The organism is Trichocoleus sp. Lan, assembly GCF_039961855.1.
Classification (GTDB): Bacteria; Cyanobacteriota; Cyanobacteriia; order Cyanobacteriales; family FACHB-T130; genus FACHB-T130.
In genome coordinates this window covers 1-57,671 of sequence record NZ_JAMPKA010000029.1, presented here as the reverse complement: position 1 = coordinate 57,671, position 57,671 = coordinate 1, and the positions used below count along the sequence as shown (strand labels likewise).

48 protein-coding genes, 1 tRNA gene and 3 pseudogenes (1 of these 52 running past the window's edge) are annotated in these 57,671 nt (G+C 45.2%); 24 read left to right on the top strand and 28 right to left on the bottom strand.

From position 1 onward, the window contains the following. Together NDA03_RS22225 and NDA03_RS22220 are read left to right on the top strand one after the other, a co-directional pair. Nucleotides 1-928, top strand: partial view of a SufS family cysteine desulfurase gene (locus NDA03_RS22225; protein ID WP_348233860.1) — the 3' portion only. Its footprint begins 335 nt before the window's first position; the window shows 928 of its 1,263 coding nt (coding positions 336-1,263); the start codon falls outside the window, past its left edge; the stop codon is at nt 926-928. Between the two features lie 264 nt (nt 929-1,192). Continuing rightward, on the top strand, nt 1,193-1,825 hold the full coding sequence (locus NDA03_RS22220; RefSeq protein ID WP_348239152.1) for a Uma2 family endonuclease: 633 nt from the start codon (nt 1,193-1,195) through the stop codon (nt 1,823-1,825). Nucleotides 1,826-1,869: 44 nt separating this feature from the next. On the opposite strand, the gene NDA03_RS22215 is transcribed toward NDA03_RS22220, so the two are convergent. Then, on the bottom strand, nt 1,870-2,145 hold the full coding sequence (locus tag NDA03_RS22215) for an acyl carrier protein (RefSeq protein ID WP_348233866.1): 276 nt from the start codon (nt 2,143-2,145) through the stop codon (nt 1,870-1,872). Nucleotides 2,146-3,035: 890 nt separating this feature from the next. Here NDA03_RS22215 and NDA03_RS22210 point away from each other — a divergent pair. Next, nucleotides 3,036-3,500 carry a TspO/MBR family protein gene (locus tag NDA03_RS22210; protein WP_190412097.1) on the top strand — a complete coding sequence of 155 codons (465 nt, stop codon included), beginning with the start codon at nt 3,036-3,038 and terminating at the stop codon, nt 3,498-3,500. A gap of 228 nt (nt 3,501-3,728) precedes the next feature. On the opposite strand, the gene NDA03_RS22205 is transcribed toward NDA03_RS22210, so the two are convergent. Further along, entirely contained in the window at nt 3,729-4,961 is a 1,233-nt protein-coding gene (locus NDA03_RS22205; RefSeq protein WP_348239151.1) for a glycosyltransferase family 4 protein, read from the bottom strand. Nucleotides 4,962-5,091: 130 nt separating this feature from the next. On the opposite strand from NDA03_RS22205, the gene NDA03_RS22200 reads away from it, so the two are divergent. Then, nucleotides 5,092-6,081 carry a glycosyltransferase gene (locus NDA03_RS22200; protein WP_348239150.1) on the top strand — a complete coding sequence of 330 codons (990 nt, stop codon included), beginning with the start codon at nt 5,092-5,094 and terminating at the stop codon, nt 6,079-6,081. Between the two features lie 93 nt (nt 6,082-6,174). Here the strand turns inward: NDA03_RS22200 and NDA03_RS22195 are convergent, their stop codons facing one another. From NDA03_RS22195 to NDA03_RS22185, 3 genes are all read right to left on the bottom strand, one after another. After that, complete coding sequence (locus tag NDA03_RS22195; protein WP_348239149.1) at nt 6,175-6,861, bottom strand: hypothetical protein; 687 nt, start codon at nt 6,859-6,861, stop codon at nt 6,175-6,177. Next, nucleotides 6,858-8,297, bottom strand: coding sequence for an AAA family ATPase (locus NDA03_RS22190; RefSeq protein WP_348239148.1), 1,440 nt, complete (start codon nt 8,295-8,297; stop codon nt 6,858-6,860). The genes NDA03_RS22195 and NDA03_RS22190 overlap by 4 nt, the downstream gene beginning before the upstream one ends. Before the next feature lie 230 nt (nt 8,298-8,527). Continuing rightward, nucleotides 8,528-8,962 (bottom strand): HHL1-like protein, encoded by a 435-nt coding sequence (locus tag NDA03_RS22185; RefSeq protein WP_190527632.1) that lies wholly within the window; start codon nt 8,960-8,962, stop codon nt 8,528-8,530. A 64-nt stretch (nt 8,963-9,026) separates the two neighbouring features. On the opposite strand from NDA03_RS22185, the gene NDA03_RS22180 reads away from it, so the two are divergent. After that, nucleotides 9,027-9,215, top strand: coding sequence for a hypothetical protein (locus NDA03_RS22180; RefSeq protein WP_190682687.1), 189 nt, complete (start codon nt 9,027-9,029; stop codon nt 9,213-9,215). 81 nt (nt 9,216-9,296) lie between these two features. Continuing rightward, nucleotides 9,297-10,238, top strand: coding sequence for a ParA family protein (locus NDA03_RS22175; RefSeq protein ID WP_190412090.1), 942 nt, complete (start codon nt 9,297-9,299; stop codon nt 10,236-10,238). 656 nt (nt 10,239-10,894) lie between these two features. Here the strand turns inward: NDA03_RS22175 and NDA03_RS22170 are convergent. Next, nucleotides 10,895-11,260, bottom strand: a complete 366-nt coding sequence (locus NDA03_RS22170; RefSeq protein ID WP_190440670.1) for a cupin domain-containing protein — start codon at nt 11,258-11,260, stop codon at nt 10,895-10,897. Nucleotides 11,261-11,392: 132 nt separating this feature from the next. Here NDA03_RS22170 and NDA03_RS22165 point away from each other — a divergent pair. The 3 genes and pseudogenes from NDA03_RS22165 (at nt 11,393) to NDA03_RS22155 (ending at nt 13,743) form a co-directional block, all read left to right on the top strand. Continuing rightward, nucleotides 11,393-12,586, top strand: a pseudogene (locus NDA03_RS22165) (transposase). Between the two features lie 51 nt (nt 12,587-12,637). Beyond that, the gene (locus tag NDA03_RS22160; protein WP_348239147.1) at nt 12,638-12,820 is read left to right on the top strand and encodes a hypothetical protein; all 183 of its coding nucleotides are present in this window, start codon (nt 12,638-12,640) and stop codon (nt 12,818-12,820) included. Nucleotides 12,821-13,323: 503 nt separating this feature from the next. Beyond that, nucleotides 13,324-13,743: a hypothetical protein gene (locus NDA03_RS22155; RefSeq protein WP_190676045.1), complete on the top strand. Its 420-nt coding sequence runs from the start codon at nt 13,324-13,326 to the stop codon at nt 13,741-13,743. Nucleotides 13,744-13,816: 73 nt separating this feature from the next. On the opposite strand, the gene NDA03_RS22150 is transcribed toward NDA03_RS22155, so the two are convergent. Both NDA03_RS22150 and NDA03_RS22145 read right to left on the bottom strand, forming a co-directional pair. Then, on the bottom strand, nt 13,817-14,338 hold the full coding sequence (locus NDA03_RS22150) for a single-stranded DNA-binding protein (protein WP_348239146.1): 522 nt from the start codon (nt 14,336-14,338) through the stop codon (nt 13,817-13,819). A 183-nt stretch (nt 14,339-14,521) separates the two neighbouring features. Beyond that, nucleotides 14,522-17,059 (bottom strand): mannose-1-phosphate guanyltransferase, encoded by a 2,538-nt coding sequence (locus tag NDA03_RS22145; RefSeq protein WP_190429426.1) that lies wholly within the window; start codon nt 17,057-17,059, stop codon nt 14,522-14,524. A gap of 490 nt (nt 17,060-17,549) precedes the next feature. Here NDA03_RS22145 and NDA03_RS22140 point away from each other — a divergent pair, with 490 nt between their 5' ends. The 4 genes from NDA03_RS22140 to glsA all read left to right on the top strand — a co-directional run bounded on the left by NDA03_RS22140 (nt 17,550) and on the right by glsA (nt 20,484). Further along, entirely contained in the window at nt 17,550-17,732 is a 183-nt protein-coding gene (locus tag NDA03_RS22140; RefSeq protein ID WP_190682676.1) for a hypothetical protein, read from the top strand. Nucleotides 17,733-17,746: 14 nt separating this feature from the next. Continuing rightward, a complete protein-coding gene (locus NDA03_RS22135) occupies nt 17,747-18,559 on the top strand; it encodes a cobalt-precorrin-6A reductase (protein WP_348239145.1) in 813 nt (270 codons plus the stop codon). Between the two features lie 44 nt (nt 18,560-18,603). Continuing rightward, the gene (locus NDA03_RS22130) at nt 18,604-19,431 is read left to right on the top strand and encodes a PHP domain-containing protein (protein ID WP_348239144.1); all 828 of its coding nucleotides are present in this window, start codon (nt 18,604-18,606) and stop codon (nt 19,429-19,431) included. Nucleotides 19,432-19,494: 63 nt separating this feature from the next. Next, complete coding sequence (gene glsA / locus NDA03_RS22125; protein ID WP_348239143.1) at nt 19,495-20,484, top strand: glutaminase A; 990 nt, start codon at nt 19,495-19,497, stop codon at nt 20,482-20,484. Nucleotides 20,485-20,733: 249 nt separating this feature from the next. Here glsA and NDA03_RS22120 read toward each other — a convergent pair whose 3' ends face one another. Both NDA03_RS22120 and NDA03_RS22115 read right to left on the bottom strand, forming a co-directional pair. Then, nucleotides 20,734-21,729, bottom strand: a complete 996-nt coding sequence (locus tag NDA03_RS22120) for a hypothetical protein (RefSeq protein WP_348233802.1) — start codon at nt 21,727-21,729, stop codon at nt 20,734-20,736. 167 nt (nt 21,730-21,896) lie between these two features. Further along, the gene (locus NDA03_RS22115) at nt 21,897-22,124 is read right to left on the bottom strand and encodes a hypothetical protein (protein WP_190412080.1); all 228 of its coding nucleotides are present in this window, start codon (nt 22,122-22,124) and stop codon (nt 21,897-21,899) included. Between the two features lie 343 nt (nt 22,125-22,467). Here NDA03_RS22115 and NDA03_RS22110 point away from each other — a divergent pair, with 343 nt between their 5' ends. Beyond that, complete coding sequence (locus tag NDA03_RS22110; RefSeq protein ID WP_348239142.1) at nt 22,468-24,063, top strand: Hsp70 family protein; 1,596 nt, start codon at nt 22,468-22,470, stop codon at nt 24,061-24,063. Nucleotides 24,064-24,271: 208 nt separating this feature from the next. On the opposite strand, the pseudogene NDA03_RS22105 reads toward NDA03_RS22110, so the two are convergent. From NDA03_RS22105 to NDA03_RS22095, 3 genes and pseudogenes are all read right to left on the bottom strand, one after another. Next, nucleotides 24,272-24,634 (bottom strand): annotated as a pseudogene (locus NDA03_RS22105) (L,D-transpeptidase); the annotation flags it as partial. Nucleotides 24,635-25,132: 498 nt separating this feature from the next. After that, nucleotides 25,133-25,645 carry a L,D-transpeptidase gene (locus tag NDA03_RS22100; protein ID WP_190430208.1) on the bottom strand — a complete coding sequence of 171 codons (513 nt, stop codon included), beginning with the start codon at nt 25,643-25,645 and terminating at the stop codon, nt 25,133-25,135. A 104-nt stretch (nt 25,646-25,749) separates the two neighbouring features. Continuing rightward, a complete protein-coding gene (locus tag NDA03_RS22095; RefSeq protein ID WP_348239141.1) occupies nt 25,750-26,403 on the bottom strand; it encodes a bifunctional 4-hydroxy-2-oxoglutarate aldolase/2-dehydro-3-deoxy-phosphogluconate aldolase in 654 nt (217 codons plus the stop codon). A 350-nt stretch (nt 26,404-26,753) separates the two neighbouring features. Between NDA03_RS22095 and NDA03_RS22090 the strand changes: the two genes are divergently transcribed. From NDA03_RS22090 to NDA03_RS22065, 6 genes are all read left to right on the top strand, one after another. Further along, on the top strand, nt 26,754-27,677 hold the full coding sequence (locus tag NDA03_RS22090; RefSeq protein ID WP_348239140.1) for a DUF2382 domain-containing protein: 924 nt from the start codon (nt 26,754-26,756) through the stop codon (nt 27,675-27,677). A 155-nt stretch (nt 27,678-27,832) separates the two neighbouring features. Next, nucleotides 27,833-28,042 carry an acetyltransferase gene (locus NDA03_RS22085; protein WP_190412075.1) on the top strand — a complete coding sequence of 70 codons (210 nt, stop codon included), beginning with the start codon at nt 27,833-27,835 and terminating at the stop codon, nt 28,040-28,042. Between the two features lie 347 nt (nt 28,043-28,389). Further along, nucleotides 28,390-29,373, top strand: a complete 984-nt coding sequence (locus tag NDA03_RS22080) for a DUF2382 domain-containing protein (RefSeq protein ID WP_190430211.1) — start codon at nt 28,390-28,392, stop codon at nt 29,371-29,373. 773 nt (nt 29,374-30,146) lie between these two features. Further along, on the top strand, nt 30,147-32,585 hold the full coding sequence (ppsA, locus tag NDA03_RS22075) for a phosphoenolpyruvate synthase (protein WP_348239139.1): 2,439 nt from the start codon (nt 30,147-30,149) through the stop codon (nt 32,583-32,585). 115 nt (nt 32,586-32,700) lie between these two features. Further along, nucleotides 32,701-33,585, top strand: coding sequence for a ChaN family lipoprotein (locus tag NDA03_RS22070; protein WP_190985170.1), 885 nt, complete (start codon nt 32,701-32,703; stop codon nt 33,583-33,585). Nucleotides 33,586-33,626: 41 nt separating this feature from the next. Continuing rightward, nucleotides 33,627-34,589 (top strand): PrsW family intramembrane metalloprotease, encoded by a 963-nt coding sequence (locus NDA03_RS22065; protein WP_190531312.1) that lies wholly within the window; start codon nt 33,627-33,629, stop codon nt 34,587-34,589. A 170-nt stretch (nt 34,590-34,759) separates the two neighbouring features. On the opposite strand, the gene NDA03_RS22060 is transcribed toward NDA03_RS22065, so the two are convergent. Further along, nucleotides 34,760-35,008 carry a hypothetical protein gene (locus NDA03_RS22060; RefSeq protein ID WP_190412071.1) on the bottom strand — a complete coding sequence of 83 codons (249 nt, stop codon included), beginning with the start codon at nt 35,006-35,008 and terminating at the stop codon, nt 34,760-34,762. A gap of 1,133 nt (nt 35,009-36,141) precedes the next feature. On the opposite strand from NDA03_RS22060, the gene NDA03_RS22055 reads away from it, so the two are divergent. Next, on the top strand, nt 36,142-39,741 hold the full coding sequence (locus NDA03_RS22055) for a PAS domain S-box protein (RefSeq protein ID WP_348239138.1): 3,600 nt from the start codon (nt 36,142-36,144) through the stop codon (nt 39,739-39,741). 150 nt (nt 39,742-39,891) lie between these two features. On the opposite strand, the gene NDA03_RS22050 is transcribed toward NDA03_RS22055, so the two are convergent. Then, complete coding sequence (locus tag NDA03_RS22050; RefSeq protein WP_190424916.1) at nt 39,892-40,476, bottom strand: DUF1802 family protein; 585 nt, start codon at nt 40,474-40,476, stop codon at nt 39,892-39,894. A gap of 172 nt (nt 40,477-40,648) precedes the next feature. Between NDA03_RS22050 and NDA03_RS22045 the strand changes: the two genes are divergently transcribed. Both NDA03_RS22045 and NDA03_RS22040 read left to right on the top strand, forming a co-directional pair. Further along, nucleotides 40,649-41,608 carry an aldo/keto reductase gene (locus NDA03_RS22045; protein WP_348239137.1) on the top strand — a complete coding sequence of 320 codons (960 nt, stop codon included), beginning with the start codon at nt 40,649-40,651 and terminating at the stop codon, nt 41,606-41,608. Nucleotides 41,609-41,852: 244 nt separating this feature from the next. Then, complete coding sequence (locus NDA03_RS22040) at nt 41,853-42,458, top strand: hypothetical protein (RefSeq protein ID WP_348233795.1); 606 nt, start codon at nt 41,853-41,855, stop codon at nt 42,456-42,458. Here the strand turns inward: NDA03_RS22040 and NDA03_RS22035 are convergent. The 8 genes and pseudogenes from NDA03_RS22035 to NDA03_RS22000 form a co-directional block, all read right to left on the bottom strand. Beyond that, complete coding sequence (locus tag NDA03_RS22035) at nt 42,455-43,345, bottom strand: ABC transporter ATP-binding protein (RefSeq protein ID WP_348239161.1); 891 nt, start codon at nt 43,343-43,345, stop codon at nt 42,455-42,457. The two genes, NDA03_RS22040 and NDA03_RS22035, sit on opposite strands and share 4 nt — an antisense overlap. 165 nt (nt 43,346-43,510) lie before the next feature. Next, the gene (locus NDA03_RS22030) at nt 43,511-44,284 is read right to left on the bottom strand and encodes an ABC transporter permease (protein ID WP_190430442.1); all 774 of its coding nucleotides are present in this window, start codon (nt 44,282-44,284) and stop codon (nt 43,511-43,513) included. A gap of 291 nt (nt 44,285-44,575) precedes the next feature. Next, nucleotides 44,576-44,647, bottom strand: a tRNA-Val gene (locus tag NDA03_RS22025). A gap of 295 nt (nt 44,648-44,942) precedes the next feature. Next, nucleotides 44,943-46,682, bottom strand: coding sequence for a DUF6798 domain-containing protein (locus NDA03_RS22020; RefSeq protein WP_190412065.1), 1,740 nt, complete (start codon nt 46,680-46,682; stop codon nt 44,943-44,945). Between the two features lie 314 nt (nt 46,683-46,996). Then, nucleotides 46,997-47,170: pseudogene (locus NDA03_RS22015) on the bottom strand (DUF4351 domain-containing protein). 9 nt (nt 47,171-47,179) lie between these two features. Continuing rightward, the gene (locus NDA03_RS22010) at nt 47,180-47,335 is read right to left on the bottom strand and encodes a hypothetical protein (protein ID WP_242029173.1); all 156 of its coding nucleotides are present in this window, start codon (nt 47,333-47,335) and stop codon (nt 47,180-47,182) included. Between the two features lie 36 nt (nt 47,336-47,371). Next, on the bottom strand, nt 47,372-49,882 hold the full coding sequence (gene recG, locus NDA03_RS22005; RefSeq protein WP_348239136.1) for an ATP-dependent DNA helicase RecG: 2,511 nt from the start codon (nt 49,880-49,882) through the stop codon (nt 47,372-47,374). Nucleotides 49,883-49,981: 99 nt separating this feature from the next. Beyond that, nucleotides 49,982-50,911: a hypothetical protein gene (locus NDA03_RS22000; RefSeq protein ID WP_348239135.1), complete on the bottom strand. Its 930-nt coding sequence runs from the start codon at nt 50,909-50,911 to the stop codon at nt 49,982-49,984. On the opposite strand from NDA03_RS22000, the gene NDA03_RS21995 reads away from it, so the two are divergent. Beyond that, a complete protein-coding gene (locus NDA03_RS21995; protein WP_348239134.1) occupies nt 50,911-51,045 on the top strand; it encodes a hypothetical protein in 135 nt (44 codons plus the stop codon). The two genes, NDA03_RS22000 and NDA03_RS21995, sit on opposite strands and share 1 nt — an antisense overlap. Nucleotides 51,046-51,332: 287 nt before the next feature. Here NDA03_RS21995 and NDA03_RS21990 read toward each other — a convergent pair whose 3' ends face one another. The 5 genes from NDA03_RS21990 to rpsB all read right to left on the bottom strand — a co-directional run bounded on the left by NDA03_RS21990 (nt 51,333) and on the right by rpsB (nt 57,285). Then, nucleotides 51,333-52,505, bottom strand: a complete 1,173-nt coding sequence (locus NDA03_RS21990; protein ID WP_190438794.1) for a hybrid sensor histidine kinase/response regulator — start codon at nt 52,503-52,505, stop codon at nt 51,333-51,335. 81 nt (nt 52,506-52,586) lie between these two features. Then, entirely contained in the window at nt 52,587-53,033 is a 447-nt protein-coding gene (locus tag NDA03_RS21985; protein ID WP_190412061.1) for a response regulator, read from the bottom strand. Further along, nucleotides 52,978-55,284 (bottom strand): ATP-binding protein, encoded by a 2,307-nt coding sequence (locus tag NDA03_RS21980; RefSeq protein WP_348239133.1) that lies wholly within the window; start codon nt 55,282-55,284, stop codon nt 52,978-52,980. Before NDA03_RS21980 ends, NDA03_RS21985 begins: the two co-directional genes overlap by 56 nt. 501 nt (nt 55,285-55,785) lie before the next feature. Beyond that, nucleotides 55,786-56,445, bottom strand: a complete 660-nt coding sequence (tsf, locus tag NDA03_RS21975; RefSeq protein WP_190412059.1) for a translation elongation factor Ts — start codon at nt 56,443-56,445, stop codon at nt 55,786-55,788. 42 nt (nt 56,446-56,487) lie between these two features. Further along, complete coding sequence (rpsB, locus tag NDA03_RS21970) at nt 56,488-57,285, bottom strand: 30S ribosomal protein S2 (protein ID WP_190412058.1); 798 nt, start codon at nt 57,283-57,285, stop codon at nt 56,488-56,490. Between the last annotated feature and the right edge of the window lie 386 nt (nt 57,286-57,671).

Sequence of the window (57,671 nt, the reverse complement as noted above, 5' to 3'; positions counted from 1 at the left end):
GAACAATTTGCAGCGAGGGGATGAAATCATCCTCTCCGTAATGGAACACCACAGCAATCTAATTCCTTGGCAGTTCGTAGCGCAAAGAACGGGCGCGGTGCTGAAATTCGTAGAACTAACACCAGACGGAATTTTTGATTTAGAACACTTCAAATCTCTAATTTCCGACAAAACTAAACTGGTTAGCACCGTTTACGTTTCTAACACATTGGGATGTATTAATCCAGTTAAATCGATAACCGAGATCGCTCACAAATACGGTGCCAAAGTCTTAATTGACGCTTGCCAAGCTGCACCTCACATGGTGTTAGACGTGCAAGCGGTAGACTGCGATTGGCTAGTCGCCTCTGGTCACAAAATGTGCGCCCCAACTGGGATTGGCTTCCTCTACGGTAAGCTTGACTTATTGCGTTCCATGCCTCCCTTCTTAGGCGGTGGGGAGATGATTGCTGATGTGTTTCTCGACCATGCTACTTATGCAGATTTACCGCATAAGTTTGAAGCGGGAACACCATCAATTGGGGAAGCGATCGCGCTCGGTGCAGCGGTAGATTATCTTAGTGGCATTGGTATGCACAACATCCATACCTACGAAGCCGAATTAACAGCTTATCTCTTCCAACAGTTGCAGCAAATCCCAGAAATCAAAACTTATGGGCCGCAACCCACTAGCACCGGAGAAGGTAGAGCCGCACTCGCTGCGTTCACGGCTGGAGATGTCCACCCTCACGACTTATCAACCATCTTAGATCAAGCTGGCATCGCCATCCGTGCCGGACACCACTGCACCCAACCTTTACACCGTTACTTGAAAGTGCAATCTACTGCACGGGCAAGTTTGTATTTCTACAACACCCGCGAAGAGATTGATCTTTTCATCGCATCTTTGAAAGAAGCTGTCGAATTTTTTGGCAGTATCTTCGGCTAAGTCAACTTAAGCCCTGGCGAATGTAATTCGCGGCTACACAAACTAAGTCCGCCTGCGCGGACTTACAAAACTCAAAGTGTAGCTGCGGTTTCAACCACCCTTAAGCCCTGGCGAATGTAATTCGCGGCTACACAAACTAAGTCTGCCTGCGGGGACTTACAAAACCTTAAACTTTTGAAACCTGCGTAGGCAGGTTTTGTCTGTGTAGCTGCGGTTTCAACCGCCCCTTCAAGTGTAATGCTAGAAAATTGAGTAATTCAAAGTATGATTACCACCTCTATTCCAGCAGAACAAAGAACCGTGCTACCCAACATTAGCTGGGAAACTTTAGAAGCCTTGCTGATAGAAACAGGTGAGGATAGAGGCTGGCGCTTTGCTTATGACGGAAGCACTCTAGAACTTATGACCCCACTTTTTGAACATGAAAACTCCAAAAGTAATTTTGGAAATTTAATTATCTTCTTAGCTTTAGAACTAGATATTGAAATAAAGAGTGCTGGTTCTACTACTTTGAAACGACAAATAGCAAATCGAGGCATAGAACCAGATAATTGTTACTATATCGAAAACGAACCAGCCGTAAGAGGTAAGCAAAAACTGGATTTAGAAACAGATCTGCCGCCAGATTTAGCAATTGAAATCGATATTACCAGCAGTTCTGTTAACAAGTTTGAGATTTACTCAGCGCTGGGTGTCACTGAACTCTGGAGATACAACGGACGAGATTTAAAATTTTATCAGCTAACAGAAGGAAAATATATCGAGTGCGAATACAGCATTGCCTTTCCCATCGTATCGGTAACTGAAATCAGTAATTTTATCGAGCAAAGTAAAACTATGGGAGAAATTGCCTTATTGAAGTCATTTCGCGCTTGGGTAAGGCAGAAAATATCTTAGTGGAGTAGCAGCAAATACTATACTTAATTATTCCCAATTTATAGCTAGATAGCCTCTATATTCTGCTTTTTATGAGAAATTATATATTCAAAAATATCTTTCATAGTGTAATTAGGATAACCACTTAAACCTGTATAATTATATATATATTCATCAGTAATTTCTATATCGAACTCCTCTTCTATAGCTAATATAAGTTCTTTGCCATCAAGCTCATCAGCTCTAAGATCGTGAGCAAAATTTGTATTTAAAGTAATTTTATCAGTTTCTATCTCAAGCTGTGTTGAAACTATAATTTTGAGTCTTATAAAAATAGTTATACTAGACAAAAAATGAGGATGATACTGAAGAGCATAAAATTGCTTAATATTAGATTGGCTACTAATGTTAAGCCGTGAGAAAGTTTTTTGAATTTCCTCTTCTATTTCTTCCCTTTTTTTTATGATATAATTCATACGAGCTTTAATTTTATCTTTTTCTTTTGCTTCTTCATGGAATCTATACTGGCTCAATTCATTACTTTTCTGTGTTAACCTATTTTTATTGTTTTCTAAATTTTCAATTTCTTTTTCCAACTGGTTAATCTGAAACTTTAATTGATTAATTTCTTTATCCAACTGGCTAATATGAGACTTTAATTGACTAATTTCTTTATCTATTTTTTTAGTAACATCATTTAAAGATTCATTAGACTTATTTAGTTCTATAGTTAATTGCTCATATTTCTTGCTTGATACATCTACAAATAATTCAAAAGCTGATTCTAGTAACGCTCCTTTTTCGGTTTCGATGATTTTGATTAATAAATCTTTCCCTAGCTGACCGTATTGCAATATTTCAGGAAGCGCAGCAATTCTGACATCCTCAGACTGACTATAAAGTCTTGACATCACTGCCGGAAAATTTTCTACAGGAGGTTGGTTTGAGCGAACAGTCATAACTTTTTAGGGAAAAATCGTCTACATTCTATATTGTATGTGTCACTCATCAAGATATTGCTACACAGCAAATAGACACCGCTAGAATAGTAGCGATCTCATTCTCCAACCACAACATAAGTTAAGCGCGATCGCATTCTCCAACTCCCCAGAACATAAATTAAGCGCGATCGCTACTTAGTTTCAGACTAGGGGGTGATTACAGCTTCCTCCTGAACTTGACACAATCGCTACAAAGGGCTAGCAGGTCTGGTGGAGCGAAGGGAAGGGGAATGGTTATTAAATCTTGGATGGTGATTGGGGGCGTTACTCTTTTAGTGGCGATGGGGAGTAACATCATTACGCCGAATGATGTTAAGTGGTTCAAACGCCTGCAACGACCCAGGTGGCTAACTTTTGAGCCATTAATTCCACTCATCTGGACAGTCGTTTTTATTTGCGGTGGTTGGTCAGCATATATCGTTTGGGAACGCACCAAAAGTTGGGGACTAATGGCGTTCTATCTTTTAGTAGAAATTGCGATTGTCGCCTATAACCCAATGATGTTGAGGCTACGCAGTCTCAAAGTTGGGACAATTATTGGCGCAATTGGTTCCGTTTTAGGTTTAATTCTGGCACTAACAGTCTTACCGATTTCCGGCTGGGCGTCTCTGTTGCTAGTTCCCTATGTGTTATGGAGTCCAGTTGGAACTTTTACCACCTGGAAAATGATGAAGCTTAATCCTGACGATGCTTAGAGACGCGGACGACGCCTCCTGACCGCTTCTTGCTAGGTTGAGATGAGTGGTACCAGCGCAAGAGTTTAACTTCTGTCGAAGCGAGGACACCCTGGGGCTAAGGCGGCGTAAAGCAGCTTACGGGGAAACACTTAATCCTTTCTTCTGGCTTGTCTGTCTTCCCCGCTAACGGAGGATATAGGACGGTAAGGGGAGAGAGAAATCCTACTTTCCCCGTTAACGAGGCGTTTAAGGTGAAAGCAGTACCTGTTCGTAACGAGATCCGGCGCTTTCCCAGGTGTATTCTGTTTCGATGAGCGATCGCGCATTTTTCGATAACTGCTCTCTGAGATCCGCATCTTCAAACAACTTAGCGATCGCATCTACATACTCTTCCACCCGATTAGCCCGTAACGCGCGTAACGGCACGCTTTCCCCTTCCACAGCTAATCCTTCCAAACCGCGATCGCTCCCCACTACGGGCACCCCAGCTGCCATTGCCTCCAACGTTTTATTTTTGATCCCAAATCCTGTCCGCATTGGCACCACGCAGACGCAAGACTTGTGCAAATACTCTGCCATTGAAGGTACACGCCCCGTAACCGTAATCCCAGGACGCTTCCCTAAATCTACAACTTCCGTTCCAGGACGAGCGCCCACCAGTTCCAGCGTCGCATCCGGATATCGCTTCTGAACCTCCGGGAACACCTCCAAGCTAAAAAAGCGCACCGCATCAATATTCGGCGTGTTATCCATCGCCCCAATAAAAATTAATCGGTGTCCTCCCGGATCGGCAGAACGCATGGGAAACTGAGTAAAATCTACCCCATTCGGAATCACTTGAATGTGGGCGTTGGGATTAAATTCCTGAATTTGTTGCTTATCTTCCTCCGTCGTCACCACAATTGCCGAAAATTTAGAACAGTAGCGCTGCTCATAGCGGCGCAACAGCGGCAAATTCAGCTTGTCTCGCAATGGCTTCTCAGATGTCCCCGTTTCCAGCTGGTTCTTGCACGTCCCGTAGACAGAACTATGAATATTTACCAGCGTCCGCAGCGCTGAGGTTTTCCCATCCTTGCGCCGCCACTCAGGACGCACATAGATTTCATTCACGCAATGTTCGCAAGTAATCGCATCAAACTTGCCAGCAGCAACTGCTTCATCCACCCATTTCTGAATCCCTGGCGAGTAGAGAGACAGCACGCTGGGGGGTGTTCCCTCCTGCAAAAACGTACTGAAGCGCCGTAGTTTCCCCAACACGCCTCCTTGAGAACTTTCCTGTGGACGCGGAAAAACCACCAACTCGTCCACCCACTCTTGCAGTCCTTTTATTTCTTCGTCTGTAACATCTCCACTGCGCTGCGTAATTAGAGTAATTGCATGGCTAGACTTGAGATACTTGAGTAAATTAAACGTCCTTACTTGCGTTCCCCCCCGTGTTGGCGGATAGGGAAAGGTGGAAGAGAGCATTAAAATCTTCATCGTAGACTGAGCGTTTGGTTAGATTTTACGGAGAGGGATAATATCGATACTATAGACTTTCGCCTCATACTAGACTTGCCAGAGCGTGTCTCTACTGCGTAAAACTAACCAGTAACAACAACTTCAGCTTATGCCCAAAGTTAGCATTTCCATCCCTACCTACAATCGAGCTAATTTGTTGCCTTATGCAGTAAATAGCGTACTGGCTCAAACTTATACAGATTTTGAACTAATCATCTGTGACGATGGTTCTACTGATGACACCCCAGCAGTAGTGAGTCAATGGAACGATCCGAGAATTCGCTATATCCGGCATCCGGTTAATATTAAGCGCAGCCGAAATATGCGTTCTGGTTTTGATGCCGCTGGTGGAACTTATTTTATTAAATTTGACGATGATGATGCATTAACGCCTGAATTTTTAGAAAAAACGGTAGCTGTTTTAGACGCTAATCCAACCATAGATTTTGTTTGTACAAACCACTGGATTATAGATGCCAGAGGGGAAAGAAATGAATCAGCTACTTTAGAAAATTCTGCTAAGTGGGGGAAGGACAAACTCAACGAGGGAATGATTCCGGATTTAATTACGGAAACTTTCCAAAAACAAAGCTTACAGGTTGGTTCTACGCTCTTTCGGATGGAGTGTTTGAAAGAAGTTGATTATATGCGCCCGGAAGCAGATGGTTGTGAGGATTTTGATTTACTGGTGAGGTTAGCGATCGCAGGCAAGAATGGATACTTCCTACCAGAATTTTTGATGGAATATCGAATGCATGGCGGTCAAACCAGTCTGAAACAAAATATTCACTTTTTAAAAGCAAAATCTTTCTGTCTAAATAGTTACAAATTCCCGGAAGAACAATTAGAAAAAAACCGATTAAATAAACTTGCCGGAACCCGGAAAGCGCTGGGTTTAAGGCTGATTGAAAATGGCGAAACTTCAGAAGGACGCAAACTTTTGCAAGAATCTAGTCAAATTTTGGGAAGTTCGCGTCAAGCAAAATTAGGGATTGTGCTGTCTTATTTGCCTACCAGCTTACGACAATTCGCTCTCCAAACTTTTCGTCGAATCCGCCCCAAAGATTACGCTGAGCAAGTTCGAGAAGCGGCTAATTGATGAGGAAATAAATTGGAGCGATCGCTGTTCCCAGCTAGCTGGCGAAACACCGCGTTTAATGCGTTTCACCAAGTTAAATAATGAGGTTATTAGTTACTTTCGACTTGCATCAGCTTTGTTAAGAGCTGTAATAAATTGCTCTTTTTTTGTCATTTTTGTACGTCCTTCTATATTCCGTTCTTTCGCGATTGATTTTAGCTGCGAAAGTTTCATTATATCGTAGTCTGGTTTTTCAATTGGAGTCTTATCACCTTCCTTCTGTTCTACTTTTTCTGGCTGATTCAGGAGCGGTTCAATTTTTTGAACAAATTCATCAATATGTTCGCTGATCCTGCTGCTAATCAGTTGAAGTTTTCTATCTATCAAACTTTCAATTTCAGGCAATAAACTTTCAAATTGTATTACCTTATTTGATGATTCAACCGTATTTAAAGGCTGTGTGTCAGCAACTTGGGATTCATTATTAAAATCTCGATTTCTCAGGACTTTAATCTGATCCATGAGAACTTCCTCATTTTCTGATTCAATAATGAAAGCTCCAATCATTTCTCCTTTACGGGGATCTATCTCACGAGCCTTAACAGCGGCGTAGTATTCAAAGTGTCCGTTAACTACCTCATAGGATTCCAGACTGGTTCTGCGAATAACTAGAGGATTAATAATACCTTCAGCTTTTAGAATTAACTCAGCAGTCAGATTTAACTCATCCTCTGAAAATTCTGAACGAGGAACATTAGAGTTGATTTTTTTTACTCCTACGAGCGAAGTAGATAATTTCATACAGTTAGTCCTATTGCTCGCAAAACTTCTTCTGCTAGTAAATTAAATTCCTGAGCGGAGGTAGAATCCGGCTTGAAATCAAGCACCGAGATTGGATCTGGTATTTCCATGTTACCTACAATCTGAACTTTTTCGGTACACTTTGCCAGCTCCTCTCTTTCATAAATAACGCTTTCCATTACGTTTAAACCATAGCGTTTGGGAATCACTTCTAAACGCCGTGGTAAGGTATATTGTACAAATCTTGAATTCGTAGATATTTTACTAGCAAGAACGCCTAATATTTCAATGGGTGGCTTATTAAAAAATTTTCTGAATTCATTATTTTTTTTAACAAATTCTTTGACATTTAATAACCCTTGATTCGCAAATGGTTTTAGATCCGAAGGAATAATTAGATAGTCGGCTGTAATTAGGGCAATTCTCGCATAAAGGTTTAATGATGGTGGTGTATCAATAATTACAACATCATATTGAGCTTCTACTACTTTCAGTTTTTGCAGGAGCATTACCTTACTGGAATCCTGTTGATTTAGCTCAGTTTCGTATTGCATTAAACTGATGTGGGAAGGCAATACATCAATTTCCGGGTTAGTATATTGAGATTTTTTAGCAACTTCGTTGATGGCGTAAAAATCTTCTGACTGCAATAAATGACGAACATTGCAATCTTTTAGATCGTCTAGTTCTTCATCATCAAATTTTGCTAAACCTGCGGCAAAGGTAGTGTTAGCTTGACTATCTAAGTCAACAATAAGGACTTTTTTGCCTTTCTTTCTGATAGCAGCGGCTAGGTTGACTACAGTTGTTGTCTTGCCTACGCCGCCTTTGTTGTGGTAAACCGCAATTATTTTCACAGTATGTTGCCTTTCTTGTTGAATAATTGGTGTGGATCTGGGTTGAGAATTAGTTAATTCAGGCTGTAAGGTTTTTTCTTCTCTCGAAGGTTCATTTTGAGTGTTTTTAAGATTAATTTTGATATGGGTTGGATCTTCAGTAGTTTTTTCGTTTAAGTTATTTCTACCAATAAGAGTTTTTATACTGTCTATTTTAGAGCTAATCTCTCTGCCGGAACAGTGAAATACTAGCTGAATATTATCCTGATTTTTTTTGTAAATTCTGAGTTCCTTGCCATTCGTTAACAATCCATATTCTACATTCAAACTCATTAAGTAGCGCTTGAGTCTGCCAGTATGTCTATTTAAGTTTTGATTGGGATGCTTTGCTTCCATTACAACGCTTAATGGCGAGTTGTCATCCAACACAAATGGGATGACTTGCGCTGCAAATGCCAAAAAGTCTAATCGAATACTGCCAACGGCAATCTCTTGATGCCAAGTTTCTGGAGTATATCCTAGCTGTGGCAGCAGATATTGAACGATGAGTTTACTTTCTACTTCACTCTCATTTCGGCAAAGCTCAGGGTTGAAGTTCAATTGTGTTCTTCCTCTCCACGGCACTCATTGAAACCTTAAACCTACCTGATTGTCCTCAGAGTGAGGTTTTTCGTATTAGGGTATTGACCGCTTCTTAAAGACATGGGTCAAGTTCCTTTTAAAGTTTAGCGTCTGCTCAACTGGCAGTGGCAAAAGTGAGTTGGATGCGATCGCTCTTTATGTATGCCGCTATCCGAAGAAACGATCGCATCCTTGCACTAAACAACAAATTAACCCCGTTTCAATAGCCCAGAGAAGCTATTCTTCAGCTTATCGATCGTTGCTTGAATCGCGTTCGGGACAGATGGCTGAGGAGGAACGGCAACTTGGATTGGCTCATCTGCATATTCAGAACCCTTGAGGCGATAGCCATATTCCAAATTGTTCTGGTTCTTGCGGAGGACGGGAAATAGACGGAAGGCTCCTTGGCGTAAGTCTTCTTGGGTGTCGAAGATGGCTTGATTAATCTTACTGGTGCGATTCACCGCTAGGGAACCGACTGGAAACCAGTTTTTTTTACCTTGGATGCGAATGTAAATATTGAATTCTGGTACTCCGTCCCCCTTCATCTTGTCGTACTGCTTGGATGCTTCCGCGCGTTTGGTGGAGCTTTTGGGAGTTTTTTTGGTTTTTTGAACTTTGCCAAATCCACTATTAGTTGTCATAGATATTGATTGGTGTTTTGCTTTATTTATAAAAGTTTACATAATTTTCAGAAATCTGGGATAGTTGATTTCAGCGCAAGTTCTGGGCAAACGCTGTAGGGTAAGAGAAGCGATCGCACGTGCCATCGCTATTCTGGAGAGATTCCGCTTTGATAGGCGATATCCGTGGCGCACGGAACACCGCGATCCCAAATCGTCGCAACTCTCATATCGCGCTATTGCCTTACGACGGCGAATCCAAGATTATTATTAAGGCTGTAACAGTTGACCAGGGATTGAGTGACTGCGATTCGCTTTGTATTTAGCGGGGCGTAGGCTTGAGAGGAGCTAACAAATGGGATATGTAATTGCAACGGTAAACATGAAAGGCGGCGTCGGTAAGACGACTCTCAGTGTCAACTTGGCGACTTGTTTAGCCAAACATCATGGGAAACGGGTTCTAGTCGTCGATTTAGACACGCAAATCAGTGCTACGCTCAGCCTGATGTCCCCACAGGACTTCGGAAAGAGCCGGAAAGAGAAACGCACGTTGAGACAGCTGGTTTATAAAGCAGTTAAACCCGATCTTCCAACTAATCTTTCAATCCAAGATATTATTCAGCCTTACGTTTGCACAGTTAAAGGGCTGGATTTATTGCCGGGGGATATCGATCTCTACGATGAATTTTTAGTGTCTGAGATGCTCCATGAAAGAGCGCTAAGGGATGGAAATAGTAACTTCATTCAAGTTTGGAATGAGTTTGAAAAGCAATTAGTCAGAGGGATTTTACAGCCGATAATTAAAGATTACGACTTCATTATTCTGGACTGCGCTCCTGGCTACAATCTTTTGACTCGTAGTGGGATTGTCGCTAGTAATTTCTACTTGCTGCCAGCTAGACCAGAACCTTTATCCGTTGTAGGAATTCAACTGCTAGAAAGACGGATTAATAAGCTCAAAGAAAGTCATAATTTGGATGGCTTACTCAATCTCCGCCTGATGGGAATTGTCTTTATTATGTCAGGGAACATTCTGAGTGGAAGATATTACCAGCAAGTGATGCAGCGAGTTACTGAAGATTTTACCCCGGCTCAAATTTTCAAAACCCGCATTCCAATGGATGTAAATGTCTCTAAAGCAGTTGATAGTTTTACCCCGGTGAGTCTTAACAACCCCAATTCATCTGGCTCTAAAGCATTCCTTAAGTTAACGCAAGAGTTTTTACAGAAGTTACAAGTTTCTGGTGGTATCTACCAGGCTCCAGAAGCCAAGGTGAACTTAGCCAACCTCGATTGAAGATTCGTAATGAGCGGTTAACGGTGGATTGATTAACCTCCAATTTTTTTGGGTAGGGGCTTTTTCTGTGCCATGCCCCTACTTAATCCACGTTCCGAAGGTTCCTATCGCCCTAGGATTCTCTGCTACGGACTTGTATGGGTTTCGTGGATGCGACGCTCGTATCCTTGCATACCCGCGATTCCCACTTAACTTTGTTTCATAATCTGAATAGTAGCTCCCTCCAACAACATGAATTTTGGTTTCATTTACTGGTGCTTCTGGAGATGCCTGCTAAAGTAAAAATATGAAGCTAAAAAGCTTCCCTGACAGATTCTACAGCGCGGTTCACATACGACTTGAGAGGTAAAAACGCTGTTTCATTTAACATCTGTCTCATCCAACAACAGCAGCACTCATCCAGAAGGCTGATATTTCCTAAGCTAGTGACTAGGGAGCGATGCAACTAAACTTTGTAAGTTAGTGCAACTCCACGTCGAATTGCCCATAAGAGGAAATCACTTAGCGAGTCTGGTTGGAGTGCTATTGTTGTTTTAAAGATTTAAATTTAATGAATCCAGCATTTCCAAACAAGGAAGCAATTCAAAAGTAATGCGATCGCTTGCAACAAAATGTCTGTAGCAGGCAAATTATAAATTTTGCCTGCGTTTGTGTACTCAAGCGTCGTAAATTGTTTCGTCTTCCTTACGCCACGCCGGATCGACAATGCAGATAAACACCAACGGTTCAGTTCCGCAACTGTGAATAAATTGCTTGGCATTCGGCGGAATATAAACCATATCTCCAGGTTCTACCAACTGGGTTTCTTCATCAATGTGCATTTCACCAGCACCGCTAAGGATGTAGTAAACCTCGGAAGTTGTTAGCGAGTGCGGCGTCGAAGTTTGTCCCACCGGCAGAATCGCGTGAGCCAAGCTATAACGCAATTCTACCGGCTGTTTATCTGGATGCAATAACTCCCTCAACTGAGTGGCATCACCGGCAATAAATTCTTCGCAGTCATGGAGCTTTTGAATTAGCATTCTCGATTCAGAGAGTAAAAAAACACCCGCAGTAATCTTACCCAAAAATTACGGGTTTAAAGCCCCGTCCTTCTAGGGCGATTTTTCTTTGTTTATAGCAATAAGTTGCTATAAACAGGGTAGGATATCCCCATGATTGTATTAGAGTTCAAGTTAAAAGGTAGACATGAGCAGTATCGGGTCATTGACGACATGATCCGAACCGCGCAGTTTATCCGCAACAAAACACTCCGGTACTGGATGGACAATCAAGGAATTAAGCTCTCTGACCTCTACAAATAATGTGCTGTATTAGCCAAAGAGTTTGATTGGGCAGACAAGCTTAACTCAATGGCGCGTCAAGCCTCAGCTGAACGCGCCCTGATTGCAATTCAACGTTTCTTTGCTAATTGCAAAGCGAACTCGCCTTGGAAGAAAGGATTCCCGCAGTTCAAGAAGTGTACTCGCTCTGTAGAGTACAAGACTAGCGGGTGGAAGCTTTCTTCCGATAAGAGACACTTGACTTTCACGGATGGCTTTAAAGCTGGAACGTTTAAGTTAGTCGGCTCTCGCGACCTATATTTCTACGCTTCCGAAGAGATTAAGCGAGTGCGGGTAATCCGTCGCGCTGACGGCTACTACAGCCAGTTCTGCATCAATGTAGAACGAGTAGAAGAAATCGTTCCTACGGGCAAAGCGGTTGGGCTGGATGTGGGATTAGCCCATTTCTACACCGACAGCACAGGAGAAACTGTTCCAAACCCTCGCCATCTTCAAAAAAGCGAGAAAGCCCTGAAGCGCTTGCAACGAAGAGTTTCTAAGAAAAAGAAAGGATCAGCCAACCGCCGGAAAGCCATTAATCGGCTAGGAAGAAAACACCTAAAAGTCGGTAGACAGCGTAAAGACTTCGCCGTAAAAACGGCGTTGTGCGTGGTGAAATCTAGCGATTTCGTAGCCTACGAAGACTTGCAGGTGAAGAATATGGTGAAAAACCACAAGCTTGCCAAAAGCATTAGTGATGCAGCTTGGTCACAGTTCGCCCAATGGTTGCAGTATTTAGGGAAGGTGTACGGAAAAACAGTAGTTGCTGTTGCTCCTCAATATACATCCCAAGATTGTTCTAACTGCGGTGCGACAGTTAAGAAGTCGCTATCAGTCAGGACTCATGTATGTGGCTGTGGAACTGTATTAGACCGCGACCACAACGCCGCACTAAACATTTTGGCTAAAGCTTTAAGGCAAACAGGTATTGATTTAAATACGGCGGGGCACGCCGGAATTAACGCTTTCGGACAGACCAATCTCTACTCGCGGGTGGTGACATCAACGAGCAAATCGACTGGTTGAAGAAAGAATCTCGCGCGTTTACGCCGAGCAGTGTCAAATTGTGTCTTGAGAATGGAACGAAAAACCCGGAATTGGACGATAGTCAGAGCAGTTAATCGCTTCTTCAGTCTGGGCAATACTGGGTTGCACGGTACACTTGAGCCGGTAATCGCCGGTAAAATATCGGCAATTGGTACAGGGTACGCTGTGCATTTGCTTGGCTTTGGTAAAACTCGCGGAGATCGTACTAAATAAACTCCAGCCAATCAAAAGGAGCAACATCCACGCACACAAAAAGCATAGAGGTACTAAAACTGGCTGGATTGCATGGACCAGAACGTATAAAAGTTGAAACACAGGCTATTTTTTGAGGAGGAGTGAACAGAGCTACTTAAACAAAATTACTTCACTTCCTCAGAGTTCGCCTCATAATTAGGGCTTAGTTGTAAATTTTTGTAAAGCTTAGTTTGCCTTGTAGAAGTGGCACTACTTTGTGCCTAGATAATTTGTGCCTACATAAATTGATAGATAGACAGTTGCAGAGCAGAAAGTTAGAATACAACTTCCTACCCAGAAAGTAATTATCTTGATTAAGGGGTCTTACGCTCTTTTGTGGTGTAAGGGGTTGTGCATTTACTGCGACGGATCAGAAAGATCGCTGGCAACCGGAACGGCAAGCGAAACAAGGCTGGAAAGCAAAACGTTCTGCCGCCGGGAAAGGCGAAGGCGAAGCACTTCTACGCAGAATCTACGCAGAATTGAAAGACTGCTCTAGGTTTTTGCGCGATCGCTTCGCTTATATAGCTGCTGCCACGCTGTTACGGTATGCACCCATGCTTATCCCTTCATCTAGCAACGACAGCACCACCTTCCCCCTAGAACTCGCCCTCTGTAGGTCAAAGCTTGAGAGCGAGCCTTCCGCGCGCTATGTGGCTGGGGAAAACGCTCTGATATCCTATGGCCTTTCAACCAAGAAAAGCTATGACTTAGGCACTCAAGGCGCATCGCTCATGCCTTTGCGAGAGCGAGACGTGACAGCACTGGCAGTGCTATTTGAACGAGATGACAGTGAGGAAATTGAAGCAGATATTAACCACAACCTCATCTGGCTGTGGCCTGAACCTTGCTGGGATGACGAAGATCCCTTTGATTTTTTGGGCGATTATCTTCACAAATAGCGATTAGTTACGAGTGATTAGCCCTTAGCCATGAATATGTTGCCAAAGACTAATGACTCATGACCCATAACGGCTAAAAGGGGATGTCGTCGATATCTCCTTGAGGCGGTGGGGTGGAACGGCTGCCCGTTCGGGAGGGAACGCGACTGGGCGGTGTTTCCTCTGTTGGGAAGTCTCCAGACATTCCCCCATCGCTGTCATCAGCGGGTGCGGAAGTAGGACGACGAGAACCCATTGGAACGACATTGCTGGGAGGAGCCGATTCGGCTACCGAAGTGTCAAAATCTGTATCGATTGCCACTTTGTGAATCCGGGAAACCGTCAACTCGGCGCGTTTTTCTTTAAAACCTTCTTGTCGGTCAATGGTGTTCATTGTCAGGCGACCTTCAAGGATGACGCGATCGCCCTTCTTGAAACTTCCCTGAATTTCTTGCGCTAAATTGCCCCAGCCGACGACCTTCACCGTTGCCGGGGGGTCTTCCGCCCGCAGTCCAGGAAACTGTACCATCATCTCCGTAACCGCCGTTTGGGTATCCGGCGTGTAACGAAGTTGCGGTTCCCTGATAATCTCCGCCATTAAAATGCAGCTGTTCATAACTCCAAGATCCTCGCGCTGAACCGAGCGGCCTCATTCATAATAGAACAAATGTACCAAAGAAGACCCAAAAGTGGGTATGGTAACGGGTAATTGGTTATTCGCAATTCGTCATTCGTCATCAGCGAATAACCAAGGATGAAGGAGCGATCGCTCTTCACCGATTACCGATTACCTAACACCCTACACCAATTGCAATTTAACTTCCTCCACACCTTCCTCTTGGTCAACAAACGATTGAACCCGACCGCGATACTCCCGTAAGGTTTCATCAACCCAATCCCGGTCATTACTATTGGCGAAGATATGTACCAGCGGCTCACCCGCATCCGGCAACACTAGCACCCAGCTATCATCCTGGTAGTTGCAAATCTTCACTCCATCCACTAATTCCAGATGTTCGGCTGGGTGGGTTTCTACTAAATGGCGCATCAAGGCTCCTTTTGCCGTCCAGGGGCAGCGCACCGTGTAACTCTTGTGGTAAACCCGGGGGAGATCGGCGCGGATCGCCGCCAGATTTCGCTCTTGCATCGTTAGCATCTCCATCATCTTGGCAATGCAGAACATGGCATCAAACCCCGGATGCAGCTGTGGAAAAATAAAGCCCATTTCCCCACTGCCACCCAGTACTACATTCGGATTCGCTTGAGACGCTTCCATCAACGCCGTGGGATTTGCCTTCGTGCGAATCACCTTAGCATCGTGGCGACGAGCAATCTGTTCTACCGCACTGCTGCTATGCACCGGCACCACCACCGTTCCTCTGGGATGAGCGGTGAGAATCATGTTAACCATCAGCGCTGTCAACATTTCACCGCGAATCGGCGTACCCGATTCATCCACCAAAATTAACTGTTCTCCGTTTGCTGATACCTGGACGCCAAAATTTGCTTTTAGCGCTTCTACCACATGACCCAGCTGATTAAGCAACGCTTCTCGTTCTGCCGCAGCCAGTCCGGTCTGATTCAAGCTAGCATTCAGTACCACAGCATCGCAGCCAAATTTTGCCAACAGTTGCGGCAGGATGGCTCCTGAAACTGCATAAACGTAGTCAATGACTACCTTCGAGCCTGAATTACGAATTGCCCCCGTATTTAGATGGTTCTCAAACGCCGTGCTGTAAACATCTAGCACCTGGCTGGGGTAGGCGACATTTCCAGTTTCTTGAATCTGGACTCGCCGCAAGTCTTCCTTAAAATAAGCTCCCTCAATTTTTTTCTCTTGGGATTTCGAGATATTGATGCCCTTGCGATCGAAAAATTCGATCAAAATGTGGTCGGGTCGATCTGGATGCACCCGCACGTGGATACCTCCGGCAACCGAGTAAGTGGGAATGACGGTGCGGGAAATTGGGATTGCAGTTGCTTCCAGGTTTTGCACGTGAATACCCACCGACATCAAACCCGCAATCAAAGCGCGACTGACCATGCGGGAAATATTCCGCTGGTCGCGGGAGATGGTGATCTGGGAACCGGGCTTTAATGTGGAACCGTAAGCTGCACCTAGTTTGACAGCAAATTCTGGAGTGATATCGATATTTGCTAACCCACTCACACCGCGTTGCCCAAACAAATTGCGATGAGCCGTGTGACCCCAAATCAAGTTAATGTTTAATGTCGCGCCCGATTCAATTTGTTTGCTAGGCCAAACACGCACCTGGGGCGAAACTTGCGCTTCTTCCCCAACGGTAGAGAGCGAACCCACGACGGCTCCTTCCAAAACGTGCGATCGCCTATCGACTCTGGTACCACGACCAATTACGCAAGCCCGCAGATGCGCTTCCTCGCCAATAATCGCTCCATTCCAGACAATTGGACGCTTCAAGTTTGCGTCAGCTCCAATCGTCACATTGTCACCAATTGAGGTTCCTGGTTCGATATGCACTCGTGCCCCAATCCGGCAGTTATTCCCGATCAGTGCAGGCGCTTCAATTTTGGCTGAGGGGTCGATATGAGTGTTCTGACCTATCCACAGTCCGGGAGACACTTGCTCGTAAGCAAAGTCTAATTTAACTTTTTGATGTAAGCCATCATATTGAGACTCTCGGTAAGCATCTAAATGACCTACATCGCACCAATATCCTTGGGCAACGTAGCCGTACATCGGCTCGTCTTGTTCCAATAGCAATGGGAATAAGTCTTTCGAGAAGTCAGACTCCTGATTGCTGGGGAGGTATTGCAGGACTTCTGGTTCCAGAATGTAGGTGCCGGTGTTGACAGTATCGGAGAAAATTTCGCTAGAAGAAGGCTTTTCTAAAAACCGACGAATTCTCTGTTTTTCATCTGTAATTACCACGCCAAATTCAATCGGGTTGGGAACTTGGGTTAAAATCAGGGTTGCTTTTGACTTTTGTCTTTTGTGAAATTCAATTGCTTGGGTTAAATCAAAATCAGTAATGCTGTCGCCGCTAATGACTAAAAAGGTTTCATCTAGTAACTCAGCAATGTTCTTGACGCAACCAGCCGTACCTAAAGGCTGGTCTTCTTCAATCGCATAGGTGATCTGCACTCCAAAGTCGCTGCCGTCCTGGAAGTAGTCTCGCATGACATCAGGGAGATAGTGCAGAGTGGCAATAACCTCTGTAATCTGATGCCGCTTGAGCAGATTGATAATGTGTTCTGCAATCGGTCGATTCAGAATCGGCACCATCGGTTTGGGAAGATCGCACGTCAGCGGTCTCAGCCGCGTTCCCGAACCGCCAGCCATCAGCACTGCTCGCATAAGTCCTCCTGATTCTTTGTTATGGTACGGGCGTGACCTTGATGATTTAAGTTGACCTAAGTCTTGTCTTTTAGTCTCCTATACCCTTGAAATTTAAGGTATCCCTCATAAGATTAGAGTGCAGCCTTGACTCTGGGCAAATCCTTTGAGGCTTTCATTTTAAAGCAGATGTTAAATTTAGCGGCGACTCCCTAATTATCTCGTTGATTGCTGGTATCTGCTGGCTCCTCGATCTAGAAAATTGCTTTTGTTACATCTTGAGGGTGCAGCTACAACTCAACCTCGGATAGGTTAGAACTGAATCAATGCTACTTTGCCGTGTAGCCGGAATCAATTGCGTAGTCTAGCTTACACTTGAGAGATGAAGCAGAATGTTCCAATCTTCTGGAACTGCCCAAGGTGGATGTCTCAAACAGTGTTGGAAAGATTAACAGTTGCTGGTGGCGACAAAAATGCAGTCAGTTTTAATGGGTTAATGAGGATTGTTTGAATGGGTACGTTATTAGGCTTATTATTTCTAGGGGCTTATGGATACGGCGGATGGAGATTCTGGAAGGGGTTCCGCCGGACGAATTTCAGCCAAGGTCGGCTCGTTCTGGCTCTGTTATGGCCTGCTTTGATAATTGGCAATAAATCCTATCGTCAGAACTTTAGAAAAGCACTCAAGGGATAGAGGAAGGATAAAGGGTGAGGGATGAATCAGAAACGAATTCTTCATCCTTTGAGCAACGCCTGTGGCTAATTGGGGGCACTCAGGAGAGTGCTGAGTTAGCAAAAGCGATCGCTCGTTTCCATCTACCCTGCATTGTTACTGTCACCACAGAAGCCGCTAGAACGCTGTATCCATCAATACCCTCCTTGCAAGTTTGGGTGGGCTATCTGGATGCAGCGCAGTTGGATTGGTTTTTAAAAGAGCAGGGAATTGTGGCGATTTTGGATGCGTCTCATCCCTATGCGGCGGAGATTTCCAAGATAGCGATCGCAACTGCACAAAAGCAACAAATTCCCTATCTCCGCTACGAGCGTCCGGTTATTGATGCAAGCTTACAGAAGCAGCTGGTAATAGAGCTAGATAGTTTCGACACGCTTTTATCTGGAGACTACCTACAAGGGCAACGGGTGCTACTGACAATTGGTTATCGCAGCTTGTCCCGGTTCCGTCCTTGGCAAGAAAAGTCTACTTTATTTGCCCGAATTCTTCCTTCCGTAACAGCGCTGGAAGCAGCTTTACAATCAGGGTTTACACCCGATAAACTGATTGCGATTCGCCCCCCCATCTCTGCGGAATTGGAAATGGCGCTGTGGCGACAGTGGGACATTTCCCTTGTGGTTACGAAAGCATCAGGAACGGCTGGGGGAGAAGATATCAAGCGCAAAGTTGCCGCAGAGTTAGGCATTCCCTTAGTGGTTATTACTCGTCCAGAAGTTGCGTATCCTCAGCAAACCAGCGACTTGAAAACAGCGCTAGAGTTCTGCCAAGACATCTTTCGTCGAGTTTAGTCCGCCACAATCTTAGCGAGCGTGAATCAAGCGACAATTAAAGAATGCTAGAACTACACTGCCACACCACATACTCAGACGGCACCCTTACACCAAGCGAACTCGTTAACGCGGCGATGAGTGCCGGAGTCCGCGCCCTTGCCATTACCGATCACGATACGATGAATGGCTGGGATGAGGCGTTTGCTGCTGCCAAACTGCATAACCTGGAAATTGTCCCCGGATTGGAACTCAGCACCGTTCACAACCATTGTTCCTTACATATTTTGGGCTTTTACCCAGATGCACAGAAGCTGCGAGAACCTTTGGGCGATCGCCTAGAAGGACGGAAACGGCGATCGCAACAAATGGTCGCTAAATTGGCAGAATTAGGCTACCCAATTCAGTTACCTGAATTAGGTGAAGGCATGGCACCGGGGCGTCCTCATATTGCGACTGCCCTCGTGAAAGCCGGTTATTTTCAGTCATCGCGGGAAGCTTTCGATCGCCTGCTGGGGGATGATAAACCGGCTTATGTGCATTACGAGAAATTCTCGATTGTTGAAGGGATTGCCATGTTACGTTCTTGCGGTGCCGTGCCTGTGTGGGCGCATCCCTACCTGTTCCGAGGAGGTAATGTTGCGGAAGTGCTAAAAGAATTGGTTGCTGCTGGGTTAATGGGCGTTGAGGTTTATCATCCCAACCACAGTGCCAAAGAAATCCAAAATCTCAAAAAGTTGTGCGCTGAATATGGCTTACTGATGACAGGTGGCAGCGATTATCATGGCCCCAGTCCCGATCCTAAAACTCCAGATCGCAGTACGCTGAATATGCTTCAGGTACCGTTAGATTTGCTCGAACCCATTAAACAGGCGGCGGCAAGTTTACGTTAATTTCTAATCGCTAATGTCACCCGAAACAATTAGCGATTACCCATTCCTTATTACCAATTACCAATGGCAAGTGCCATCCTGCAAGACTTTCTCAACGACTTGCACCTCAAGTACAAGTCAATTCATGAAGGTGTATTGGCAAACTATATCCCGGAACTCGCCAAGGCAAACCCGGATTGGTTTGGGATATCCATTGTCACCGTGGATGGTCAAGTTTATGAAATCGGCGATTGCGAACAGTTGTTCACCCTTCAGTCGATATCCAAGGCATTTGTATACGGAATGGCACTGGAAGATCATGGGCGCGATTATGTTGTGAAGAGGGTGGGAGTGGAACCCACCGGCGATGCTTTTAACTCCATTATTAAGCTGGATGAATCCTCAAAGCGACCGTATAACCCAATGGTAAATGCGGGAGCGATCGCTACCACCAGTTTAATTAAAGGAGTGGGACCAACTGAGCGCTTAAACCGGATGCTGGATATGTTTCAGCGTTACGTTGGACACAACCTATTTATTGATATGTCCGTGTTCATGTCAGAGCGAACGACCGGGCATCGCAACCGAGCAATGGCGCATCTGATGCTCAATTTTGGCATGATCGACGCGAAAATTGACGAGGCACTGGATTTGTACTTTCAGCAGTGTTCTTTGATGGTGAATTGCCGCGATTTGGCAGTGATGGCAGCGACTCTCGCGAACAACGGCATGAACCCGATCACCCAGGAGCGTGCGGTTGATTCCCGTTATATCAGAGATATTTTGACAGTCATGTACACTTGCGGGATGTATGACTTTGCCGGAGAGTGGGCGTATAAAGTGGGTCTTCCCGCTAAAAGTGGAGTATCGGGCGGACTGATTGTGGTTGTGCCACAGCAAATGGGCATTGCAATTTTTTCACCCCCGCTAGACTCGCACGGCAGCAGCGTCAGGGGAATAAAGGTGTCTGAGGAACTATCAGAGAAGTTTGGGTTACATTTATTTGACTTGCAAACAGATAGATCCCGTTTGCTGGATACTTTGTGCAACAAGCAAGAAACTGAATCTGAATAGAACCGCCGCCATGAGCCTGGAGATAAATTCCACACCCAGAAGCAATATCAAGCTAAATTAAACTGACTGAGTGAGCGTTGAACCCGTTTTGACGGGTTACGAGCTTTCAGCCCAAACTTTAGTTTAGAGCCTTAGTTTAAGACTGAAATCAGTGCCATTCAACTGAACCTGAATAGCACCTATCTTTAGCCGAAATTCCGTAGCCTGAACCCTGGGAACGAAACCCAGCACCCGTTAGATTCCGCTGTCTTAGCTTAAAAGGGTAGCTTCTTGCGACGCATCAATCGCTTTAATTGCTTTGGTTTCCGAGGATTCTATACTCGAACCGTAGAGGTCTACAAATCTTTGAAAGAGCCACATTGTTTCATGATTTGAAACCCTATTTAAGCTGACCAACCGCTGTATATTTCTTTCAGCTAGTTTCTGTAGGTAAGGCAAATCTTCAAAGAGTGTCAAACAAGAGGCAAAATGCAAGATAAATTGCAATAAAGGTCTGGGCCACTCCAAATCGCTGTAAATGTCTACGAGGAACTTATGTTCGGTGTCGCTGAGCGGAATGGCATTGAAAATTACAACGATCCTTTTGCCATTGTAAACCGGAATGCTGAGTTCAACCGTATAGGGACTATGCAATGTTAAGTCCACTTCAACGATTGGTTGTCTCCAAATTCTTAAAGGATTAATTGGAGAATCTAAAACAGTTTGGAATTTCACCATTCCACCGATGGCTGTAGGCTGGAAATGACTCACATTAATAACCCTTAAGTTATTCAGGCTAAAGTTGTGAATACTTTCCAGATGTTTTAAATTTAATAAATGATAGATTTGGCATACGTAGGGGAAAGGTAGAATATATTCCTGCCCTATCATATGCTGATGCTGCTCTTGCAATTCAAGCATTCTAGCTTGAACTGTAGATAAATATCCTTCATTTTGGTAAGGATTTGCATCGGCTTGGTAGTTTTGGATTGTGCCTAAACTATCGCCCGTTAAGTTTTGATCGGGTCTTAAATACAGCCAACTTAGGAAGAAAAAAGAAGCTGTAAATAAGTGGATAACTTCTATTACTGATAAATAGCCATCAGCAAAGGAAGCAACCGTTCTATCGGTGAGTCCGAATAGCCAAGAGGGAATTCCAAATACCCAAATTCCATTCTTGAAGTTGGTGATAAATAGAGAAATCTCTAAGTATTGATTATTGTTTATGAGTTTAAAGTCAGTGTTTTGAAGAATATTGCTAGACATAATAATTCAAAAGATTGAGATTTTTCTATTGATTTATGCTTGGCTTTAGCACTCCTAATGGTGCTTGGAAGCTTGTATAGAAGCGATCGCGTTTGGGATCGTCTACTTCATCTAGTGCCAATGGCACTAGATACACCTCTGGAAAAACCCTCCGAATGCCACCTGTCTTAAACCTGTTTTTGCCTTGAGGTTGGCTTTAAAAGCAGCCAACTTACAAAGAAAAACGTCGCCGTGCCTAGTTGCGCGATGTCAATGACAGAAAGATATCCATCTGACAATGAAGCAATACTTCTATCGGTAATCCCAAATAGCCAGAAGGAAATACCGAAGAACCATAGACCAATTTTGAAGTTTGCTAAGAAATTAGCAGCTTCTGTTGGTTGCTGGTTATTCATCTTTTCAGCCCTTTTTCTAAAAATACTGAATGGTCATCTAGCGATTAAAGGGCTTGAGGACTTTTGATAACTCCTGACATTCCCCTTGACACTTCTATGTTAAAAAATGTTTCTTTTACTTGCCATGCGTCCAAAGAGGGAGTTGTTAAAATACCAGAGAAATCGACAAAAGGCAAGAAAATGTATATTAAACTACTAAAAAAGCTATAACCTCGACAGCATAGAGGTTTAGTAGCCTTTAAGTCAGACAAAAAAAGCAGGAAAACTGAGTTTGAAGGGAAACAGGGAGATTCGTTGATAAAATCCTTGAGGACGTGATGCCGGTTTGTCGGTGTGAAGCTGAATGGCGCTCGCAATTGATTTTGGAACTAGCAATACGGTTATCGCTCGCTGGAATCCAGCCCTCCAGCAACCAGAAACCGTGAGTCTACCTGGGTTATCGGTCATCGCTGGGCAGAATCCCCCCCTAATTCCCAGTTTGCTCTATGTTGAGGATGCGGCACTCTCGACGGTGGTGGTGGGGCAAGCTGTACGCGATCGCGGTCTCGATCTCACTAGCGATGCCCGCTTTTTCCGTAGCTTTAAACGAGGAATTGGGGCTGATATTCAAGGATTCCTCCCAGAATTAGATGGGCAGTTCGTTACTTTTGAGCAAGTCGGACAATGGTTCCTCAACCAGCTGATTGAGAAACTCCATGCTGTTACTCCCGATGTGGGACAGTCTCTGGTATTAACGGTGCCAGTAGACAGCTTTGAAGCTTACCGAAAGTGGCTGGGACAGGTATGCCAATCTCTTCCGGTAGAACAAGTGCGGATGTTGGATGAACCGACAGCCGCTGCTTTGGGCTATGGAATGAAAGATGGGGGCGTGGTACTGGTGGTAGATTTTGGCGGCGGGACGCTGGATCTTTCCCTGGTGCGGCTGGATATGACAGAAACTCAGAAGCCACTGGGTTTTATTCTCAAATGGGGAAAAAAACAGCTAGCTGAAAAGTCCGGACAGAAGGCAAAAACTGCGCGGGTATTAGCGAAAGCCGGACAAAATTTAGGCGGTTCGGATCTGGATAACTGGGTTGTTGATTATTTCGCCAAAACTCAGGGATTGAAGCCGACACCTTTGACGACACGACTGGCAGAACGGTTAAAAATTCAGTTATCTGTGCAAACCGAAGCGAACGAGGTTTATTTTAATGATGAAACTTTTGAGAGTTACGAATTAGAACTCAATCGCGATCGCTTTGAAGCCATCCTCACAGAACATCAATTTTTTGCTCGCTTAGACGAGTCGATGACTCAAGTATTGCAGCAAGCGCGTCGGCAAGGCATCGAAGTGTCAGATATTGATGCTGTCTTATTAGTAGGCGGGACTGTACAAATCCCCGCCGTACAGACATGGGTGCAGCAATACTTTGACTCCAGCAAAATTCGTTGCGATCGCCCGTTTGAAGCGATCGCGCAAGGTGCCCTGCAACTGAGTCAAGGCGTCGAACTGCAAGATTTTCTCTACCACAGCTATGGCATCCGCTACTGGGATCGCCGGAATAATCGCCACAACTGGCATCAACTGATTAATTCAGGCCAAGCTTACCCGATGAGCCAACCTGTGGAATTAGTTCTAGGTGCTTCGGTGGAAAACCAACCCAGCATCGAATTAATTGTCGGAGAGTTAGGTGCTGAAACAGGTGGAACTGAAGTGTATTTCGATGGCGATCGCTTAATCACCCGTCGTCTGGGCAGCGACCAGACATCGGTACAACCCCTCAACGACCGCCAGGGTGCCCGTACCATTGCCAATTTGACACCACCAGGGTACCCAGGAAGCGATCGCATTAAACTTCTGTTTCGCGTCGATCGCGATCGCTTCCTGCGAATCACCGTTGAAGACCTGCTGACCAATCAAACTTTATTAGACAATCAGCCGGTCGTTGAGCTGAGCTAGGTTTGGGTCATCAGTCCTTATCCAATCCAGTTGATTACCCGCAATTAAGAAGAACCCCACCAACAGAGCGATCGCCTTTTGCTCCCGCTCCCACTCCGGCTCCGGCTCCCCTCCCTGCTTGCGGGGAGGGGTTGGGGGACTCGGGGTCCCCTCTGGGGATAGGGGGCGGGGGTTCTTTGATGACGCATTTGATATTACCCGTTACCCCTTAACGACGGACAACCACCTTTGTGCCATGTGAGGCGAAGCTGTACAACTTGCGAGCTTGAGCGACTGGCACATTGACACAGCCGTGGCTGACTGGGGTACCAAAGCGGTTATGCCAGTACGCTCCATGAATGGCATAGCCGCCGGAGTAGTACATCGTGTAGGGTACATTGGGAACGTTGTAGTCTCTTCCTCGCATGCGAGCCGTGCGGTGCTTTGATTGAATCCTGAAAGTCCCGACGCGAGTGGGGGTGGAGCGCTTACCACTGGAAATTCGGACAGAATAAACCCGTCTTCCACCTTCCCAGGCAATTAACCGTTGCTTTGAAAGGTTTACTTCAATCCAGCGCCGTTGCGATCGCCGAGCGCGAAGACTGTTACTGGCGACTCTTGTACGACGAACCCTGTTGCTGGCGACTCTTCTACGAACGCGAGCCTTGTTGCTGGCAATTCTTCTGCCTCGGCGAACCCTGTTGCTGGAGGCTGTTCTCCGAACTCGGATGCGCTTCCGCATGGCTCTGCGCGATCGCACTGATCTTCTCGTCGATGGCTGTTCGGCTGTCTCCCTTGCCCTGACTGACTTTGATGCTGACAGAGCGGGCGTTGACCAAGAAAACAAAGTCGCAAAGATCAGGGCAATACTTGCCCAGAAGGTTCCAGAACGACGTAACCAAGCAAAGCAAATTTGGCTTTTAATGACACACCTCACTTTCGGGTCTAGGAAAGTAGCTAAGGTTAGGTTTCCCTATCTGATAGTTAGCTAAAACCATCTTTAGATAGATTTTGGGAATCTATTCCAGATTTTTCCATAAAAGAGGGTTCTAGAGCCAAAAAAACTATTTATTTTTATTTACTTTCCTTCTTACTTATGGACAACGACGGGCGTCCCCACCGCAGCCCAGTTAAATAGCCATTTAGAATGATTAACGGCTACATTGATGCAACCGTGGCTAACGGGAGTTCCAAACCGGCGATGCCAATAAGCACCGTGGATGGCATAACCACCGTGGTAATACATCGTGTAAGGAACATTCGGAACATCATAATCAGCCCCGCGCATCCTGGCAGACCGATGTTTCGATTTAATCGCAAACGTGCCGGTGCGAGTGGGAGTTGAACGTTTGCCGGTAGAAACAACCACTGCATAGACGGGTTTTCCACCTTCCCAGGCAACCAGTCGTTGCTTGGACAGGTCAATCTGAATCCAGCGTTGATCGGATTGTTGTAATTCCTGCATTTTTGCAGCCACAATCGGCTGCTTTGTTTGAGCGATCGCGGGTGCGAAAGCAGCATCCAAAGCCGTAAGCGCCACCACCGCCCCAGCAAAAAATGCAACTGGGCGATGCAGCAAATTAGCAGAAATGATGCTTTTCATGGCAAATCATCTCACTCGGTGGATCGGTTAGAAAAATTCAGCGAAAAGCTCTGATTAGCTGCTAGGAGCAACTAATGTCGGTCTTTTATTAGCTCAATCGTAACTCAGCTGGTGGATTCATTCACTAATTGCATCAGAGTTTGAGCGCGTTTGGCGATCGCCTCCCATCCAGAGGACGAGGCATTGGCTTCCCAGTTTTGGGGAAATAAACTGCCGGAAAGTCCGACCGCGATCGCTCCAGCCGCGAGAAAGGCTTTAGCATTTTCTACCGTGACCCCCCCAGTCGGAATTAAGGGAATATGTCCTAATGGCCCTTGCAGACTTTTGATGTAGCTGGCACCGCCTACCGCTTGGACGGGGAACACTTTGACACAACTGGCACCGGCTTGCCACGCAGTGACAATTTCCGTTGGAGACAGCGCCCCCGGCACCATCGGCACGCCGCTATCCATTGCTGTCTGAATTAAGATTGGGTCAACGTGGGGAGTAAAGACGAACTGGGCACCGGCAGCGATCGCGTCTTTAAGCTGTTTCCGATTTAATACAGTGCCCGTGCCAATCGTACACGCGGGTAATTGCGATCGCAAATCACCAATCAATTCTGCTGGGTTGTCGCTATTCCAAGTAATTTCAATCAACTGCATTCCCCCAGACGCAACCGCATGAGCCATTTGGCGACCCAGCTCCATCTGCGGTGCGCGAATGACTGCGATCGCACGGTGCTTTTGCACCTGCTTGAACCACGACTGATTATACATCCTCATTTTCTACCGTTAGGCAGATTAATTTTTGAACTTCTTGGATACTATTAGCTATTTCTGATTTAATTCTTACTTGTTTTTCAGCCCTTAGGAATACGCATTTGTTTATCTTAACTTGCTCTTAATTAATATTTCTTAATATTTCTAGCTATCAGTTACTGCCTAAAAAACTCAAGCTCAACCACCAAGTTACATTTTCAATAACTCAAGTTTAAATATTGAAATCCTTCGATTTAATTTTTGCAGGAGTTACTTAACGCGAGTTAATTCAGTCGCTAGGGAGATGGAAACACTTAATAAAATTAATAAAATCGCAAATATAGAAATAATTTTGAGGAAACAAAATCATGCCTCTTTTAAAACTCACTGACTTTGATCCAAACTACAGCGAGACGTTTGAAGGAGATGACCTTCATGGAATGGGGGTCTATTCAGAAAGTAGTACCGACGATAAAATTGGAACTGTTAGCGATGTTCTAGTTGATGAAGAAGGTCATTTTCGGTATTTAGTTGTTGACCTAGGCTTTTGGATTTTTGGCAAAAAAGTTTTACTACCAATTGGTCGTTCGCGAATCGATTACAACACGGATCGGGTTTACGCAATTGGCATGACCAGAGAGCAAGCAGAAGCTTTACCAGAGTTCAACGAAGCTACCAGGACTGATTACGACTATGAAGAACGGGTAAGAGGCGTTTATCGCACTCCCGCTACTGGAGCCTCTGCTACCTCTGCTAACGTTGATGCAGCACCTGTTGTTGATACCTCCTATGCAGCGGCTACGCCTAACATTGACGCTTACGATCGGAGTACCTACAACTATCAGCAAGAGCCGAATTTGTACGGACTGAACGATCGGGATCATCAAACTCTCAGACTGTACCAAGAGCGGTTGATTGCTAACAAAACTCGCGTTAAAACCGGGGAAGTTACGGTTGGTAAGCACATTGAAACCGAAACTGCACGAGTGTCAGTACCAGTTGAAAAAGAGCGAGTGGTGATTGAGCGAGTTACTCCAGCAGATGCTGGAACAGCCGTAACTCCTGGCGAAGCTGATTTCCGCGAAGGGGAAGTTGCCCGCGTGGAAATCTACGAAGAAACTCCTGACATTCACAAAGAAGCTTTTGTGCGTGAGGAAGTCAGAGTTAAGAAAGTTGTAGACCACGAAACAGTTGACGCAGAAGAAACGATTCGTCGTGAAGAGTTAGATGTGAATACGGACGGGCAAGCTACTATTAACCGCCCTACTAACTTACCTTCTGATCGGATTTAAGAAGCCCTTCAACGAGCGATTAAGTCACCGATGATTTAAGCGTAAGCGAGTAAAAACCATGCAGGCAGGGCAAATTATTAGCTCTGCCTGCACCTTTAGAGGTAGGGTTTTCCTACCACTAACTTGCACCTGATAACCTAATTTAGAAAGTCTTCATGTTTCTCAAAAACAAACAAACCGGCGATTTGATAGAAGTTCTCGATATTGAGGAGCTGTTCAACCCTAATAATGATGCAATTTCTGGGCGAGATCAAGCAGGGCAGGAGGAACAGGAAAAAGCTTCTTTTGAGAAGAAAGAATTAATTTTTCCTTCTGGGGAAAGCCTACCTCGCTGTTGGATGGATGCCAACTATACAACCACCTAATTTTCAATAAAACGCTTAAGCATTATCGGGTGTTTATTCGTCAAGTCTTGCTAGAAACTTTTGAGTTTAGGAAAAGGGCTGCAAATTTTTAAATGGCGGATAGGGGATTGTATTACCATTATCTTTTGCCGGTTGGGTAACGATTAGTCACACAACCCAACCGAAAATTCGTTACTAACAAAGCGAATATGCTCCTGGTAAAGATCCCCTTTCCCCATGCCTAATCCAAAATCTAAACTTCAAACTGGGATAAGGACTTGCTTGTTATCTATATAAACATAAACACCCGTTCATAAATGGAAGGAAAAATCGAATTTTGCTTCAAGATCGTTTAGGAAGTTTTTAAAATGAACCATCAAATGCTAGCACAAGGGCAAGGAGCAAGGCGAAACGATGTCAGAATTAATGTCTTGCTAAATAAATTGCAAAGTAAACTTAAATCTTTTGCAGTCAGAGATCGGGAAAACTTGCTGTTAGGAAAGGTGAAGGATGTAAATCTCGATTCAGACCGTCAGCTAAACTTAGTGATATCTCAAGAAGGGCTAAATCAAAATGCCCCATTATTTCTCATCCGAAGCAAGCATATCCAGCAGGTGGACTCGTCTACAAAAACTCTGTTTGTAGACATTAGCAAAGCGGAAACCCAGTATTTGCCTGAATATGTACCCTTAGAAAAAACAACGGATGTAGAGCCTTTAGAAACTTCACCAATCTCAAAAAAAGCTGAATGGGAAGTAACAGATGCCTCGACTGCCTCTGTCATGGCAACGCCAGATGACTTAAATAATCACCCAGAAGAACTGGAGCGAAATAGTATGCCAGAGGATGCTTCTAATACTTTTAGTACAGAGTCAGAAGTTGTCGAGGAAGAAATCTTCCGGTTGTTAGAAGAACGATTAGTCATTGACAGCAACAAACATAAAGTCGGTGAAGTTATCGTTCGCAAAGAAATCGAAACGCGCATGGTAGAGGTGCCAGTCCGCCGCGAAATTCTAATTGTTGAACAAGTCAGCCCCGAACACAAACAGCTTGCAGAAATTGATTTAGGACAAGGAGAAATTCCTGGTCTTGAGCTGATTGAAGCAGCTATCGGCGCTAAATCTACAAGTATCGACGCTAAAACTACAAGTTTAGATACTCAGCCAACAGTTAGAGGTGAGTTTGATTCACCGAGAACAGCAAGTCGAATTTTAGATGCGATCGCGCATCAGCGTGGGCATGGGTGTGCCAAAGTCCGAGTGGAAATCATTCTAGAAGACGCAGAACATCAGGCAACTTACCAGGAATGGTTTGATCGCTGTTCAATCAAGCCATCGTCAAATGGAAAGTAACCCGGTTGAGATATAAAGTTTGAGACAAGTGCCTGGAGATTGGAAACGTGGTACTTGGGTGATAGGGAACTGCTAACTGGGAGCATCCCAATGCATCATGCGCCTACACCCTGAAGGGTGGAGGCTTGCGAGGATAACGGCTGCCGGGAACAGACTAAGAATTTTAGCCTGCTCCCGGCAAACTTCGTTTATGTAGCCCCACGCTAGAAACGTGGGGGCGTATCTCAGCAATACAGGGCATGCTCGCTTGTAACATTCCCAAGCTCCGATCGCAAACGCGATCGCCTACCCTTTTTGATTGCTCTACAACAGCTCCTCCTTTGCCCCCCGAACTTCACAGAGATGGGGGAATTTTTTCCATTTGGTCTGCTATTTTGTTGTGCGTGCAAGAAGATAGGGAGGCTTTTATCGTTTTGCCTTGTACCTCGGTAAGGAATCAAGAGAACAATTCTCAGCCTACAAGGACTTGGCTGGAAATCGGAATAATTAATTAAACAGTAAAAAAGTTTGAGCAGAAAAGGCGAAAGTCATAAACTCTGTTTACCTTTATTCTCGATCCCTCAGTATTTATCCTGAATTCTTTAAGCTTTATTGTGCCCCTTTATCGAGGGCATCTTTGCTAATTGGCAGCTTTAATCTCTGGAAATTATAACCAAAACCGGCTGATTTCGCAGTGATCCCAAAGAAATTACAAAATTAATGAAGAAGTGATCTAATTTACCCATTCTCAGCCTCGCCATCGCTAGACTAAAGCTACAAAAGGAGAAAAAGCTATGGTTACAGCAGCGGCAGAAAGGTCATTGCACTTATCCAAAGAGCGATCGCTAATTCTCTGGTTCGATGAAGTTGGAATTATCGATGTCCCTTTGGTAGGCGGAAAAAATGCTTCCTTAGGGGAAATGATTCAGCAGTTAACCCGCCAGGGAGTCAATGTTCCCAACGGGTTTGCCACAACGGCGTATGCCTACCGCTATTTCATTCAATCAGCGGGATTAGAAGACAAGCTGCGATCGCTCTTTTCTGACTTGGATGTTGAAGACCTCGACAACCTGCGGGAACGCGGAAAAAAGGCACGAGCATTGTTAATGCATACGCCTTTCCCTGAGGAACTACGGACAGCAATTACCGCAGCTTACCAACAGATGTGCAAGCTTTATGGCTCTGACATGGATGTAGCTGTTCGCTCCTCTGCCACTGCTGAAGATTTGCCCGATGCTAGTTTTGCCGGTCAACAAGAAACCTTCCTAAACGTTCAAACCGCTCCAGGAGTTTTGGCAGCTTGTCATCGATGCTTTGCCTCCCTATTTACCGACCGTGCGATTTCTTACCGCCACATCAAGAACTTCGACCATTTTGATGTTGCGCTTTCCGTCGGCGTGCAAAAAATGGTACGTTCGGATTTAGCCTCCTCTGGTGTCATGTTCTCGATTGATACCGAAACCGGCTTTAAAAATGCCGCCTTAATTACAGCCGCTTACGGATTAGGGGAAAATGTAGTTCAAGGGGCAGTCAACCCCGATGAATATCTGGTTTTCAAGCCCACCTTAAAAGATGGATTCCGCCCAATTATTGACAAACGACTGGGCAGCAAAGAATTCAAATTAGTGTGCGATCAGGGGGGCTGTAAAATCACTAAGAATGAGCGAGTGCCCTTAAGCGATCAACGGAAATTCGCCCTCAACGATGACGAAATTTTGCAACTCGCCGAGTGGGCTTGCTTGATTGAAAATCATTACAGCGATGTCCACGGCAAGGATATGCCGATGGATATTGAGTGGGCAAAAGATGGCGTTACTAATGAGCTTTTCATCGTCCAAGCTCGCCCAGAAACAGTGCAATCGCAAAAGAGTAAAACAGTTCTGCGTAGCTATCATCTGGTAGGAGGGCAGCAGGCGGTACCTTTACTAACAGGGCGTAGCGTTGGAGAGGCAATCGGGCAGGGCAAAGCCAGGGTAATTCTCGATGCGAACAAAATTGATTTGTTCCAAGCCGGGGAAGTTTTAGTCACTGATAAAACTGACCCTGATTGGGAACCAATCATGAAAAAAGCTAGCGCGATTATTACGAATAAAGGGGGGCGTACCTGTCACGCGGCAATTATTGCCAGAGAAATGGGAATTCCAGCCATTGTGGGTTGCGGAAATGGTACAGATATTTTAAAAACAGGTCAAAAAATTACGGTTTCTTGTTCTGAGGGAGAAGAAGGACGGGTTTATTCCGGATTATTACCCTACGAAGTTCAAGAAATTCCGCTGGAGAACCTACCCCGCACTCGCACTAAAATTATGATGAATGTAGGCAATCCTGAAGAAGCATTTAGCCTCTCAGCGATTCCGAATGATGGGGTAGGATTAGCTAGGCTGGAATTCATCATTGCTAATCACATCAAAGCCCATCCTTTAGCTTTGATTTATTACGACAAATTGGAGGATGTAGAAGCTAAAGAAAAAATTGCGGAAATGACGGCAGCTTATGAACATAAACCTCAATATTTTGTCGATAAGTTAGCTCAAGGAGCCGCAAGGATTGCTGCCGCTTTTTATCCCAATCCAGTGGTTGTGCGAATGAGCGATTTCAAGAGTAATGAATACGCTAATCTTTTGGGAGGCAGGCAATTTGAACCCAAAGAAGAAAACCCAATGCTTAGCTGGCGAGGGGCGTCTCGTTACTATGATGAAAACTATCGCGATGCTTTTGCTTTAGAGTGCCAAGCCTTGAAGCGGGTGCGAGATGAAATGGGTTTAACAAATGTTATCCCGATGATTCCTTTCTGCCGCACTCCCGAAGAAGGGCGCAAGGTGTTAGCAGAGATGGCGAAGCATGGCTTGGAACAAGGCAAAAACGGTTTGCAAGTTTACGTGATGTGCGAGTTGCCCAGTAACGTAATTATGGCTGAAGAATTTGCCGAAGTTTTTGATGGTTTCTCCATCGGTTCTAACGACTTAACGCAGCTAACGTTAGGTTTAGATCGGGATTCTGCGTTAGTGGCGCATATTTTTGACGAACGTAACGAAGCAGTGAAGCGGATGGTGAAGATGGCGATCGCTGCCGCTAAGAAAACGAATCGCAAAATTGGTATCTGCGGTCAAGCGCCCAGCGACTACCCGGAATTTGCTCGATTCTTGGTAGAACTGGGGATTGATTCGATCAGTTTAAACCCAGATTCTGTACTGAAGACGCTGTTGATGGTAGCGGAAGTTGAAGGGGTTTAAATCAATCGTTGCAAAAACTGAACGTCAAGAAACCCGTTTTCCCCAAGAGAACGGGTTTTCCGTGTAGCTGGAAATAAGCAAGCCGATCGGGATGCTCTCCTGCCACAATATCTTTATGAAAAAATACTCATTCACCCAATTCTGCGCTTGGTCGCTGTTGATTTTCCTCCTCTGTGCCTTGCCTGCTTATTCCCAAACAATCTCCAGCCCTCAAACGCAGCAAAGCTATACTGCACCCGAAGTTTTGCAACAACTTGCAAAGGTAAACGTCATTTATTTAGGGGAAACCCACGATAGCCCTGAAGATCACCAAGCTCAACTGAAGATAATTCAGGAACTCTATCGACGAAATCGGAAAATTGCCATTGCAATGGAGATGTTCCAGCGTCCCTATCAAGGCGTACTCGATCGCTATCTGGCGGGGAAGATAACAGAAACTCAGCTAATCGAACAAAGTGAATATAAAAAACGCTGGGGTTTTTCTTGGGAATATTACGCCCCAATTCTGGGTTTTGCTAAGGAAAAGAAACTGCCTGTCTTAGCCTTAAATACTCCCAGCGAAGTCACCCGCAAAGTTGCCCGACAAGGATTAGCAAGCCTGACAGCCGCGGAACGGCGCTATATTCCACCAGATGCTGAAATTCGTACCGATAACACTGAATATCGCCAAATGGTACAACAGGCTTTTCAACAACATCAAGTAGCCGGTCATGGTTCCAGCGCCAACTTTGAGCGATTTTTCACTGCCCAAGTGCTGTGGGATGAAACAATGGCAGATGCGATCGCGCAGTTTCTAAAAACCCATCCAGATTATCAAGTCGTCGTGCTGGCTGGACAAGCTCATATAGTCTACGGCTATGGAATTCCCAGCCGTGTTGCTCGACGCTTGGGCAATAAAATAATCCAGCGATCGATTCTACTCAATCCTACGGTAGAAGAGCCTGCACAAACTGATAAAGCGATCGCTGATTACTTGTGGGTAACATCACCTGGCAAATAACTGAGCAATAAGTTATAAACGAAGAAAATTAAACTCTCCCTATGGATAGGTTCCTAATCACAGCTATTTTGATAGCAATTCCCACCTTTATTTACATCCGCATCGTGATTAGCATCGATCGGTTTGAGAAAGAACCGACACGCTACCTGATTGCGGCATTTTTGTGGGGGGCGCTGCCAGCAGTGGTGGGTGGCATCATTGTGCAATTAATTCTAAACGTACCCATCCAACTGATATTTGGTGCAGAAAGTCTTGGGGGTCAATTCATCACCACGGCTGTCAATGCACCCGTCACTGAAGAAATCCTCAAAGGCGCTGCTGTAGCAATTATTTACCTGTGGTATCGCAGAGAATTTGATGGCTGGGTAGATGGGATTGTCTATGGGGCGATGGCGGGTTTCGGATTTGCCTATGTAGAAAATATCCTGTACTTGCAGGGTACAAAGACGTGGGAAGAATGGGGACAGCTGCTGCTGCTACGTGTCATCGTCTTGGGCTTCATGCACGGCTTTTGGACAGCCCTCACCGGCATCGGGTTTGGTTTGGCACGCCATCGGCATAACCTGTTTACGAAAATACTGCTAATCTCTGGCGGGTTGATTGCGGCGATGAGTGCCCATTTAATCCACAATGGCGCACTGATTTTAGCAAAAGCCAGCGGTGGTGCGACCCTAGCGATCGCTTTGTGGAATTACGGGTTCCTGGCAGCTTTAATGATTGTTTTAGGGTTTGTCGCTGCCGATCGCGATCGCAAAATGCTTAAAACATACCTTAGCGACGAAGTTCCAACTGTAATTTCATCTGCTGACTACGAAGCACTCTGTAACAGGCGTTCCAACACCCTCGCGCGGTTGCGCGTAGCACCCAAACAACAACGCGCTTTCATTCAAACCGCAGCCGAGTTGGCTCAAAAGAAATTTCAATTATTTAAAATGGGCGAAGAAAGCGGTAACAGTACCGAAATCGCCCTACTCCGCAAACAATTAAAACAATTCAGAAATTAACGCCCTGTGCAACTTTTTCTTGGTTCTCAATTTTTCTAGGATTGGGAGCTAAGAAATGTTTTAGATATCAATCAACGCTGCATTAGCAAAAACGGTCTCCAGAGACTTATGGGTAGCAGGCATTTCTACACTTAATATTGTTAATTTTCTTTGCTTGCTGGTATTTTTTATCAGCTTTGCTCTGAATTTATAATAGAAAATTCCTGCGCCTTCTCACTAGGAACCAAAGTCCAGCCTGTCCGGATTAACTTTTGGTAAGTTGCCCAACCCCTAGAAATTCCTGGTTCGCGGTAGTCGGGTACAGCGTATTGCGGAAAGGCTGTGTAAGGTCGCCAGGGTTCATTGGGTTGATTTTGCAAATACAAAATCTTCTCATCATCCGTCGCAGACTTAGGCAACCAGGACATTTGTTTAGGCATCAGAAAACTCCTTTCTCAAAAAAAGGGGTGAACCCTTGAGCAGATTTTCTTGGGGTAAATGCTTGGAGGAAGCTTCCTTTAACATCCTTTAACAATAGCTGTCTATACAGCTCAACTAAGAGTTGCTAAGACGGCTCAAAGCCGCTCGACTTGATTTGACCGGAAAATCTCTTAGGATGAACTGCTGCTCCAAGTAAAGTTGGATTTATTAATCGTTTACAATAACATACCTCTAAAGAACTCACAAAATTTTTGCTCCAATCAAGCTCGCGCAATGTAGTTATAAAACTTATCACTTTTTTCTTGACAATTTATGCAAAATAGCTAATAGAAACTGGTGACTTAGCCTAGTTGTATATAGCGCCAATTGTGGAATAAGTTGTCTAATAGCATTCATTCTTAACTCAACATCAATGCGATCGCTTTGACACCGAACCGATTGAGACGAATTCTTCACGCCACTCACCCAAAGTCTTTGACCTATGGCTATAATTACTTTTGCTCAAAGGTCGTTGCCAGTCGCTTTTTTTGGGGAAACATTGTCTTGGTAGCACAGTTGAGTCTCAGCCAATCGGGTGAATTCCCTTTGACTTAGCTCTCGCATCAGCAAATGCGGCAATGCACTTAATCGGTGTAAATATATAACAAGCAAGATGTATTCAGTAAAATATGAAACATAAAATTGATATGAAGTTATGAAAAAACCGCGTAGATGATTGCCAAATTCGCAAAAACGGGAACGTGTAACCCTTCTGAAACTCTATAGGATCTATATAGGCTCTAATAAATCTAGGCACAAAACCATGCCTGGGGAATCAGACAAAATGCCCGACTGATGCTGGTCTGTCGGTAGTAAGTCCTTGTTCAAGGAGAAAGTTATAGCATATCAAAGTAGGCAAATGTCTTTTAGGCAAAAGGAGATTGCGATCGCGCAACCTATGTCGGTATACGCGGCATCCCCTGCCTTGAAGATGGAAGAAGCGGGAAAATGGTGAGCGTAGCTTCTTAAAGGTCTTCTACAGTCCAGAAAACTTATGAGCGATCGCATTCGTAACTGAAGAAGATAGAAGAAGCTAATCGTAGCACTGTACTTTGCAACGCGGCTAGTTATGATGAGCAGATTAAAACGCAGAATGTCTAGAGAGTTTGATATGCGGCTTAAAGCACAAACTCTAAAGCTTCTCAAAGCCAAAGAAGCGTTGCAAGCTGCATTAACCCGGTGTCAGCAAACAGAGGCGAAGTTGCACGAAGCTGATGAAGAGTTAGAAAAGCGGGTAAGAAACCGGACTGCGGAACTGGCGCAAGCTAACGAACAATTGCAACATGAAATCAATCAGCGCCAACAAACTGAGGCACTGCTGCGCCAAAACGAACAGATGTATCGGCGAATGCTGGAGGCGACGGGTGAAGGCATTTGGATAATCGATGCTGAGGGAAAAACGACATACGTTAACCAGCAAACCGCCGAAATGCTCGGCTATTCAAGTGAGGAAATTCTGGGTCGTTCTGCATTTGATTTCCTCTTTGAGGAAGACCTTGCTGAAGCACACTCGTATTACCAGCGGATGCAGCAAGAAACCCAACAAAAGCATGAGTGGCGTTGGCGTTGCAAAAACGATCGAGAGTTGTGGGTATTCGCTAGAACCAGTCCCCTCTTTGCCGAAAATGGTCAATTTCAGGGTGCAATCGGTATATTCACCGATATCAACAACCGTAGGCAAGTGCAAGAGGCACGCACAGAAAGCGACAGGTTCTTCCAGGCAACATTTAACCAAGCTGCTGTTGGCATCGCTCACGTCAGCATCGACGGGCAGTGGTTACTGGTTAATCAAAAACTCTGCGATATTGTGGGTTACACGCCAGAGGAACTCCGAGAGCGCACTTTTCAGGATATTACTCACCCCGACGATTTGAATGCGGATCTTGAACACGTCCGCCAAATGTTGGCGTCAGAGATTCAGACCTATTCCATCGAGAAGCGCTCCATCCGCAAAGATGGTTCTCAAGTTTGGATTAATTTGACTGTATCGCTGGTACGCGAACCAACGGGTGAGCCGAAGTATTTCATTTCGGTTATTGAAAATATTGACGAACGTAAGCGAGCTGAACAGGCATTAGAAAAATCTTTGAAGGAATTATCAGACATCAAGTTTGCTTTAGATAAAGCGGCGATCGCAGTAGCAACTGACGAGAAGGGAACGATTAACTATGTTAATGATAAGTTTTGTCAAATCTCTAAATATGCCAGAGAAGAATTGATTGGACAAAGTCATCGTTTGATCAATTCTGGATTCCATTCAAAAGAATTCTTTCAAAATCTTTGGGCAACGATTTCTGACGGAAAAATTTGGCAAGGGGAAATTAAAAATAGAGCGAAGGATGGCACTTGTTACTGGGTCGATACTACGATTGTGCCGTTTCTAAATGACCAAGGAAAACCGTTCCAATATTTAGCAATTCGATTCGATATCACGAAACGCAAGCAAGCAGAAGAGGCACTGCAACAAAGTGAGGAGCGATTGAGACTAGCTCTGGAAGCTGCACAAATGGGCATTTGGGACTGGAACATCCTCACGAATCAAGTGGCCTGGACTGACAACAATGAAAAGCTATTTGGTTTGACTCCTGGTAGCTTTGAGAAAACCTATGAAGCCTTCCTCGGATACATTCATCTGGAAGACCGCGAATCCGTACAGCAAGCAGCGATTCGTGCCTTGGAAGAAAATCAGGGCTACGAACAGGAATTTCGCATTGTCTGGCCTGATGGCAGCATTCGTTGGATGATGACAAAAAGCCAGTTGCTGTGCAACGAAACAGGCACAGCGGTGCGGATGATTGGCACTACTCTGGATATTACTAAACAGAAGCTTGCACAATTCGCTTTAACGCAGCAGACTGAACGACAGCGATTGGTAGCAGCGATCGCTCAACGCATTCGCCAATCTTTAGACTTAGACGAGATTCTCAATACAACCGTCATTGAAGTCCGAGAATTGCTCCTGACCGACCGGGTAATCGTTTACCGTTTCCAGCCAGACTGGAGTGGAGTCGTGATGATGGAATCGGTCGGTTCTGGGTGTAAGTCTCTCCAGGGAAGCACCATCTCAAAACCACTAGGAGACATTTATGTCCAGCGCCACCAACAAGGGGAAATCACCGCGATAGAAGATATTCATACCGCAGATTTAGATAAATATCATTTTGACCTACTGGCTGAGATTCAAGTCAGAGCGACTTTGATAGTCCCGATTTTGCAAAGAGGCAGGGACGAAATCTTCACCGTCGCGGAAAATACGGGAGCAAATGCGGTGTTTTGCACCACTTCCCCCGCGCCTATACTGTGGGGGTTGCTTTGTGTCCATGAGTGTTCGCAACCCCGACAGTGGCAGCAATTAGAAATTGACTTACTCACTTCATTGGCGAATCAGTTAGCGATCGCCATTGAGCAAGCGGCACTGTTTAAGCAGGTGCAACAGATGAACTCGAATCTGGAACGCCAAGTGCAAAAACGTACCACCCAGTTGCAAAAAGCACTCGGCTTTGATGCGGTGCTGAAACGCATCACAGACAAAGTCCGCGATAGTCTGGACGAAAGCCAAATTTTGCAAGCAGCGGTTAGGGAGTTGGCACTCTCTTTCAACATGAGCAGCTGCCATGCTTCGCTCTACAACTTGGAACAAGAAACTGCCACGATTTGCTACGAATACGCCGCCTCAATGCCTTCCTCGAAGGGTCGCGTCTTGCAAATGGCTTCTTTTCCGGAAATTTATCGACCCCTCCGGCAAGGGAAGCATTTTCAATTGTGTTCCTTCTCTGGCAACTCTATCCACGGTCAGGCATCGATGTTAGCTTGTCCGATGTTCGACGATCAAGGAGTCCTGGGGGATTTGTGGTTATTCCATCACCCAGATTATACCTTTAACAATCTGGAGATTCGGCTGGTCAAACAGGTAGCCAATCAATGCGCGATCGCAATTCGTCAAGCCCGACTTTATCAAACATCCCTTGCCCAAGTGCAGGAACTGGAGAAACTCAATCAACTCAAAGATGACTTCCTCAGCACGGTTTCCCACGAATTGCGGACTCCTATCGCCAATATGAAGATGGCGATCCAAATGCTCAAGGTTTCTCCGACAGGCGATCGCTCTCAGCGCTATCTACAAATATTGCAAACAGAGTGCAACCGAGAAACTGAGCTAATCAATGACCTTCTAGACTTGCAACGGCTAGCAGCTGCGTCTTATCCCAGCTTTCTTGCCACGGCAATCGATCTACCAGAGTGGTTGCCGAATATTATTGAATCCTTTCGCTCCCGCATACAGGAACGCGAACAAATCTTACAGGTTGATATTCCCTCAAACTTGCCCACCCTAGTCTCGGAATTAGCCAGTGTGGAGCGAATTTTGACAGAGTTGCTCAATAATGCGTGCAAGTACACCCCACCAGGAGAACGCATTACAGTAACAGTCCGTGCCGCTTCGGCAATGATGCAAATCAAGGTGAGCAACTCTGGGGTCGAGATTCCGCCTGATGAGCTACCCCGCATTTTTGACAAGTTCTACCGCATTCCCCGTGCCGATCGCTGGAAGCAGGGCGGAACTGGTTTAGGATTAGCGCTGGTGCAGAAACTCACCCAACATTTAGGTGGCATTCTTCGAGTCAGGAGTGCTTCTGAAGAGATAACGTTTACTTTAGAGTTACCGCTGACGCACCCAATTTCTGGTAATGGGTAATCTGTCCGGTTTCCATAATAAAAGAACCCCACCCCCAGCCCCTCCCCGCTTGCGAGGAGGGGAGCCGGAGCCGCAGGACATGGCGGGGTGGGGTTCCGGAGAATTACGGCGAATTAACCAGATTTGACATAGCGGATAATGGAATACCTCTCACCAATTAGCTATTTGCCGAATTGTTGTGACTTGCTGGGCATATTCTGCATCATCTAAAACAGGTTTTGCATCCTCAATTGCGATCGCGCTTGCAAGATCGATCCACGACTTGCAACCTCCATATTCCGGGCGGTAAGCGATAATCTGCGCTTGAATCAGTTTGTAAGTGCGTAGTAGCAGCACATAAATCGGCTGACGCGGCTTCCATTTGAGGCGATCGCTGACAAATTGCTCGTTCCAAATATGGTACGGTAGCAGCCCTCTCACCGCTGATTCTTCACTCACTGGCAAAATATCAGTAATTTCAGCCCAAGCACCGATTCGGATGGTTTCTGGATGCCAACCGGAGGCGACGGGTTGCACCAGATTGGAATATTCCGCTTTCAGCAAATCGGGCTGTTGATGTTCATAAGTCGGGTAGAGCAAAACTTCTGTTTCGGCAACGGTGAAGCGGTTGTTTTCCTCGCGGATGCCGCCTTTGCGTAGCAGCATAATCGTTTTGCCTTGTTCTAAGGCATCGACAGCAACCGCCCATTCTTTGAGGGCGTGAGGCGTGGTTTTGGTGGTCGTCGTGGATTGCATAAGTCTCGGATATTCTAATCCCAGGCTAACAGCGACCACACGACAGGTCAGTTAACATCGTTACTTTGATGCTGATTTGATTTGATGTTGAAAACGAAGCAAGCGATCGCGTCCCCCTTCCCCCAAGTGTTGCCTAATATGAAGACAGAAGCCGATAAACCAGGATTGACGCATGGAAAAACGACACTTAGGCACTTCTGACATTCAAATCTCTCCGATTGTCATGGGTACATGGCAAGCTGGCAAAAGGATGTGGGTGGGAATTGAAGACGCCGACACGATAAAAGCAATCCGGGTGGCATTTGATGCCGGTATCACTACAGTTGACACCGCTGAAGTCTACGGCGAGGGGCATTCTGAGCAGATTGTCGCCCAAGCGCTATCAGATGTGCGCGACCAAGCGGTTTATGCAACCAAGGTTTTTGCCAATCATCTCAAGTATGACCAAGTGATTGAAGCGTGCGATCGCTCTCTCAAAAACCTAAAAACCGACTATATCGACCTATACCAAATTCACTGGCCCTCTGGAGTGTTTAAAAGCGAAATAGTCCCCATTGAAGAAACCATGAACGCCCTTAACCACCTGAAGGAACAAGGTAAAATTCGGGCAATTGGGGTTTCTAATTTCTCCCGCGCCCAGTTGGAAGAAGCTGCCCAGTATGGACGCATCGATAGTTTGCAACCGCCGTATTCCCTGTTTTGGCGTTGGGTGGAAAAGGATGCCATGCCTTACTGCGTTGAAAACAAGATTTCAATTCTTGCGTATTCGTCTCTAGCTCAAGGATTATTAACTGGAAAATTCGGTTCCGATCATCAATTCGATCCAGCGGATAATCGTGCGAAAAATAAGCTTTTTCAAGGGGAGAACTACGAACGCGCCCAGCAAGCTTTGGACAAACTGCGTCCGATTGCCGAACGCCATCAGTGTAGCCTTGCTCAACTGGCATTGGCGTGGTTAATTGCCCAACCACAAACGAATGCGATCGCGGGTGCGAGAAATACCCAACAAGTCGTAGACAACGCTAAGGCGGGTGATATTAAACTATCGACTGATGAATTGCAGGAAATTGATGCAATTGGGCAGATTGTCACCGATCATCTAGACGATAGCCCCATCATGTGGAATTGGTGATCGGAACGCAGAGAATTTTTCGCATCAGAATTTTAGGGAGTCAGCCGTGAAAGTGCTGTATCGGGATGAGCCAACAGTAGCGATCGCGGTGGCTTGATCCTATTTTCTCTTATTTAATTAGCAGATTTAAAAATAGAAAATTGCTTTTGGCGAACCATCACCTTATTTTTCTTACGGTCATAATTCGTAACTGCTGGCGCGAATCGTGTATCTCTATTGAAGAGATAGCGTTTCTGGTTAAATTATGGCAAGTTACCGCTCTGCTTTTTGGGTCAATAGTTTCTCTTTCTTAGCAGTTATTGCTTTAATTGTCTATACCCAATTCTTGGGTTCTCCAGCAGGAATACTATTCGAGCCGCCGCTTGCCCCAGCCGATCCGAATGCGGGTTTGTTAACTCATACGTTCCAATTATTATGTGCGGTACCGCCCATTGTTTGCACTTTTAGTTTTGGATTGCTGAGAACGATTCAACCACAACAAACCCGAAATTCATTTATTCTGTATTCGGCAATCATAACTGGAGGGTTTCTCATTAATGAAATTTTTCGGATTCACATTATTCTTTTAAGAGCAGGAATTCCCAAGTTAATAACCATCGTCGTATATGCGATAGCGACCTTGGGATACGGATTAGCCTTCAGGCGGAAAATACAATCAACGCCCTACATTCTGCTACTCAGTGGTATCGGTTTACTGTTCAGCGCGATCGCTGTAGATTCGCTAAAGTTAAGCGGCGATGTAGTTCCCGTCTTGCTAGAGGGTGTCCCAAAGTTGTTCAGCGAAATTAATATTGCACTTTATTTTTGGTCTGTCTGTTACGGAGAGATATTGCGATCGCGTAATTCTTAACCCTGCGTCACTTCAACATAAATATGCTCTAACCGTACAGGTTGCCGCGCAATCGAATCGAGAGGAATCCCATCAAAACAGGAGATAATTTCCTTCAGTTCTAGATGTTCGGGTAGCCAAAAAGCTAAGTCATTCCCATAACGTCGAGGAGTAAAATTATATTTTTTAGCGCGAGCGATCGCTTGTTCCTCCTCCGGCGTCTCCACCACTACAACTTCCACTGCTGGCACTAATTTCCGCAGTTCTGTTAAACTTCCCTCCGCCAAAATACTACCCCCTTTGAGAATCCCGATTTTTTGACAAAGGCGTTCGGCTTCATCTAACAAATGAGTTGTAAGCAGAATTGTAATTCCCTGATTTTTCAGATTCCGAATTAACTCCCAAATTTCGTAACGCGCTTCAATATCCAATCCAGTCGTGGGTTCATCCAGAACGATCAGCTTAGGCTGATGTACCAAAGCAACCGCAATATTTAACCGCCGCTGCATTCCACCACTCAACGTTTCCACCGGACTTTTCGCTCTATCTAATAAATTAACAGCCGCTAAACTTGCTTCTACCTGTTGACGCCGCTGCTGATTTGTTAAGCCATAAATCCGAGCAAAGAAATGGAGATTTTCCTCACAACTTAGACTTTTATAAAGTAAATTTTCTTGCGGCGCAACCCCTAGCAGATTTTTTGTTGCGTTTGAGACAGGTTGGTTATTAATCTTAATTTCTCCACTATCTGCTTTCAGTAAATTACAAATTATATTAATCGTTGTGGTTTTTCCCGCTCCATTGGGTCCCAGTAAACCGTAAATTTCTCCAGGGGGAATATGCAGCGTTAATTCCTGTAAAACAGCTCGCGTTCCGTAAGATTTATTTAGCTTCTCAATTCGTAGCACAATATTCCCTAATTGATTACAAGCTGAACGATATTCTTTAAACACAGAAGTATGGCAAAAAATCGCCAACTACGCTGAGAATAAAATTAAATTTTGCTGGCTTTTGCGTAAAGCTTAGCGTAACCCCACGTTAAAAACTATGTATACATCCCTATTTTTAAACAATCACAGTCTCCTTTCAAGACTCAACATCCGCTGGTAGGATAGCCATCCCCCTAAAACCATTAAAATTGCAAACACGCATAAAAACCAAAAGTGAGATGCAATTTCTCCCAGTCCACTGCCATCAGCAGATACGCCGATTAGGGCTTCATTCATGTGATAAATTGGATTGAACTTAGCAATTTTTAGCAGTGTCTTTGAAAACAGCGAAGTCGGTAAAAAGGCACCTCCTAAAATTAATAAAGGCACCCCAAATGCTGCTACCAAAGCATTGACATCCTCTGTGCGACGAGCAAACTGCGTACCGAGAATAAACCCAACACCAACATAGGAAATAATACTCAAAAAAATAATCAGGATTCCTAGCACAATAGAACCCTGAAACTGAGCATTCCAAAAGGCAGCAATCGTGTAAACTAAAATGGCTTGACCGACACCAATGCAGCTGTGAGCTAGGAAAATTCCTAAGAAATAAGACGTTCCGCTAAGCGGTGAGATGAAAAGACGTTTGAGGGTTTGCTGTTCTCGCTCTGCAACCACAGTTGCAACACTACCACCCAAGCAACTAAAAAATAGTGCAGCACCCACCAGTGTTGAGGGAGCAGCCTTTTCAAAAGCCTCAGCCATAGACAACTTGGCATTTTCTGCCAGAATAACCCCATTAATCAGCAAAACAGAGACTGGAAAAATACACCAAAAAATCAGGCTGCGTCGCCGTCGTAATAATTCAATCAAAATTCGCTGGCAAACTGCCAGCGTTTCACGCCCGTATTTCATGGTGAGAAGTTACCCCAATACCAGATAAGTCAATTATTAAGGTACGCTTTTTCGCAACCTATCTGTAGACGCACGGCTACTTAATATGTTCGGCTCGCTGCTACTAGGATATTAAAATACTCATGCTTTCCCAAGCCTCCGCCACGGTTTTTCAACCAGATATGCTAGACTTGCTGCAACTATTAAATCGATGATGAGTGCTGTAGCGGGAGGGGCTAGGTTGATTCGGTGAGCTTATGCCGATGCTACTTTAATAACTTTAGCTAGGGAAAAATCTGTACAGAATGTAAGTGGGCGATACTGGATTTGAACCAGTGACCCCTTCCGTGTGAAGGAAGTGCGCTACCACTGTGCTAATCGCCCTAGACTTTTAAGTGTATCACAGGCATTCACCAGCCAACAACCCTTTTAGAGAAAGGAAGTGCCGAGTAATCTACAAGTAACCAAAGTTTGCTCGAAGGGATTTACTTGGAATATAGGATTGCTGACTCCGTTGCAAATAGCGATCGCAATCTAACGATACCTTGCAACCAGATGCTAAAGCTGGGGGTCAAAGCTGCAATCCATTGTTGAGCCGGATGAGCGGTGACTCATCCAAGACTACATCAGATTTTGCATCATTACTCTGAAAAACCTGCCAATTGGATAGTAAGAGTTATTAGAGTTTTAGTACCTTGTAAGATTGATTTTGAAAAGCGACAGGAAACGCAGAAGGGTGAGCCGTTGGAACGATCCAATAGTTAATTATAAAGCGGGATTGAAGTCGTTTAATATCCTCGTCCCGAAGGTTTTTATACAGACTTTTAAGTTTCTTTACAGCCTTAGTAGACTCTTCCTTAGTAATATCAAAACCTAGCGCATTCAGGCGTTCTGCCCATGCTTGTACATACGGTCGATCCCAAAGTATTGCTGAACCATCTTTCCAAGTTACGAAAACCGGGCGCTTTGCCAGACTCCGAAACTCATCCCAACCTGGCAAGCGCGAATCAGAGATCAACTCTACTAGGAATTGTGCATCTATGGAAGTATTTGCACTTGTCCAGTTAATAACTTCTTCCATAGAGGATGAAGGTCGCCTGATCAAAGCTGCATCAAAACTTCCAGTCTGTGATATACGATATCGAAAGCTCTTAAATCCGACCAGAAAAACCATCAGTGTTAGCAACAAAGCCACACGGTTAGTACTCCCCTGACCAAGAATGTAGTACCACACGGGTCGGAAAGTAAGGGCGATTAAACAAACTGCAATAATGTATGTTCCAACCAATTGATGCCAAATCAGAATGCTGGAGGCGAAGACTATTGCGGCAAGAATCCACCTTGCTTTCCCTCTACTTACTTCCAGTTGAATAGCACATACTGAAACTAATGCTATTCCAGCAAAGCAATACCACAAGTCAGTAGCTCGTGTAGGGTGCATAACTATCATTGAAGGTGATTTAGCAATATAAGCAGCCACAAATGCATAAAGCACCCAAATAACGCTCATCCCAGCCCAAATTACACCATGTTTAAATAGCTTCTCTACCCTCTGCCGATTCTGATAAAGAATAGCGAACAGTAATATAATCAAAATTCCAAATTCAGCGAAGCTTTGGCTGCTCCAAGTAAGCGGATAAAGATGATCGGGAAAACGCAATCTACTAGCCGCCAACCACAGTTGTTTATCAACGGCTTCTCGACCAAAGGCAGCCGCAGTGAGATATATAGCTGGTGAAGCTAATAGTATAAATAAACCGAAGAATAACATCCATTTTTTCCAAGCTCTCCGGTAAGTAGCGTCTAGTAGAAACACTGCTCCCAAGTATGTTAGAGCGTAAACTCCATACATACTATTCAGGTTAAATCCGATGGCTAGCCAAATAGCACACGGCAGGGGTCGTTCTTTATAAAATGAAGCTATTGCTAATAATAAAAAAGGTATAGAAAAGCCTGTTTGCTCAAAGTAGACTGCAATTATGGTGCCAAAACCAATAATCGGACTGATTGCTAATGCGAACAGTGCCATTGCACCAACAACAGCCAGTTTAGATTTGGGTGCAAAAGCTTGAGCGAGTTGCCCTGCTGCGTAGATAACTAAAATTCTTTCAAATAAAAATAGTGTCAGCAGTAAGGGTTCTAGTGGGATAAAGCGATGAAGCAATGCTACTGCATACCAAAGTGTGGAAGAGTAGTAGGGTAGAGTGGCACCAAATGGATCGTTTGGGTAAAGAGAAGGATTGTTCAGGAAATGAACAAGGGGTATCTGGAGCGCTTGGTTTTGAATATAAACGCCATATCCAGTTTGAAGTAATGAACAGAAGAAGAATATTAATGTGTAGATAGGGATAGATAGTTCTGGATCAAATACCGATCCTCTTTTGTGAGTTGATGGGAGACTTGTGCTTGCACTGGACATATCTGGTCTTATAGGAATATTTGTTTGCCATTTATAATAACTCTTATTTCGTAAGTGTGGCGAAATAATTATATTTTTAAGAAAAGATTTATTAGGTAGCAAGCATTTAATTAAAAATATTAGCTTTATTTATTAAATTTGTTACAAAGTAACGAGTAAAGCCTGCTTTACATTTCTCCAATAAAATTTTAAATCTGATTAAGTCAAAATGTTACTTTCTATCAGTCACTGGTCACAATAATCTCACATCTAATTTTAATAAGGGCGAGCGCTTTATCTCGCAAATAAGAGCGATCGCGCGATAATTCTAGGCTTTAACCTTCTCCTCGGCTTTCTAACCAAGCAGCCAAATCTGCGACATCCGAAAAATCTAATAACGCCTCGGCTAAATCTTCTAGCTAATTGCGGGATAACTGGCGAATTCGCTCTTGCAACTCAGGCTCAACTGTACAGATTCGGCGATTGAGTCGGCGCATAATCACTGCCAACTCTCCTTCTTATCTTCCTCGTTCTATACCTTGCTGCATCCAACTGGTGACGATTTTCATCACTACCTCCTGTTGTGCTGGTTCCAATTTAGCTATTTCTGCTTGAAAAATTTCTTCTTCTACTGCATTTAGCTGGAGATAAGTGTCAACAAAACCAGAAACCATCGGTAAGCAGTTCTTTGAATAAACGATCGCGGTCAATCATGTTAAGATTGCCCCGCCCATTAAGCGCTGGTAACGATAGTCTAATTCAGCTTTTAATAAGGGCGATCGCTCTAAGTTGGCATCTTGTGCCATCACTCTCTCGGCGGCATCCCGCGCGATATTCAATACTTCCTGATCTTCTACCAAACTCGCCAAGGCAAAATCTGGCACCCCAGACTGGCGAGTTCCCAGCACTTGACCGGGACCGCGCAGCCGCATATCCATCTCCGCAATAAAAAAGCCGTCTTGGGATTGTTCTAATACATTGAGGCGGTAACGAGCATCTGCGGTTTTGGTGCTGCTCATCAGAAGACAGAAAGATTGAGCGGCACCGCGACCAACGCGCCCCCGCAACTGGTGTAACTGCGATAAGCCAAAGCGTTCGGCATTCTCAATCATCATCACCGTTGCATTCGGCACATCCACGCCCACTTCAATCACCGTGGTGGAAACAATGATTTGCGTTTGATTATCGCGGAATCGGGTAATTGCCTCATCTTTTTCCGCTGAAGTCATGCGACCGTGCAGCAATCCGACTTGGAACTGAGGGAAAACACTTTCTGAGAGGCGCTGATGCTCCTCCACTGCCGAACGCACATCTAACTTTTCCGATTCTTCAATCAGGGGCAAGACGATATATGCTTGACGCCCTTGAGCAACTTCGCGGCAGATGAGATCGTAGGCATTGGTGCGTTCTTTGCCCGTGAGTACGGTCGTATGAATTGCTTGCCGACCCGGTGGCATCTCATCAATCTGGCTCACATCCAAATCCCCATGAACCGTCAGCGCCAAGGTGCGAGGAATTGGCGTGGCGGTCATGGTTAATACATGGGGTTGTTCGCCTTTTTGCTGCAACAGCGCCCGCTGTTCCACTCCAAAGCGGTGCTGTTCGTCAATCACTACTAACCCCAGCTTATGAAAATTCACTTTCTCTTGAATCAGAGCATGAGTCCCTACTAATAGAGGCAGTTCGCCGGTTTCTAGATGGGCATGAATTTGGCGGCGTTTGGCAGTTTTGGTGGAACCTGTCAGCAGTTCTACGGGCAAGTACAGAAGATTGAACCAACTGACTAACTTGCGATAGTGCTGTTCTGCCAAAACTTCAGTGGGAGCCATCAGCGCCGCTTGGTAGCCGGATTGAATCGCGGCGAGGATAGCAATGACTGCTACGACAGTTTTACCAGAACCGACATCGCCTTGCACCAACCGATTCATCGGAGTGGATGATTGCAAATCGTTGAGGATGTCGTTCAGTACCCGCTGTTGGGCACCCGTTAATCGAAAGGGTAAAACTTGGTGGAATTGTTCAATCAGCTTCCCTCTGGGAGCCAAGATAGCGCTGGACTGCTTTTGGCGTTGGGCTTGGCGACGGAGGAGGAAACCCAGCTGAAGGTAGAAAAACTCATCGAAGACTAAACGGCGACGGGCGGCTTCCTTGGCGGCACTGTCGGCAGGAAAATGGATGTTTGCGATCGCATCCGACAACTTCATCAATCCATACCCATCGCGTAAAACCGCGGGTAAAGGATCTTTCAGATGGGTGGCGGCGGGGAGAGCAGCAATGACCGCCTGTCTTACCATATCTGCCGCTACGCCCTCTGTTAGGGGATACACCGGCACGACTCGACCAATGGTGTGGGAGTCAATCGGGTCTCCAGGGTTTGCCAAAACTTCCAGTTGTGGATCGTCCAAAGTCAGACCATATTGACTTTTTTTCACCAAGCCAGAAGCCGCCACGACTGCGCCTTGGGGATATCGATTTTTTATCCCTTCTTGCCAGCCGCGATTGCTGTAGCGAGAACCGGCAAAAAAGCGGCTGAGGCTGATTTGACCCGTGCGATCTTTCAGCACCACCTGCATTATGGTTAATTTCTTGTTTTTTGGGCTACTAAAGCAGGTACAGCGCTTCACCGTTCCTATCAATGTCACCGTTTCACCCGATTCCAGCTCAGAGATATTCACCTGACGCGCATAGTCAATGTGGTCGCGGGGGTAATAAAAGAGGATATCCCGCACCGTATGGAGATCCAGCTTGGCTAAATACCCGCCTTTTCTAACTCCCACATCTGGCAAACTGGTCAGCGGTTGGTCAAGAGAAATCGCTGCGTTGGACTGGACGAGGGGCGTGGTGCGCGGGGCTTGAGTATCGGGGGATGGGGGCGATTTAATTGTCTCTACTTGCTGCTGATTGTCTTCATTTCGCTGATGCGATCGCGATCGCGCTTGCCTCTCCAGGACTTGTTGCATCTGATGGAGAAATCGGCGCGTTTCCAAGACCAAGTGTTGTCGCTGGGAGAGGGTGAGGTTCGGGTAACGGGCAAACTGAGACGCCATCTCTTGCCACCGATGTCGCTCTATCAGCGGCAAAAAAGATGGGGTTTTTCCGAACTCCAGACTTAAGAATTCACTGAAACGATATTGTTTCCCCATTAAGTCTGTAAAGCCCCGCTCTGCCTCGACTGAAAGGGCTTTCTGCAATCGCAGCCAATCCGGTGATTCTATTTGCATCTTCTCTCCCCTTTTTTGTTAATTGCTAGTAGCGAATGGCTGATTACCCGCCAATAGCCGTCCTCACCCGGATATTGTCAATCCTCACGACGATTCCCATTATTCTTCAAACCAACAGGCACGCCAAGCCGCTTCTGCCGCAGCCACGGTGCGCTCTCGTTGCTTTTTCTGAAATTCTCGGCGCAGGGTGCTAAGCCGTGCGCTGAGGGTCCGAATCTGGTTGCGTCCTGCCATTACCGTTGAATCAGCAAATTCAATCTCAGATAACCGCAGATGGATGGCGATAATCGGTATTAAAGGAGAGTTTTGTAAAGTCGGGAGATTTGACGTTTCTACCGGCTCATTTTCTATTTGAACCACAAATTTTAAAAGATTGGGGCGTCCCACCACAGGCTCACCAGATGGCTCCGCTCTAACAGCAGCTTCCAGAACAGCTTCCGGAAAATTTTTCGGTAATATCCCCACTTCCTGTAGTAGACGATTGCTTTGGCAAGAAAGAGCGAGCAAGGTTTCGCTCATGGCGTTTTCCACCGCTTCCTGCCATCGAGCCAAATCCTCTGGGTTGTTTGTCGGGACGTTAGAAAAGGTAAAGCGACTGGTTGAGCGATCGCGATCGCTATTGGGGTTTAGGGTGTCGAGAGTGTCTTGTGGTGCTAGCATCTCGATGGCTAAGTCATCAGTCGGGGTAGGGAAATCCTCTTCTTGAGAGGGTTCTTGGGATAGTTCCCCGCGCGATGTTTCCGCGGGACGGCTTCTTTCAAGGTTTCGCAGTTGGGGTTGAGCAAGCCTTGCCAGTTGCTGAAGGTTCTGTTGCAATTGTTGTCGTTCTCTAAGAGACAGACTCAGAAACGCTTCCGGATAGACTTGGGTGCAAAGATAATAACTCGCCACGATCAACTGCTGCCGCATGGCTTGTCCTAAGGCAGTCAGATAATCGTTGTAGGTATCGTGGAATTCTATAGCGATCGCTTTGATTGCTTCTTCCAGCGCTGCCATATCCCGCTCAATTTCCTCTACTCTTCTCGCCATTGCTGCTTACATCTGTCAATCGGGACGGTACGGGCGTACAGATGTACTTCCCTACTTTAGAATACCGATTCCTCGTCATTCGGTCATTCGGTTATTCGTCTATCGCTCAGGAGCAACAGACGAATCCCTATTGACTAACGACTCATAATAACGCGATGTAGAACTAACTTTGAGATCGACCCTAAACCACTTCCCTGGTATCAAAGAGCCTCTAATCGCCCCTCTCCTTGCCGCCGATACCCTACTCCCCTATAACCTTTGAAATGCCTACCTAAAGAGCTTTAAAGCGATCGCCTTTGTGATAATTGATTCGTGAAACGGTATCCGATAGATAGGCAGTAGTGTCAGGGCGTGGCAAATAAAGCTACCGATTCTCCATTTCCCTCCCTGCCGGTTCGCTGAAATTCGCCGATAGCCGCCTCTATTCTGATAACGCTGCTTCTCCGATCAACGGCAGCGTCACCGTAAAACTCGTGCCGACTCCGACTTCACTCATCATGGAAATCTCGCCCCCATGTGCCTCCACACACTTTTTGACCATCGCTAATCCCAACCCAGTGCCAGGAATTGTGCCGACGTTTCTAGCACGATTGAAAGGATGAAACAGCCGAGGTTGATCTTCTTTGGGAATGCCAATTCCTTGATCTTGAATCTGAAAGATGACTGTTTTTTCGTGGCTTCTTAGTTCAAAACGCACTGTGCCGCCTTCCGGTGAATACTTAATCGCGTTAGCGAGTAAATTGTCTAAAATATGCCGCAGTAGGGTTTCATCCCATAACGCCTCTCCCAAGTCCTCTTGACAAGTGAAAATAAGTTGATATTTGTCAAGTGTAAAGAGTTGCAACTCTTCGACCAATTTGTGACAGAATGATTTCAAATCAAGGGGAATCAGTTGGCACTGAAGTTGCCCTGAATCAGCTTTCCCGATAAACGTAATTTCATCTAATAGCTGAGCCAGATTTTTAATTGCTGAACGAATCAGTTTGAGATGAGTATTTTTTTTCTCATCGCTCAGTTTTTGATCGTAGTCTTGGAGCAATCCAGCAGAAAGGAGAATCCTATTCAGGGGATTGCGGAAATCGTGAGAAAGCATAGAAACAAATTCAGATTTAGACTGATTGATTTCTTTGGCTTTCACTAGCTCAGCCGTTCGTTCCTGAACTCGGATTTCTAACGCCTCATTAACTGTTCGTAATGTTTCCGAAACCTGCTTTCGCTCAATTGCATAGCACAAAGAGCGCACTAGCACCTCTACATTAACTTGGCGCTTAACCAGATAATCTTGTGCCCCCTGTCGGACTGCTTCTATCGCTAATTCATCGTCATTCGTATTTGTCAGTACAACAATCGGTAAGCCAGAAGCGTGGCTGTTTAGGGGAGCTAGAGAACACAAACCTTCACTGTCAGGTAGGGTCAGATCCAACAAAATTACATCAAAGCAATCTTCATTGAGTCGATTGAGCGCTTCCCTCAATCGTTTGACATGCACCAGACTAAACTGTTTGAACTTGGCTTGTTTCAGAAGCTCTTGCAGGAATCTGGCTTCTGCCAAGTTATCCTCAATCAACAAGATTTTTATTGAGCTTCCAGGCATAATTTTCTGGGATCTCCCCTCCCCTCCTGTTCCCGCTCGGCAACTGCTTGCATTTTAACAAGATACGAAAATTTCTTGTCATCATTCCGATGGCAGGGTAACAGTTTCCAGCCAAAACTCTTCAATCCCCTTAACAATTTTGAAGAGCTGGCTGAGGTTGCGGGATTTGGTGATGTAGCAATTTACGTGCAAGTCATAGCTGTGGAAAATATCATCTTCATTTTTAGAAGTTGTCAGTACTACTACTGGGATGCGTTTCAGCTTGGGATCGGCTTTAATTTCCGCCAAGACTTCTCGACCATCCTTCTTCGGCAAGTTCAAATCCAGCAAAATCAGGTCAGGGCGAGGTGCATCAGCATACTCGCCCTCTTGGCGCAAGAAAGCCATCGCATCCACACCATCTCTGACTGTCACGACTTGGTGTGGGAGCGAGCTATTTTTTAAGGCTTCTTGGATTAAGCGGATATCGGCTTTATTGTCCTCGACTAAAAAGATTGTTTTGTGGTTTTCTTCCGTTTCTACGCTCACGATCGCGTCCCCCTAATGGAATCGTAAAGTAGAATGTTGCACCCTGACCTAATTGGGACTCGACCCAGATGCGCCCTCGGTGACACTCAACAATCTTTTTGCAAATTGCTAAACCCATTCCTGTACCTTGATACTCATCCCGCGTATGCAGACGCTGAAAGATAACAAAAATGCGATCGCTAAACTGCGGATCGATGCCAATCCCGTTATCCCGTACTGAGAATAGCCACGCATCCTCTAGTCGAGAAGCTCCTACATGGATTTCTGGCGGTTGCTCGCTGCGGAACTTGATAGCATTGCCAATCAGGTTCTGGAACAGTTGCATCAACTGGGTGCTATCTGCCATAACCGTCGGCAAGGGATCGTGAGCGATCGCAGCTCCCGTTTCCGAGATGCGTCCTCGCAAATTAGCCAAGGCACGGTCTAAAGCCGTGTCCACCCCTGTCATTTCAAACTCGATAGCCTGCATATCCACCTTAGAGTATGCCAGCACGTCATCAATTAGCGTCTGCATTAAGCTGACTCCCTCAACAGTGAAGCCAATGAATTCCTTCGCGTCTTCGTCGAGTTGCTCTAGATAGCGCATCTCCAAAAGTTGTACGTAGTTCGCTACCTGATTGAGTGGCTCTTGCAAGTCATGGGAGGCGACGTAAGCAAACTTTTTCAGCTCAGCATTGGAACGTTCTAAATCTTGAGCTAATTGGGCAAGTTCATCAGCTTGGCGCAGCACAATGTTAATAATTGCCTTTCTGAGTTCAAGTGCAGCTTTAATTTCTACCTGTTTCCAGGGTAAAGACGTTAAGCGAACCGTTTCTTTCCACAGATCAAATGATTTGCGAGGACACAGACGAATATTTCCCTCTGACTGGTTTACTTCAAACGCCTTATTTGGGTCGCCACCCCAATTCACGGTTTGAATTACTTCCGGTCGAAACCACAAAACATAGTTATTTTTAGAAATCGGAATCGCTAATAAGCCACTGGCAACGTTTTTGAAACTTTCTGCATCTGGATAAATCTGAGGTAAGGAATCGCTATAGAAGACTTCTTCCTCGACGTTATTCTTTAGCCATTGGACTAAAAAGTTGAGTTCTTCTTCTGTGGGAGTCTCACCAACCATCGTGCAATCCCCACCAAAGCACACGGCGGCACCTTTAGCGTTAGCAAGCTCCAGCAGATTCGGCTGGTGTTTAACTAAACCATCAATAAAGTTTTCTTCTTGAGACATATATTCAACCAAGGCTGATTGGATATATGTCAGCTTCATGCGATAGCCGTAATCTTCAGTTTCTTCTCTGGTTGAGATTTCTGAAAAGATGACGCGCCCCAAGAATTCGCAAGCTTTTCGCAGCTCATAAGAAACATACTTGGGGGACTGATGATGGCAAGCAATCAGTCCCCAAAGTTTTTGATCTTTCATCAAAGAAATTGTCAGAGAAGCACCCACACCCATATTGTGCAAGTACTGGATATGACAAGGAGACGCGCTTCTGAGAATAGAGTTCGTTAAATCAAGCGGACGCTGATTAACTGGATTAAGAATCGGAAAAAGTTCAGCAGATTGAGAAGTGGCATCCGGGATTAACCTGATCCAATTCGAGGTAAATAACTTTCTAGCTGGTTTAGGAATATCTGATTCTGGGAAGTGGAGACCTAAGTAAGGCTCCATACTTTCTAGTTTTTCTTCAGCGAGGACAGATCCATGCCCATCGTCATCAAACTTATATAGCATCACCCTGTCAAATCCGGTGACTTTTCGCACCTCTTTCACAATGATTTGACAAAAGTCACCCAGAGTTGATGTTTTTTCTAACTGGTTGATAGAGGCTCTGGCTAGATGATAAAAGCTTAAGAAGGGGATGTTTTCTTGGGAAATTGCAGGTTCTAATTCCAAAATTAAAAATCCATCTGCATTCCGCTGGAAAATGCCATCAAAGACTAAATACTCATCGCCTTTTCTTCTAGCCCAAATCTTGATAGGGTTGATAAAATCAAGATTTTCTTCTAATAGTCCTGCTTTAATTCTGTCTACTTGGAACGGGTCGAGAACTTCTTCTAATTTCTTTTGCAGCATATTTTCGGGGGAGATTCCGAAAACTGTGGATATATTGCTGCTAACTTGTAATATTGTTAACTCAGGTTCTGCGAGAACGAAAATTATTCCGTGAGGCTGAACTTTACTAGCATTATGAATGGGTGCTTCTTTCAAGCTAGTTATATTAATCCCTGGCACTTGTAAATTGATTTCCATTACGATCCTTCCTTTTTTCTGGAACTATCAGAAGTAGATTATCTATAGGATTGAATACCCTAAAAGGATTTCCCGCACCAGCTAAATGTCCCTTTCGTAGCGCTGTATTACTGGCAAATAGTCAGCTCGATCCTGAACTCCAAGATACAATGCTTGTCTATTTAGGGGCTGAAAAATTTCGTTACTTTTCTAGTGAGTTTGCACTCCTCAACGGTGTTTCGCAGTGTCCCCTTAATCTGCTCGCGCTCAAAAGTCTAGCACAAGGATCGAGGCAACACTCCTAAGGAGGATGTTAAGAATTCCACCCAAACAAAAAGTTTTTCTGCTTTTAGTGTTTCTGTCTTTATAAAGGGTTTCCAAGGTGTTAATTTGTTGAGATATATAGAATGGGGATATCGTGCCTACAAGCGCTGAAAATCTCTTGAAAATAAAGATAAAAAAAGACAGGTTTCCATCATGGAAACCTGTCCTTCCTAGGGATTCAGCCAGAAAACTTGCTGATTAATTGCCGCCCATTTGAGCTGCAACTTCCTCAGCAAAATTGCTTTCTTTCTTTTCCAGTCCTTCACCGAGAATAAATCGGACGAAGCGACGGACTTGGATGTTTTCACCTAGCGTCGCAATATTTTGCTTGATCAACTCTTCCACCGTGATACTTTGGTCACGAATGTAGGGCTGATCGACCAAGCTCAACTCTTGCAGGCGTTTGTCAATTCGACCCTGAACAATCTTTTCTTTGATGTTCTGTGGCTTGTTGCCTAGGTCATCCCGGCCCATTTCGATTTCTTTTTCCTTCTCAACGATTTGAGCGGGAATGTCGCCAACCTTCACGTATTCAACGTTGGGACAAGCTGCAATCTGCATGGCTATGTTCCGCACCAGAGTTTGGAAGGCTTCGTTGCGGGCGACAAAGTCTGTCTCGCAGTTCACTTCCACCAGGACGCCGACTCGACCTCCGGTATGGATGTAGCTGCCAACCAGTCCTTCTGAGGCTTGGCGATCGCCTTTTTTCCCAGCGCTAACCATTCCCTTTTGACGCAGCCATTCAATGGCTTTGTCCATATCGCCATCGGTTTCTTTTAGCGCTTTTTTGCAGTCCATCATGCCGACACCAGTTTTTTGGCGCAGCTCGTTCACGAGTTTTGCAGATATTTCCGCCATTTCCTCAGTTCCTAACTAAGAATTGATGTTTCTAACGCTGAATTATCCCTCGGTTTCTTCTTCCTCTTCATCAGGAACCGAGTCGATTTCCTCGTATTCGATATCGTCTTCAGCGCCTTCGTAATCTTCGTAATCCTCTTCTGCTTCTGCGTCTAGCTGACCGTGACGACCTTCATAGATAGCGTCTGCCAACTTACCCACTATTAGCTTAATGGAGCGGATAGCATCGTCATTGGCTGGAACGGGAATATCCACTACATCCGGGTCGCAGTTTGTATCCAGCAGCGCGACGATAGGAATCCCCAGTTTTTGGCATTCTTGAACTGCATTATATTCCCGACGCTGATCCACGATCACCACGATGTCGGGAACTTTCCGCATCTGCTTAATACCGCCGAGGTATTTCTGCAATTTGGTCATTTCCCGGCGCAGCATCGAAGCTTCTTTCTTGGGCAGTAAGTCGAGGACTCCGGTTTCTTCCCGGCGTTCCAAATCTTTTAGGCGCTCTACCCGTGTTTTAATGGTCGTCCAATTGGTGAGCATTCCCCCCAACCAACGTTGGTTGATGTAGTAAGAACCACAACGAGCGGCTTCTTGAGCCACAATTCCTGCGGCTTGACGCTTAGTACCGATGAAGAGAACCTTCTTGCCCTGTTCTGCGGCGGTTCGCATATAGGTGTAGGCATCTTCCATCAGCTGGGCAGTCTGAACCAAGTCGATGATGTGGACGCCATTGCGGGACGTATAGATGTATGGAGCCATTTTTGGGTTCCACCGGCGGGTCTGGTGCCCAAAGTGAACACCCGACTCCATCATCTGAGCCAAAGAAACAACTGACATATTTATTTTCCTTTCGGGTTAATCCTCCATCCAGGCGTATTTCCAGCGGAAACACCCGAAACCCTGAATGTGCGGAATGTACGAATTTAGACAACTCTTCCAGTTTATCAGAGTTATAAGGGCTTTGATGGGAAAATTTGCAGGAAAAACATTGAAAAATAGGCTAGCACAGTTGCAGTAGCCGATTTCTAGACAATTGGCAAGGAAAATATTAAAAGATTAGCGATCGCGCAAAATAAATCGCTCGCATCTTTAGCAGTGCAATCATGTAAATTAACGTGAGTTCGGGATAAGGAAGGGTGGAACAGATACAGTTGAAAGTACCTAATTCTCAACCCATCTGACCACCCTATGCTTAGTCTAGAAGCCTTGTTTTGCCATGTCGA

Coding starts and splice junctions, on each gene's coding strand:
- NDA03_RS22000 (WP_348239135.1), bottom strand. CDS start 50,911: ATGGCGAGAAGAGTAGAGGAAATTGAGCGGGATATGGCAGCGCTGGAA.
- NDA03_RS22080 (WP_190430211.1), top strand. CDS start 28,390: ATGAACCATCAAATGCTAGCACAAGGGCAAGGAGCAAGGCGAAACGAT.
- NDA03_RS22020 (WP_190412065.1), bottom strand. CDS start 46,682: ATGTCCAGTGCAAGCACAAGTCTCCCATCAACTCACAAAAGAGGATCG.
- NDA03_RS22130 (WP_348239144.1), top strand. CDS start 18,604: ATGCTAGAACTACACTGCCACACCACATACTCAGACGGCACCCTTACA.
- NDA03_RS22040 (WP_348233795.1), top strand. CDS start 41,853: ATGGCAAGTTACCGCTCTGCTTTTTGGGTCAATAGTTTCTCTTTCTTA.
- NDA03_RS22095 (WP_348239141.1), bottom strand. CDS start 26,403: ATGTATAATCAGTCGTGGTTCAAGCAGGTGCAAAAGCACCGTGCGATC.
- NDA03_RS21990 (WP_190438794.1), bottom strand. CDS start 52,505: ATGCCTGGAAGCTCAATAAAAATCTTGTTGATTGAGGATAACTTGGCA.
- NDA03_RS22045 (WP_348239137.1), top strand. CDS start 40,649: ATGGAAAAACGACACTTAGGCACTTCTGACATTCAAATCTCTCCGATT.
- NDA03_RS22050 (WP_190424916.1), bottom strand. CDS start 40,476: ATGCAATCCACGACGACCACCAAAACCACGCCTCACGCCCTCAAAGAA.
- NDA03_RS22200 (WP_348239150.1), top strand. CDS start 5,092: ATGCCCAAAGTTAGCATTTCCATCCCTACCTACAATCGAGCTAATTTG.
- NDA03_RS22140 (WP_190682676.1), top strand. CDS start 17,550: ATGGGTACGTTATTAGGCTTATTATTTCTAGGGGCTTATGGATACGGC.
- NDA03_RS22160 (WP_348239147.1), top strand. CDS start 12,638: ATGGAACGAAAAACCCGGAATTGGACGATAGTCAGAGCAGTTAATCGC.
- NDA03_RS22175 (WP_190412090.1), top strand. CDS start 9,297: ATGGGATATGTAATTGCAACGGTAAACATGAAAGGCGGCGTCGGTAAG.
- NDA03_RS22210 (WP_190412097.1), top strand. CDS start 3,036: ATGGTTATTAAATCTTGGATGGTGATTGGGGGCGTTACTCTTTTAGTG.
- NDA03_RS22085 (WP_190412075.1), top strand. CDS start 27,833: ATGTTTCTCAAAAACAAACAAACCGGCGATTTGATAGAAGTTCTCGAT.
- NDA03_RS21980 (WP_348239133.1), bottom strand. CDS start 55,284: ATGGAAATCAATTTACAAGTGCCAGGGATTAATATAACTAGCTTGAAA.
- NDA03_RS22010 (WP_242029173.1), bottom strand. CDS start 47,335: ATGGTTTCTGGTTTTGTTGACACTTATCTCCAGCTAAATGCAGTAGAA.
- NDA03_RS22100 (WP_190430208.1), bottom strand. CDS start 25,645: ATGAAAAGCATCATTTCTGCTAATTTGCTGCATCGCCCAGTTGCATTT.
- NDA03_RS22145 (WP_190429426.1), bottom strand. CDS start 17,059: ATGCGAGCAGTGCTGATGGCTGGCGGTTCGGGAACGCGGCTGAGACCG.
- NDA03_RS22060 (WP_190412071.1), bottom strand. CDS start 35,008: ATGCCTAAACAAATGTCCTGGTTGCCTAAGTCTGCGACGGATGATGAG.
- NDA03_RS22065 (WP_190531312.1), top strand. CDS start 33,627: ATGGATAGGTTCCTAATCACAGCTATTTTGATAGCAATTCCCACCTTT.
- NDA03_RS22090 (WP_348239140.1), top strand. CDS start 26,754: ATGCCTCTTTTAAAACTCACTGACTTTGATCCAAACTACAGCGAGACG.
- NDA03_RS22120 (WP_348233802.1), bottom strand. CDS start 21,729: ATGTCTAGCAATATTCTTCAAAACACTGACTTTAAACTCATAAACAAT.
- NDA03_RS22055 (WP_348239138.1), top strand. CDS start 36,142: ATGTCTAGAGAGTTTGATATGCGGCTTAAAGCACAAACTCTAAAGCTT.
- ppsA (WP_348239139.1), top strand. CDS start 30,147: ATGGTTACAGCAGCGGCAGAAAGGTCATTGCACTTATCCAAAGAGCGA.
- glsA (WP_348239143.1), top strand. CDS start 19,495: ATGGCAAGTGCCATCCTGCAAGACTTTCTCAACGACTTGCACCTCAAG.
- NDA03_RS22110 (WP_348239142.1), top strand. CDS start 22,468: ATGGCGCTCGCAATTGATTTTGGAACTAGCAATACGGTTATCGCTCGC.
- tsf (WP_190412059.1), bottom strand. CDS start 56,445: ATGGCGGAAATATCTGCAAAACTCGTGAACGAGCTGCGCCAAAAAACT.
- NDA03_RS22185 (WP_190527632.1), bottom strand. CDS start 8,962: ATGACAACTAATAGTGGATTTGGCAAAGTTCAAAAAACCAAAAAAACT.
- rpsB (WP_190412058.1), bottom strand. CDS start 57,285: ATGTCAGTTGTTTCTTTGGCTCAGATGATGGAGTCGGGTGTTCACTTT.
- NDA03_RS22170 (WP_190440670.1), bottom strand. CDS start 11,260: ATGCTAATTCAAAAGCTCCATGACTGCGAAGAATTTATTGCCGGTGAT.
- NDA03_RS22150 (WP_348239146.1), bottom strand. CDS start 14,338: ATGAACAGCTGCATTTTAATGGCGGAGATTATCAGGGAACCGCAACTT.
- NDA03_RS22205 (WP_348239151.1), bottom strand. CDS start 4,961: ATGAAGATTTTAATGCTCTCTTCCACCTTTCCCTATCCGCCAACACGG.
- NDA03_RS22115 (WP_190412080.1), bottom strand. CDS start 22,124: ATGAATAACCAGCAACCAACAGAAGCTGCTAATTTCTTAGCAAACTTC.
- NDA03_RS22195 (WP_348239149.1), bottom strand. CDS start 6,861: ATGAAATTATCTACTTCGCTCGTAGGAGTAAAAAAAATCAACTCTAAT.
- NDA03_RS22030 (WP_190430442.1), bottom strand. CDS start 44,284: ATGAAATACGGGCGTGAAACGCTGGCAGTTTGCCAGCGAATTTTGATT.
- NDA03_RS22070 (WP_190985170.1), top strand. CDS start 32,701: ATGAAAAAATACTCATTCACCCAATTCTGCGCTTGGTCGCTGTTGATT.
- recG (WP_348239136.1), bottom strand. CDS start 49,882: ATGCAAATAGAATCACCGGATTGGCTGCGATTGCAGAAAGCCCTTTCA.
- NDA03_RS22220 (WP_348239152.1), top strand. CDS start 1,193: ATGATTACCACCTCTATTCCAGCAGAACAAAGAACCGTGCTACCCAAC.